This window comes from Natronococcus pandeyae (assembly GCF_008122205.1).
GTDB classification, from domain to species: domain Archaea; phylum Halobacteriota; class Halobacteria; order Halobacteriales; family Natrialbaceae; genus Natronococcus; species Natronococcus pandeyae.
In genome coordinates this window covers 282,431-338,914 of sequence record NZ_PHNJ01000004.1, presented here as the reverse complement: position 1 = coordinate 338,914, position 56,484 = coordinate 282,431, and the positions used below count along the sequence as shown (strand labels likewise).

At 62.3% G+C, this 56,484-nt stretch carries 53 protein-coding genes and 2 tRNA genes; 27 read left to right on the top strand and 28 right to left on the bottom strand.

Annotation, left to right across the window (positions count from 1 at the left end; genetic code table 11):
• Positions 1 to 378: 378 nt before the first annotated feature.
• The 9 genes from CV102_RS10465 to CV102_RS10425 all read left to right on the top strand — a co-directional run bounded on the left by CV102_RS10465 (position 379) and on the right by CV102_RS10425 (position 11,666).
• Positions 379 to 1,446 (top strand): DegT/DnrJ/EryC1/StrS family aminotransferase, encoded by a 1,068-nt coding sequence (locus CV102_RS10465; protein WP_148857942.1) that lies wholly within the window; start codon positions 379 to 381, stop codon positions 1,444 to 1,446.
• A 124-nt stretch (positions 1,447 to 1,570) separates the two neighbouring features.
• Complete coding sequence (locus tag CV102_RS10460) at positions 1,571 to 2,626, top strand: DUF2334 domain-containing protein (protein WP_148857941.1); 1,056 nt, start codon at positions 1,571 to 1,573, stop codon at positions 2,624 to 2,626.
• 43 nt (positions 2,627 to 2,669) lie between these two features.
• A complete protein-coding gene (locus CV102_RS10455; protein ID WP_148857940.1) occupies positions 2,670 to 3,353 on the top strand; it encodes a PIG-L deacetylase family protein in 684 nt (227 codons plus the stop codon).
• A gap of 104 nt (positions 3,354 to 3,457) precedes the next feature.
• The gene (locus tag CV102_RS10450; RefSeq protein WP_148857939.1) at positions 3,458 to 4,492 is read left to right on the top strand and encodes a WbqC family protein; all 1,035 of its coding nucleotides are present in this window, start codon (positions 3,458 to 3,460) and stop codon (positions 4,490 to 4,492) included.
• Positions 4,493 to 4,515: 23 nt separating this feature from the next.
• Positions 4,516 to 5,916 (top strand): endo-1,4-beta-xylanase, encoded by a 1,401-nt coding sequence (locus CV102_RS10445; RefSeq protein ID WP_187432931.1) that lies wholly within the window; start codon positions 4,516 to 4,518, stop codon positions 5,914 to 5,916.
• 191 nt (positions 5,917 to 6,107) lie between these two features.
• On the top strand, positions 6,108 to 7,412 hold the full coding sequence (locus CV102_RS10440) for a glycosyltransferase family 2 protein (RefSeq protein ID WP_187432930.1): 1,305 nt from the start codon (positions 6,108 to 6,110) through the stop codon (positions 7,410 to 7,412).
• A 496-nt stretch (positions 7,413 to 7,908) separates the two neighbouring features.
• Complete coding sequence (locus CV102_RS10435) at positions 7,909 to 9,096, top strand: sugar phosphate nucleotidyltransferase (protein WP_148857936.1); 1,188 nt, start codon at positions 7,909 to 7,911, stop codon at positions 9,094 to 9,096.
• Positions 9,096 to 10,892, top strand: coding sequence for a glutamine--fructose-6-phosphate transaminase (isomerizing) (glmS, locus tag CV102_RS10430; protein WP_148857935.1), 1,797 nt, complete (start codon positions 9,096 to 9,098; stop codon positions 10,890 to 10,892). Before CV102_RS10435 ends, glmS begins: the two co-directional genes overlap by 1 nt.
• A 51-nt stretch (positions 10,893 to 10,943) precedes the next feature.
• Positions 10,944 to 11,666: a DUF2270 domain-containing protein gene (locus CV102_RS10425; protein WP_148857934.1), complete on the top strand. Its 723-nt coding sequence runs from the start codon at positions 10,944 to 10,946 to the stop codon at positions 11,664 to 11,666.
• On the opposite strand, the gene CV102_RS10420 is transcribed toward CV102_RS10425, so the two are convergent.
• Positions 11,663 to 12,427, bottom strand: a complete 765-nt coding sequence (locus tag CV102_RS10420; RefSeq protein ID WP_148857933.1) for a hypothetical protein — start codon at positions 12,425 to 12,427, stop codon at positions 11,663 to 11,665. The two genes, CV102_RS10425 and CV102_RS10420, sit on opposite strands and share 4 nt — an antisense overlap.
• Before the next feature lie 105 nt (positions 12,428 to 12,532).
• Between CV102_RS10420 and radB the strand changes: the two genes are divergently transcribed.
• On the top strand, positions 12,533 to 13,273 hold the full coding sequence (radB, locus tag CV102_RS10415) for a DNA repair and recombination protein RadB (RefSeq protein ID WP_233710662.1): 741 nt from the start codon (positions 12,533 to 12,535) through the stop codon (positions 13,271 to 13,273).
• 86 nt (positions 13,274 to 13,359) lie between these two features.
• Here radB and CV102_RS10410 read toward each other — a convergent pair whose 3' ends face one another.
• Positions 13,360 to 14,517 (bottom strand): CBS domain-containing protein, encoded by a 1,158-nt coding sequence (locus tag CV102_RS10410; protein ID WP_148857931.1) that lies wholly within the window; start codon positions 14,515 to 14,517, stop codon positions 13,360 to 13,362.
• A 104-nt stretch (positions 14,518 to 14,621) separates the two neighbouring features.
• Here CV102_RS10410 and CV102_RS10405 point away from each other — a divergent pair, with 104 nt between their 5' ends.
• The 4 genes from CV102_RS10405 (at position 14,622) to CV102_RS10390 (ending at position 17,649) form a co-directional block, all read left to right on the top strand.
• Positions 14,622 to 14,924, top strand: a complete 303-nt coding sequence (locus tag CV102_RS10405) for a lycopene cyclase domain-containing protein (protein WP_233710661.1) — start codon at positions 14,622 to 14,624, stop codon at positions 14,922 to 14,924.
• Positions 14,925 to 15,107: 183 nt separating this feature from the next.
• Entirely contained in the window at positions 15,108 to 15,866 is a 759-nt protein-coding gene (locus tag CV102_RS10400) for a CAP domain-containing protein (protein ID WP_148857929.1), read from the top strand.
• Between the two features lie 94 nt (positions 15,867 to 15,960).
• Positions 15,961 to 16,761, top strand: a complete 801-nt coding sequence (locus tag CV102_RS10395) for a YihY/virulence factor BrkB family protein (protein ID WP_148857928.1) — start codon at positions 15,961 to 15,963, stop codon at positions 16,759 to 16,761.
• Positions 16,762 to 16,857: 96 nt separating this feature from the next.
• Positions 16,858 to 17,649 (top strand): hypothetical protein, encoded by a 792-nt coding sequence (locus CV102_RS10390; RefSeq protein ID WP_148857927.1) that lies wholly within the window; start codon positions 16,858 to 16,860, stop codon positions 17,647 to 17,649.
• Positions 17,650 to 17,682: 33 nt separating this feature from the next.
• On the opposite strand, the gene CV102_RS10385 is transcribed toward CV102_RS10390, so the two are convergent.
• From CV102_RS10385 to CV102_RS10360, 7 genes are all read right to left on the bottom strand, one after another.
• Entirely contained in the window at positions 17,683 to 18,591 is a 909-nt protein-coding gene (locus CV102_RS10385) for an AEC family transporter (protein WP_148857926.1), read from the bottom strand.
• A 112-nt stretch (positions 18,592 to 18,703) separates the two neighbouring features.
• Complete coding sequence (locus CV102_RS10380) at positions 18,704 to 18,925, bottom strand: hypothetical protein (RefSeq protein ID WP_148857925.1); 222 nt, start codon at positions 18,923 to 18,925, stop codon at positions 18,704 to 18,706.
• 9 nt (positions 18,926 to 18,934) lie between these two features.
• The gene (locus tag CV102_RS27385; protein WP_449289629.1) at positions 18,935 to 19,102 is read right to left on the bottom strand and encodes a DUF7576 family protein; all 168 of its coding nucleotides are present in this window, start codon (positions 19,100 to 19,102) and stop codon (positions 18,935 to 18,937) included.
• Between the two features lie 6 nt (positions 19,103 to 19,108).
• A complete protein-coding gene (locus tag CV102_RS10375) occupies positions 19,109 to 19,426 on the bottom strand; it encodes a HalOD1 output domain-containing protein (RefSeq protein ID WP_187432929.1) in 318 nt (105 codons plus the stop codon).
• Between the two features lie 88 nt (positions 19,427 to 19,514).
• On the bottom strand, positions 19,515 to 21,632 hold the full coding sequence (locus CV102_RS10370) for a bacterio-opsin activator domain-containing protein (RefSeq protein ID WP_148857924.1): 2,118 nt from the start codon (positions 21,630 to 21,632) through the stop codon (positions 19,515 to 19,517).
• 168 nt (positions 21,633 to 21,800) lie between these two features.
• Positions 21,801 to 22,172 (bottom strand): hypothetical protein, encoded by a 372-nt coding sequence (locus CV102_RS10365; RefSeq protein ID WP_148857923.1) that lies wholly within the window; start codon positions 22,170 to 22,172, stop codon positions 21,801 to 21,803.
• A 252-nt stretch (positions 22,173 to 22,424) separates the two neighbouring features.
• The gene (locus tag CV102_RS10360) at positions 22,425 to 23,462 is read right to left on the bottom strand and encodes a universal stress protein (protein WP_148857922.1); all 1,038 of its coding nucleotides are present in this window, start codon (positions 23,460 to 23,462) and stop codon (positions 22,425 to 22,427) included.
• A gap of 388 nt (positions 23,463 to 23,850) precedes the next feature.
• On the opposite strand from CV102_RS10360, the gene CV102_RS10355 reads away from it, so the two are divergent.
• Positions 23,851 to 24,045 carry a DUF5786 family protein gene (locus CV102_RS10355; RefSeq protein ID WP_148857921.1) on the top strand — a complete coding sequence of 65 codons (195 nt, stop codon included), beginning with the start codon at positions 23,851 to 23,853 and terminating at the stop codon, positions 24,043 to 24,045.
• 354 nt (positions 24,046 to 24,399) lie between these two features.
• Here the strand turns inward: CV102_RS10355 and CV102_RS10350 are convergent, their stop codons facing one another.
• From CV102_RS10350 to CV102_RS10330, 5 genes are all read right to left on the bottom strand, one after another.
• Complete coding sequence (locus CV102_RS10350) at positions 24,400 to 24,834, bottom strand: hypothetical protein (RefSeq protein ID WP_148857920.1); 435 nt, start codon at positions 24,832 to 24,834, stop codon at positions 24,400 to 24,402.
• Positions 24,835 to 25,235: 401 nt separating this feature from the next.
• Entirely contained in the window at positions 25,236 to 26,576 is a 1,341-nt protein-coding gene (locus CV102_RS10345) for a ribonuclease J (protein ID WP_148857919.1), read from the bottom strand.
• A gap of 330 nt (positions 26,577 to 26,906) precedes the next feature.
• Complete coding sequence (locus tag CV102_RS10340) at positions 26,907 to 27,908, bottom strand: hypothetical protein (RefSeq protein ID WP_148857918.1); 1,002 nt, start codon at positions 27,906 to 27,908, stop codon at positions 26,907 to 26,909.
• A gap of 15 nt (positions 27,909 to 27,923) precedes the next feature.
• On the bottom strand, positions 27,924 to 28,118 hold the full coding sequence (locus tag CV102_RS10335; RefSeq protein WP_148857917.1) for a DUF4177 domain-containing protein: 195 nt from the start codon (positions 28,116 to 28,118) through the stop codon (positions 27,924 to 27,926).
• A 585-nt stretch (positions 28,119 to 28,703) separates the two neighbouring features.
• Positions 28,704 to 28,778 (bottom strand) — tRNA-Val (locus tag CV102_RS10330).
• A gap of 183 nt (positions 28,779 to 28,961) precedes the next feature.
• Here CV102_RS10330 and trpD point away from each other — a divergent pair.
• The 4 genes from trpD to trpG are packed head-to-tail and all read left to right on the top strand — an operon-like array spanning position 28,962 to position 32,966.
• The gene (gene trpD / locus CV102_RS10325; protein WP_148857916.1) at positions 28,962 to 29,990 is read left to right on the top strand and encodes an anthranilate phosphoribosyltransferase; all 1,029 of its coding nucleotides are present in this window, start codon (positions 28,962 to 28,964) and stop codon (positions 29,988 to 29,990) included.
• Complete coding sequence (locus tag CV102_RS10320; RefSeq protein WP_148857915.1) at positions 29,987 to 30,646, top strand: phosphoribosylanthranilate isomerase; 660 nt, start codon at positions 29,987 to 29,989, stop codon at positions 30,644 to 30,646. Before trpD ends, CV102_RS10320 begins: the two co-directional genes overlap by 4 nt.
• Positions 30,643 to 32,346, top strand: coding sequence for an anthranilate synthase component I (gene trpE / locus CV102_RS10315; RefSeq protein ID WP_148857914.1), 1,704 nt, complete (start codon positions 30,643 to 30,645; stop codon positions 32,344 to 32,346). Before CV102_RS10320 ends, trpE begins: the two co-directional genes overlap by 4 nt.
• Positions 32,343 to 32,966 carry an anthranilate synthase component II gene (trpG, locus tag CV102_RS10310; RefSeq protein WP_148857913.1) on the top strand — a complete coding sequence of 208 codons (624 nt, stop codon included), beginning with the start codon at positions 32,343 to 32,345 and terminating at the stop codon, positions 32,964 to 32,966. The genes trpE and trpG overlap by 4 nt, the downstream gene beginning before the upstream one ends.
• Positions 32,967 to 33,124: 158 nt before the next feature.
• Here trpG and CV102_RS25910 read toward each other — a convergent pair whose 3' ends face one another.
• On the bottom strand, positions 33,125 to 33,295 hold the full coding sequence (locus CV102_RS25910; protein WP_187432928.1) for a hypothetical protein: 171 nt from the start codon (positions 33,293 to 33,295) through the stop codon (positions 33,125 to 33,127).
• 437 nt (positions 33,296 to 33,732) lie between these two features.
• On the opposite strand from CV102_RS25910, the gene CV102_RS10305 reads away from it, so the two are divergent.
• From CV102_RS10305 to CV102_RS25905, 3 genes are all read left to right on the top strand, one after another.
• Positions 33,733 to 36,846, top strand: coding sequence for an adenosylcobalamin-dependent ribonucleoside-diphosphate reductase (locus CV102_RS10305; RefSeq protein WP_148857912.1), 3,114 nt, complete (start codon positions 33,733 to 33,735; stop codon positions 36,844 to 36,846).
• Between the two features lie 155 nt (positions 36,847 to 37,001).
• The gene (locus tag CV102_RS10300; RefSeq protein ID WP_148857911.1) at positions 37,002 to 37,319 is read left to right on the top strand and encodes a carboxypeptidase regulatory-like domain-containing protein; all 318 of its coding nucleotides are present in this window, start codon (positions 37,002 to 37,004) and stop codon (positions 37,317 to 37,319) included.
• Positions 37,320 to 37,381: 62 nt separating this feature from the next.
• Complete coding sequence (locus CV102_RS25905) at positions 37,382 to 37,555, top strand: HVO_2523 family zinc finger protein (protein ID WP_187432927.1); 174 nt, start codon at positions 37,382 to 37,384, stop codon at positions 37,553 to 37,555.
• On the opposite strand, the gene CV102_RS10295 is transcribed toward CV102_RS25905, so the two are convergent.
• Complete coding sequence (locus CV102_RS10295; protein WP_148857910.1) at positions 37,528 to 38,304, bottom strand: TVP38/TMEM64 family protein; 777 nt, start codon at positions 38,302 to 38,304, stop codon at positions 37,528 to 37,530. The genes CV102_RS25905 and CV102_RS10295 overlap by 28 nt on opposite strands.
• Positions 38,305 to 38,397: 93 nt before the next feature.
• Between CV102_RS10295 and CV102_RS10290 the strand changes: the two genes are divergently transcribed.
• Positions 38,398 to 38,781: a DUF5830 family protein gene (locus CV102_RS10290; protein ID WP_148857909.1), complete on the top strand. Its 384-nt coding sequence runs from the start codon at positions 38,398 to 38,400 to the stop codon at positions 38,779 to 38,781.
• 26 nt (positions 38,782 to 38,807) lie between these two features.
• On the opposite strand, the gene CV102_RS10285 is transcribed toward CV102_RS10290, so the two are convergent.
• Positions 38,808 to 39,854, bottom strand: coding sequence for a DUF7115 domain-containing protein (locus tag CV102_RS10285; RefSeq protein ID WP_148857908.1), 1,047 nt, complete (start codon positions 39,852 to 39,854; stop codon positions 38,808 to 38,810).
• Between the two features lie 102 nt (positions 39,855 to 39,956).
• On the opposite strand from CV102_RS10285, the gene CV102_RS10280 reads away from it, so the two are divergent.
• Positions 39,957 to 40,108, top strand: a tRNA-Met gene (locus CV102_RS10280).
• Between the two features lie 451 nt (positions 40,109 to 40,559).
• Here the strand turns inward: CV102_RS10280 and CV102_RS10275 are convergent.
• From CV102_RS10275 to CV102_RS10255, 5 genes are all read right to left on the bottom strand, one after another.
• Positions 40,560 to 41,165, bottom strand: coding sequence for a hypothetical protein (locus CV102_RS10275; protein WP_148857907.1), 606 nt, complete (start codon positions 41,163 to 41,165; stop codon positions 40,560 to 40,562).
• A gap of 341 nt (positions 41,166 to 41,506) precedes the next feature.
• On the bottom strand, positions 41,507 to 42,235 hold the full coding sequence (locus CV102_RS10270) for a hypothetical protein (protein ID WP_148857906.1): 729 nt from the start codon (positions 42,233 to 42,235) through the stop codon (positions 41,507 to 41,509).
• Entirely contained in the window at positions 42,232 to 42,435 is a 204-nt protein-coding gene (locus CV102_RS10265) for a hypothetical protein (RefSeq protein ID WP_148857905.1), read from the bottom strand. The genes CV102_RS10270 and CV102_RS10265 overlap by 4 nt, the downstream gene beginning before the upstream one ends.
• A complete protein-coding gene (locus CV102_RS10260; RefSeq protein ID WP_148857904.1) occupies positions 42,422 to 42,631 on the bottom strand; it encodes a hypothetical protein in 210 nt (69 codons plus the stop codon). Before CV102_RS10260 ends, CV102_RS10265 begins: the two co-directional genes overlap by 14 nt.
• 302 nt (positions 42,632 to 42,933) lie before the next feature.
• A complete protein-coding gene (locus CV102_RS10255) occupies positions 42,934 to 43,776 on the bottom strand; it encodes a hypothetical protein (RefSeq protein WP_148857903.1) in 843 nt (280 codons plus the stop codon).
• 149 nt (positions 43,777 to 43,925) lie between these two features.
• Between CV102_RS10255 and CV102_RS10250 the strand changes: the two genes are divergently transcribed.
• A complete protein-coding gene (locus CV102_RS10250) occupies positions 43,926 to 45,905 on the top strand; it encodes a WD40 repeat domain-containing protein (protein WP_148857902.1) in 1,980 nt (659 codons plus the stop codon).
• A 53-nt stretch (positions 45,906 to 45,958) separates the two neighbouring features.
• On the opposite strand, the gene CV102_RS10245 is transcribed toward CV102_RS10250, so the two are convergent.
• Positions 45,959 to 47,431 carry a hypothetical protein gene (locus tag CV102_RS10245; protein ID WP_148857901.1) on the bottom strand — a complete coding sequence of 491 codons (1,473 nt, stop codon included), beginning with the start codon at positions 47,429 to 47,431 and terminating at the stop codon, positions 45,959 to 45,961.
• Between the two features lie 98 nt (positions 47,432 to 47,529).
• Positions 47,530 to 47,907 (bottom strand): hypothetical protein, encoded by a 378-nt coding sequence (locus CV102_RS10240; protein WP_148857900.1) that lies wholly within the window; start codon positions 47,905 to 47,907, stop codon positions 47,530 to 47,532.
• Positions 47,908 to 48,073: 166 nt separating this feature from the next.
• On the opposite strand from CV102_RS10240, the gene CV102_RS10235 reads away from it, so the two are divergent.
• Entirely contained in the window at positions 48,074 to 49,318 is a 1,245-nt protein-coding gene (locus CV102_RS10235) for a nucleotidyltransferase domain-containing protein (RefSeq protein WP_187432926.1), read from the top strand.
• A 78-nt stretch (positions 49,319 to 49,396) separates the two neighbouring features.
• On the opposite strand, the gene CV102_RS10230 is transcribed toward CV102_RS10235, so the two are convergent.
• The 3 genes from CV102_RS10230 to CV102_RS10220 form a co-directional block, all read right to left on the bottom strand.
• On the bottom strand, positions 49,397 to 49,846 hold the full coding sequence (locus CV102_RS10230; RefSeq protein WP_148857898.1) for a hypothetical protein: 450 nt from the start codon (positions 49,844 to 49,846) through the stop codon (positions 49,397 to 49,399).
• A 164-nt stretch (positions 49,847 to 50,010) separates the two neighbouring features.
• Positions 50,011 to 51,804: an ABC transporter ATP-binding protein gene (locus CV102_RS10225; RefSeq protein WP_148857897.1), complete on the bottom strand. Its 1,794-nt coding sequence runs from the start codon at positions 51,802 to 51,804 to the stop codon at positions 50,011 to 50,013.
• A 123-nt stretch (positions 51,805 to 51,927) separates the two neighbouring features.
• Positions 51,928 to 52,893, bottom strand: coding sequence for an NAD-dependent epimerase/dehydratase family protein (locus CV102_RS10220; protein ID WP_148857896.1), 966 nt, complete (start codon positions 52,891 to 52,893; stop codon positions 51,928 to 51,930).
• Between the two features lie 246 nt (positions 52,894 to 53,139).
• Between CV102_RS10220 and CV102_RS10215 the strand changes: the two genes are divergently transcribed.
• On the top strand, positions 53,140 to 54,597 hold the full coding sequence (locus tag CV102_RS10215) for a sulfatase family protein (protein WP_148857895.1): 1,458 nt from the start codon (positions 53,140 to 53,142) through the stop codon (positions 54,595 to 54,597).
• 59 nt (positions 54,598 to 54,656) lie between these two features.
• On the opposite strand, the gene CV102_RS10210 is transcribed toward CV102_RS10215, so the two are convergent.
• Positions 54,657 to 56,444, bottom strand: coding sequence for an ABC transporter ATP-binding protein (locus tag CV102_RS10210; RefSeq protein ID WP_148857894.1), 1,788 nt, complete (start codon positions 56,442 to 56,444; stop codon positions 54,657 to 54,659).
• Positions 56,445 to 56,484 lie beyond the last annotated feature (40 nt).

Here is a 56,484-nt window from a genome sequence, read left to right as displayed (position 1 = left end):
TGGGTCAGTATCTACCGAAAAAAGATCCGATGAATAGCGTGTACCCGGTGAATTCGGCCCACAATCGCCATCTGCGGACGGACGAGGAGGGCGCGTCGGTCCCCGCGTTCGACGATACCGATATCCGAGTTAGGAACGGACGCGTTCCGTACTGATTACCGATGATTACCAGCAGTACCAGTCAATTGGGACACGTGTACGACCTGGATAACAAATTCGTCGAGCGATGCTCGCGATGCGCGACGCTCCTTCTCCGACGGTACTCGAAGGAGGACGGTTCCGTATTCGCAACTATCCGTCGATCCATACCGTTCGGAACGACGACTTCGAGTCGGCGGGGGTGACAGCATTATAGGGTTCAACGTGGTCGGTTCACCGATGGTGACGTTCTACAGACCGGCCACCGGTACAGCGGAGGCGACCGCCGTCGCGGACGCACTCGAGACGGGAACGCTCTCGACCGGTGAGATCGTCGAACAGTTCGAGTCCGAGTTCGCCAGCTTCTGCGGGCGAGACGAGGGCGTAGCCGTCGCGTCCGGGAGCATCGCCCTGGAGTTCGCGCTGTCGGGTGCGCCGCTCGAACGCGACGACGGGATCGTCGTGTCGCCGTTCAACTGCTCGGCCGTCCTCTATTCGGTCCTCAGATCCGAACTGACCCCTGTTTTCGCGGACATCGACCCGGAGACGCTGGCGCTGGATCCGGCGGCCGTCGAGCGCGTCCTCGACGAGCGCGACGACGTCACTGCGCTGTTGCTCACGCCGTCGTACGGTTTGCCCGCGTCGTTCGATCCGCTGCAGTCACTGGCCGACGACCACGATCTGGTCGTCGTGAACGATTTCTGCCAGGCACCTGGTGCGACGTATGACGGCGACCCCGTCGGAAGCTACGGCGACGTCGCGATCTGCAGTTTCGGCGCGACGAAGAACATCACGACCGGCGAGGGCGGGATGCTCGTCGGCGACGACCACTATGCCGAGTACGCCAGCGAACGCCGTTCGAACGACGCCGTCGATTCGACTCGACAGCCGCTCAGCGCCCGGATGAGCGACGTCGCCGCCTCCATCGGTCGGGTGCAACTCGAGCGCTACCCCGATCTGCTCGAGCAGCGCCGGGCCGTCGCGGCGGCCTATCGCGAGACGCTTCCCGAGATCGTGACGCCACAGCCCGTTCCGGACCGTGTCACACACGCCTACCACCGGTTCCCGGTCAGGACGCCGGACCGCGAGGCGCTGACCGCGTTTCTCGAGCGCCGCGGCATCCCCTACTCGATCGAGGTCGAAACGCCGCTGTACGACTACGACGCCGCTCCGGGAACTACCGATGCTCTCCCGGGAACGGAGGCGGCGATCGACGAAACGGTGTTGCTCCCGATGCACCCCGGACTGACCCCGGCGACGGCCGCCGCGATCAGCGAGTCGATCGCGTCGTTCGCTGGGGACGGATGAGCCGAGGCCGTCGGACCGATGTCGGAACCGCCGTCGAACGATACTCACGAACGCTTCGAGGTATCTTCGGTTTGAGCGGCTGTACGAACCGAATAACAAATCCGGTGAGCGGTCCGGGCGGCGTATGAGCGTACGAACAGCTGCGATGCGGGCTCTGATACCCGCGTTCGCGCTCGCCGGCGTCTCGCTGTCGACCGTGCTACCGACGGACGACGAACGGGAGTCGGCTGACTACCAGACGGTTCTCATCTTTCGGAACGACGACCTCGAGCCGGGCCACGCCGACGAACTCCGCCGCGAGATCGACCAGATCTTCATCGACGAAGGGGTTCCACTGACGAACGCGCCGATCCCGATCCAAAACGAGGAGGAGCCGATCACAGACGACGAAGAGTTCTGTGAGGAACTCCGGGAACAGTACGAGGAGCACCCGGACATCTTCGAGTACTCGTTACACGGCTACTATCACACGCCGAGTACCGACCAGTTCTACGTGGGCGACGGAGGGTTCTCCTCCGGGGAACAAAGCGAGTTCGGCGGACTCCCCTACGACCAACAGCGATCCCGGATCGAAGAGGGACGCCGAATTCTGGAGGAATGTACCGGTGCGACGACGCACTCGTTCGTTCCCCCGTTCGCGCCCTACGACGACGCGACCGTCCAGGCGCTCGCGGAGGAGGGCATCACGATCGTCTCGAGCGACAACTGGTTCACGAGAGTGTACTTCGGCGAGACGGACCTGTTCGAGACCTATGGCGTCCTCCACGTGCCAGCGAACAACGACTTCGTCAGCGACTGGGAGACCCACGAGTTTCACGACCAGAGCTACCTGCGGGAGGCGTTCGACGAGGCGTACGAGAACGGGGAACTGTACATGCAGACGCTGCACTACTGGACGTTCACCAGCGACGAGCGGCTCGACGAACTGCGGTCGTTTATCGATTACGTCAAAGATCAGGACGGGGTGTTGATGATGACGATCGAAGCGTTCGCCGACGCGTATCGCGAGGAGCGACTGGTTCAGACGAACGACGGCTGGACGTACACCCCGCCCGACGATGACGACGAACTCGCCGTCTACAGTACGGGTGCGCTGGACGAGTCAAGCGAGGGTTCCGACGACGAAACGAACTGGCTCGATTCGGTAATCTCCGCTGGTCGCCGCATCGTCGACCAGTAGCTAGTTTATACTCATTTAGAGGGGAGTCCAGATCCGGGGTGGCATGAAAGTACTCTGTATCGCCGCTCACCCGGACGACGAGGTGCTCGGCGTCGGCGGCACGCTCGCAAAACACGCCGCAGCGGGCGACGAGGTCGAGGTCATGTTGCTGGGCGACGGGGAGATGGCTCGCCACGAAACCGAGACCCAGGAAGCGATAGAGCGGGGCGAAGAGCGACGGCAGGAAGCCCGAGAGGCGTGTAAGGTTCTCGGGGTTTCGACGGTGACGATACACGATTACTGGGGAAACCAGCTCGACGACGTCGCGCTCATCGACGTCGTCCGCGACGTCGAGTCCAAACTCGAGTCGTTCCACCCCGACGTGGTCTACACGCACTACTACGGCGATCTCAACATCGACCACGAACTCGTTGCACGGGCCGTCCGCACGGCCGCTCGGCCTGACCCGGACTCGAGTGTCGACCGCATCCTGTCGTTCGAGACGCCGTCGGCCACCGAGTGGGCGATGCCGACGGCGGACACCGCCTTCCAGCCGACCGTGTTCGTCGATATCAGCGAGCACCTCGAGCGAAAGATGGAGGCGATCGAGATCTACGGCAGCGAGATGCGGGAGCGCCCCCATCCGCGAAACGAGGCGAGTCTCCGCGATAACGCACGATTATGGGGGGATAAGAGCGGGTTGGAGGCGGCCGAACCGTTCGAACTGATGCTCGAGCGACGGCGGTAGCGATACCGGCCGAGAGGACTGCAAGCAGTGGCGACGAAACGGTCGAAAGCGCCATTTTGTACGTCGATCATACTGAAGTATCTTCTCGGTCCAGATACTGGCTCATGGCGGGGATCGTTGCGGCGTACCAGCCGCATTATTATCCGAAGTTACACTATCTCGCGAGAGCACAGCAAGCGGATGTCTTCGTGATCTACGACGATGTCCAGTTCTCACGAAGCTCACCCCATCACCGGGCGCCCATCGAGTACCAGGGTCAGTCCTGGCTGACGATACCGGTACGGGACACGGGCGTCGACACCGCAATCAACGACGCCCGAATCGAGATGGTAAATCCGTGGCCTACGCGCCACCTGAAAACGCTCGTCGGAAAGTACGGCGAAGAGGCACGGGAGCTGCAACCGTTCTACGAGCGGCTCTGCCCGACCATCGTCGATCCGGCCTTCCTTCGTGAGAATCCCAACGAGTTCGACGCGGAAGGAGTCGACGACTGGCTCGAGTTAGACGCCGAGTGGCGTGCCCGAAACCGGGAGCTAGAGTCGCTCCAGTCGGAAAAAAACCAGATCGGGCGGGAGATCGGTGAACGAAAACAGGCGGATCCGACCGCCTCGATCGACGAACTGGTAGCGGCTGCCGAGGACGTCGAGGACAGACTCGAGCGTGTCGAAGACACCTGTCGAGAACTGAAAGCGCGCCGTGACGAGGCGCTCGTCGAACTCTCGGCGACCGTCGACGAAGACGAGACCGTCGACGAACTGTCGACGAACCAGTACTGGGAACTCGAGGTCGATCCCGAGGAGTGGATGGGTGGTGTCAAACTGGTCGAACTCACGATTCCGCTGCTCCGGGAACTGTTCGACCGGTTCGAAATCTCGTCGAAAGTCGTTCGATCGAGCGAGATTCCGGTCGAACGGACGGACGAGGCACCCGAGTACCTGGCCAGACTGACAGAGTACTTCGACGGGGACAGCTACCTCTCCGGCGGTGTCGGATACGAGAACTACATGGACGACGAGCCGTTCGAGGTGCGCGGACTGGACGTCCTCGTTCAGGACTGGACCCCGACCTGGGAGAACGGCAACGTCTGCGCACTCAACGTGCTGTACGGCACGGACGAACCAGCAAAGTATGTCAGATGAGACATCAACGAGAGGTGCGTTCGATGCCGAACGATGAACGCGAGCGACACAGAAGAGCGAGCGCCGGCGAATTCGCGACGTCGCGACGAACGGTTCTGACCGGAGCGACGGTTGGTGCCGTCAGCCTGGCCGGGTGTACCGGCCTCAGTAGCGAAGACGAGGGCGAAGACGACGAAGCGATGTCGTGGGAGCGCGCTGCGGACGAACGGATCGAGGAGCACAGGACGACGGACGTTACCGTCCGTGTCGAGGACGGAGACGGCGAGCCGATCGACGATGCTCGCGTCGAGGTCGCCATGCGGGAACACGAGTTCGGGTTCGGCACGGCGGTGAACGCCGAACACCTCATTGAGGAGACCGAGCCAGGAGACGAGTACCGAACGCACCTCACCGAACTGTTCAACAAGGTGGTTCTGGAGAACCGCCACAAGTGGCGGTTCTGGGAGACGCCGGACGAGCGTGACCTCGCCGAAACCGCCACGAAGTGGCTGCTCGCGCGAGGACTGGAGATGCGCGGCCACACCTGCATCTGGCAGCGACGCGGTCAGGGAGCGATTCCCGACGACATCGTCGAGGCGATGGACGAGGAAAACCGCTCGCCGATCGAACGACGAACGCGCGGACACATCACCGACATCGTCGGCTACTACAGCGACATGCCGGCGCTCACCGAGTGGGACGTTCTGAACGAACAGGTCGATTTCCACGAGCTAACGGATCTGCTCGACCCCGGTGCTCCACCCACGGAGCCGCCCAGGATAGCCAACTGGTTTCGAGTCGCCGAGCGGGCGGATCCGAACGCACAGCTGTTCATCAACGAGTACAACATCATCGTCGGCGACGACGAGGAACACCGAGACCAGTTCGAGACGATCGTGAGACACCTCCTCGCCCACGACGCGCCGCTCGAGGGAGTCGGCATACAGGGCCACCACTCGAGCGTCGACGACCGGCGGTCGCCGGAGGAGTTACTCGAGACCCTCGACCGGTTCGTGGAACTGGTTCCCGCGATCCAGATCCACGAGTACGACACGTGGGGCGAGGAGTGGACCGACGAGATGGAGGCGGAGTACCTGTACGAGTTCCTGAAAACGGTCTACAGCCACCCTGCGGTGCAGGGGTTTCTCATGTGGGGGTTCTGGGACGAGATTCACTGGCAGGGGAACGCGCCGCTGTTCGAGGAGGACTGGTCTCGAAAACCCGCGTACGACGTCTACACCGACCTGGTGTTCGACGAGTGGTGGACTGAAGAGGAAGAGACGACCGACAGTGACGGGGAGTACGATCTCACCGCGTTTCTCGGTGAATACGAGATAACAGCCGCCACGGATAATGAGACAGAAACAACGATCGAGACGTTCGACGATCCGTGGACGAACCCGACCGTCGTCATTCGTATCGATGGGGAGCGCTCGTCCGACTAGATCGTATTAGTACTGTGTTATGACGAGTAATGGAGAAAAATTTGTTGAAACGGTGAATACTGTCATATGACTGTCCAAGCAAGGTGGGTGGAGAGGAAATGGTTGTAGGTCTCTCGACATTGTTTACCACGTACGGAAAACTGTTCAAACCACGACGAACGTTCGAAACCTCGTCAGAAGACCGCCCGACGATGACAGCGATGATTCCGGCGCTCAACGAGGAACGGACGATCGCATACGCACTGGCATCGCTCGCGATGCAGACGGTCCCGCCGGACAAGGTCATCGTCGTCGACGACGGTTCGACTGACCGAACTCCTGAAATCGTCGACGAACTCTCGAGCGAACTGGATATCGATATCGAACGACGACGACACGACGTGCCGATGGGAAAGACCGTCGGCATGAAAGAGGTCGCGAGAGACGTCGAGACGGATACCCTCTTCAATCTCGATGCCGACACCTTCCTCGAGAGCGAAGATTACCTCGAGCGGTTGCTCGAACCTCATCACGAGACGGACGTCGCCAGTTCGTTTGGGACGGTGTACCCGACAGAACGCAGTTCGAAACAGGATTTTTACGAGGATCAGATCGTCGAGATACTTCCCGAGGACAGCCTCGCGCTCGAGCACGTCCGCGAAGATCTCGAGATCGAAAACTCACATACGGGGGTGGTCGGCTACTTCAAACGGAACAGACCGATCATTCAGTACCGGAACGTAGACTTTCACGTCCAGCAGCGATTCTTCGCGGACGGAATCATGCGCGGGTTCGGATCGATGCTCTATCCGGTTGGGTCCGCCGTCCTGTACGACCGACAGAAACTCGTCTCGGTGTTCGACGACTACGAGGAGTCACTCGGTGACGATCTGACCAACAGCGAGGATCTCTTCATCGGATTCGCCTTCTGCGACAGAGGGTGGTCGAATATACAGATTCCGGACACGTACACGCGATCGGCCCTCCCCGGGCTTCCCAAGACGTTCAAGCAGAACTACCTCTGGGGGTCCGGGTACTTACAGAGCGCGTACTATTTCAAGCATCTCACGTTCCGCTATCGGAAGAAGCGGATCAGTACGGACGGGGGAACCGACTCGGATCAGGCGTCGCTCGAGTACACCGATCCCGATTCAACGACACAGGTGCAAACGGAGCGGTCGGCGTCGGATCGAGCCACGACTCAACGGACGAAGCAGCCGATGGGTCGAATCATCACCTCGCAGCTGATCGACGGGTTCTATCCGACGGCTGCGCTGTTGATGACCGGTCTCTCGTTTATCGGCCTCATGGCGATCGAACTCATCCTCCTCTTCATCTTCCTCGAGTTCGTCATGACGATCGTAGCAACGGGCGTTACGAAGACGAAACGCCTCGACCTCGGTCGGAATCTTATCCCGTTCGTGGTACTCAGAGCGATCATGTTGCCCGTCCTGACGTACACGTATCTCCGCGTCGGGACGGACATCATGCTCGGGAACCGTGACTGGCGAAAGTAGATCGGATCGGTTCGACGACCGATTCGAGCTATCTCACGTCGAGACGAGTTTCCGCTCGAGCACGCGTCCACCGGATCAGTAACTGAAACAAACAGCTAATGGAGCACTATCGATCCCTGTCAGGAGTAACTGGCCTTGGTCGACCGTCGAGTCACAGACCTCGACGCGTGATACTGACCGTGGCTCGCCGACGTCACTGGTTTTTCGACGAGCGCACGGATTAGGACCGGACGGTTCTCATTTTTCAGGGTGCTGCCCGAGTTCGATAACACCCGTAAACCGTCGATATACCGACTGAAACGGCGGTCAATTCCATCGTCACGACGCACCGTTCGGGACTGCAACGTCGACATCGACGCCGATACAGAATCCGTTGCCTCTCAAGACACTATTTCTACGATTGTATTGATGACAGCAGAAATGTTCACCGTATATTGATCATTGACCCGATAATACTGTCGACGACTCAAAAGAGCGGGTTATCGTGGGGGCGTCTATGTCAGTAGACTCTGCAATCGTCCTCGCTGCGGGGGAGGGAATGCGTCTCCGACCACTGACGAAGAACCGTCCGAAACCGATGCTTCCGGCGGCGACGAAACCAATTCTCGAGCACGTCTTCGATCAGCTCGTCGACGCCGGCATCTCGGAACTCGTCGTCGTCGTCGGCTACCGCCGCGACCGCGTCCAGTCGCACTTCGGCTCTACCTACCGGAACGTGCCGATCACCTACGTCACACAGGAACACCAGCTCGGAACCGGCCACGCGGTGTTGACCGCCGAGTCCGAGGTGAGCGGCACCTGTCTGGTGATCAACGGGGACCAGATCGCCGATAGCCGCATCATCAACGACGCCCTCGAGGCGCACGACAAAAGTGCCGCCGCGACGATCGCGCTGTTGCAGCGCTCGAACGTCGAATCCTACGGCGGCGCCCTCGTCGACGACGATGGCACGGTGACGCGAATCGCCGAGAACCCGCGCGACGGGCGCGACTACTACCTCAATGCCGGCGTCTACGTGTTCGACCCTGCTGCGTTCGATGCTGTTCGAGCGGCAGAGCCGACGTTTGGCGAACACCACCTCCTCGGCGGGTTATCGAAGCTCATCGATATGGGGGAAACCGTACGTGGGGCCGTTTCCGAGGGGCTGTGGGTCGACGCGACGTACCCCTGGGACCTCCTCGACGTCTCGTTCGAACTGTTCGATACCGGGGTCGTCGACGGTGACTCGGAGGCCGTCGGCCACGAAACGACGACGGTCCACGACTCCGCGGAACTCCGCGGCCCCGTCGTGATCGGTCGAGACTGCGCGATCGGACCGGGGGCCGTGGTCGGGCCGTACGTCTGTCTCGGGGAGAACACGACCGTCAACTCGAACGCCGTCGTCGAGCGGAGCGTCGTCGACGCCGATACCACGGTCGGCGCCAACGCGACCGTCATCGAGTGCGTCACCGGGACTGGCGTCGAGATCGGGGCTGGATCGACGATCCCGGGCGGTCCGGGCGACGTTCGCGTCGGCGACACCGTCTACGAAGACGAGGCGCTCGGCGCACTGCTGGCCGATCGCGTCACCGACCGGGGCGGCGTCGCGTACGTTCCGGGGGCGCTCGTCGGGCCGGAGACGAATATCCAGACCGGGACGACGATCCGCGGCACGCTCGCCGGCGGAACGGAGGTGCGTTCCTGATGTGCGGCATCATCGGATACACCGGCGCACGCGCGGATCGAAACGTCATCGAGGTGCTCTCGAACGGGCTCTCGCGTCTCGAGTACAGGGGGTACGACTCCGCGGGGATCGCGGTCGCGGATCCATCGGTGTCCGTCTACAAGCGCGAGGGAGAACTGGCCGCACTCGAGGAGACGCTCCCCGAGGAGACGGACGACGCGCTGGCGGGGATCGGTCACACTCGCTGGAGCACCCACGGGCCGCCATCCGACGAGAACGCCCATCCACACACCGACTGCGAGAAGAAGGTCGCCGTCGTCCACAACGGCATCATCGAGAACTACCAGGAGCTGCGTGACGAACTCGAAGCGAAGGGTCACGAGTTCGACAGCGAGACCGACACCGAGGTCATCCCCCACCTGATCGAAGCGGCGCTCGAGCAGGGCGCCGACCCGGGCTCCGCGTTCCGCCAGGCGATCGAACGACTCGAGGGGAGCTACGCCGTCGCGGCGGTGTTCCGCGGCCGGGAGGAGGTGTATGCGACGCGCTACCAGTCGCCGCTCGTGCTCGGCGTCGACGACGGCGGCACTATGCTGGCGAGCGACGTCCCTGCATTTCTCGAGTACACGGACGAAGTCATCTACCTCGAGGACGAGCAGTTCGCAACGATCAGGCCCACCGGCATCGAGGTGCGAGACGAGCGCGGCGCGCTCGTCGACGTTTCGGTCGAGACCGTCGACTGGGACCCCGAAGACGCCGGCAAGAGCGGCTACGACCACTACATGCTCAAGGAGATATACGAGCAGCCGCGCGCGATGCGCGAGTGTCTCCGCGGCCGCCCGCGGCCGTTCGAGGAGTCAGTCTCGATCGAGGAACTCGATGACGTACCACGACCGACCGAGGTCCACTTCGTGGCCTGCGGAACCTCGTATCACGCGTCTCTGTACGCCGCACGGTTGTTTCGCGAGCGCGGCGTTCGGGCGACGGCATTTCTCGCGAGCGAGTACAACGTCGATACGCTGCCGATCGACATGGGGACGCTGGTCGTCGGCGTCACCCAAAGCGGCGAAACGGCGGACACGCTTCGCGCGCTTCGGACCGCGAACAGCGTCGGGGCGACGACCCTCGCCGTGACGAACGTCGTGGGAAGTTCAGCGTCGCGGGAGACCGATCACACCATGTACATCCGCGCCGGCCCGGAGATCGGCGTCGCCGCGACCAAAACGTTCGCCTCCCAGCAGGTCGCCCTGGCGATGCTTTCGAGCGCGCTTACCGGCGACTGTTCCCGGGAATTCGTGGAGTCCCTTCGGGCGTTACCGGATCAGATCCAGTCGATCCTCGACGACTCTCGGGCAGAGGAGATCGCCGAGGAGTACGTCCACTCCGACGCGTACTTTTTCATTGGCCGGGATTACGGTGCCCCGGTCGCCCTCGAGGGGGCGCTCAAGATGAAGGAGATTAGCTACAAACACGCTGAGGGATTCGCCGCCGGTGAGTTGAAACACGGCCCGCTCGCGCTCGTCACCGAGAAGACGCCGATGTTCGCCCTGGTCAGCGGTCGGTCGAACACGGAGAGGATGCTCGGCAACATCAAAGAGGTCGAGGCCCGTGGCGCGCCGGTCGTCGCCGTCACGGACGATCCGGACCTCGTCGGACACCACGCTGATCACGTCCTGTCGGTTCCCGAGACACACTGGCGGTTCTTCCCGATACTGGCGAACGTGCAGCTCCAGTTGGTCTCCTACTGGGTCGCGAACCGTCTCGGCCGATCGATCGACAAACCGCGCAACCTCGCGAAGAGCGTGACGGTGGAGTGAGTCGGCGACCTTGCTGACGCGGTTATCTCCGCTCGCGTCGATAGTACACGTATGAACAGTGACGTCGAACACACCGACAGCCCCCTGGATCCGGAGGATCAGGAGATCGCCGCCGAGATCGCGGACGACGCGGAGGCCCTTCTCTCCGCGCTCCCCCACTACTATCGTGGGGAGGTCAGTCAGGCCACCAGCTCCCAGGATCGGATCGACCAGACGACGAACTGGGCGATCACGGTCATCGCGGCGCTGCTTTCCGTCGTGTTCTCGAGTCCCGATATGCCCGCGTACCTGCTGCTGGTCGGCATCCTGATCCTGTGCATTTTTCTCTCCTACGAGGTTCGGCGGTATCGGTTCTACGACCTGTATCGCGCTCGCGTCCGCTTCTTCCAGGAGAACGTCTTCGCGAACGCGCTCGAGCCGTCGGGCGTCGAGCACTCGCGGTGGCGCGAGGAGCTGAGCGACGACCTCCGATACCCCACGTTCAAGGTGACCGCACGCGAGGCGCTCTCCCGGCGAGTCCGTCGCATCTACGGGCTCCTGTTCGCGGTCCTCGGCGTCGCCTGGGTCGCGAAGGTCACGCTGTTCACCCCCGAAGCGCAGTGGACCGAGGCCGCGGAGCTTCCGGGAGTCCACGGCGCCGTCGTTGCCGGACTCCTCGTCGGCTTCTACGTCGGTCTTCTCGCGATCGCAAAACGGCCGAGCAACCGGCAGGCAAAGGGCGAGATCTACGGCGCGGAGCCCGGAGAGTGGAAGAACGGGAACGAGGAGGATTAGCTGCCGTCCTCGTCCGGATCGCCGCCCTCGCTCGAGTCGCCCCGGTGCTCTGCGAGCGCCTCGTCGATCGTCAACTCGCCCGCGGCCACGCGGCGGGCGAGCATCTCGTCGATCGCACGGTTCGTCTCGCTCTGCTTGCGTGCGCGATCCTTGATTATCTGGAGCTCTCCCGCCGTCGGTTCGATCTCGCGCGTGTCGATCTCCTCTCCCTCGAGCCGAGCGATGTTCACGGCGGCGAGGACGTCGCCCATCCCCCGCGCCCCCGACCCCAGGTAGGGCGTCGTCCCCGTCTCGTCGACGAGTTCGACGCGGACGTCCTCGAGGTCGTTGACGAGCGTCGCGCCCTGGAGGCGGGAGCCGTCGCCGATTCGAACCAGCGGGGAGGGCGCGTCGGCGACCTCGCGCTGGATGACGTCGACGGCGTCGGACAGTGGCACCTGGAAGGCGGCGACGACCATCTCGCCCGCCAGGACCGCGATCCCGGGCTTCCGACCCGGATCGACGCCGATAATCGTCCGTCCGCCGTCGCCGCGAACGGCGGTCAGTGCCTGGTCGACGGCGCGTCGCGGCTGTTCGGGGTCGGCGACGATGGTCGTCACACCCGGGAAATCGTCGGCATGGTCTCCACCAGTGACGACGACGGTGGTCTCTTCCGGGAGCGTCTCATCGGGCTCGACGGTCGTGAACGCGGATCCGCGGTCGCGGAGTTCGTTGACGACGCCGTGGTACACCTCGAAATCTGACGTGGCGACGACGATCACGCCCCACCCTTCGTCGCCGGTTCGAATAAACGTACACGAACCGATCGACGCTCGAATCGCGACCGATTTCGGGGGGTTTTTGCTCGGAAGCTGCCAATACCATCTGTGAACGCCGAGCCGATTCCGACCGGCTGTACGCCGGTCGACGAGTTACTCGACGGGGGGTTCGAACGCGGGACTGTCACACAGCTGTACGGTCCGCCGGCCGCCGGCAAGACGAATCTCGCGCTCTCGGCCGCGGTCGAGACTGCCGCCGCGGGTGAGACTGCCGTCTACATCGACACCGAGGGCGTCTCGGTCGATCGATTCCAGCAACTGCTCGACGCACGAGTCGATGGGCGCGGCGCACGGTCGGAGTCGAGCCGCGAAACCGGCGACCTCGAGAGCGTCGCCTCCCGCATCGTCATCGAGGATGCGCTCGACTTCGCCGAGCAGGAGGAGGCCGTCCGCGACGCCGAGGAGTTCGCCGAACGGGCGTCGTTGATCGTCCTCGACAGCGCGACCGGCTTCTATCGCCTCGAACGAACCGGCGAAGGTGACGACGGCGAGGCGCTTCGCGGCGTCGCGCGCCAGATCACGCACCTGCTCTCGCTCGCGCGCAAACACGACCTCGCGGTCGTCCTCACGAATCAGGTGTTCGCCGACCCGGACTCCGATCGGACGCGCCCGCTCGGTGGCAACACCCTGGAGCACTGGACCGGAACCGTCCTCCGAATCGAGCGCTTCCGGGGCGGAAATCGCCGCGCGACCCTCGAGAAACACCGCTCGAAGTCCGTCGGTGAATCGGTCCAGTTCCGAATTACGGACGCGGGACTCGAGGGTGGCGACGAGACGACGCAGTTCTAAGTTCGAGTCGGTGGAACGAACGGTACCGAACGGCTCGGTCGAAAACGAGAGACGTCAGTTGTTCTGACAGCAGTTCGGTTGCGCGCCTAGAGTTCGTTCAGCTTCCGCAACAGCTGACCGCGGTACTCCTCGTCGCTGGTGACGCCCTTGAGTTCGAGCACGTTGCGCTCGAGTTTGTCCAGCGCGACGCGGAAGGCGTTCTCGGCGCCGTACCCCTCGCCGGTGCCGGCGACCTGGCCCTTGTTGGTCCGCAGACGGATCTGACACTGGACCAGTGGCGTGCCCCGAAGCTTCTCCTTGTGCTCGTTGAAACGGACGTGGGCGTGCATCACCTGCATGTCGGCGTACTTGTCGGAGACGTCCTGGATGCTCTCGACGATCCCCTCTCGGGTGATCGTATCCAGCATCGAGATGTTCGTAATCTGGACGTCCATGCGCTCCTCCTCGGTGAACGTCAACGCGCGCAGCACGTCGGTTTTAGTGATGACGCCGATGACGACCCGGTCGTCGTCCTCCGGGGTGACCATCAGACCCGCGTAGTCATCGTCGAGCATCGTTTCGACGGCCTCCTTGGCGGTGGCGTCGAGCGTCGTCGTCTTGACGGGACTGGCCATGATGTCGTAGATCGGGACGTCGAGCAGCCGCTGGGTGTCCCCGACCCGGTCGCCGGTCGTCGTCGAGTGGTTCTCCCGGATGACGAAGTCGGCGATGTCGTGGGTCGTCACGACTCCCGAGAGGTAGCCGTTCTCGTTCAGAATCGGCAGCCGCGAGATACCGTGTTCCCGCAGGTGATTGATCGCCTTGCCGACCCCGTCGCCCTCCTGCAGCGTGACGGGATCGTCCGTGTAGATGTCCTCGACGGTGAGCGCGTCGAGGTTCTCGAGGACTGCCTCGAGAATGGCGTCGTCGGTGATGACGCCCCAGAGTTCGTCGTTCTCGAAGACCGGTGCGACCTTCGCGTTGCTCTCGATCAGCATCCGAGCGGTCTCTCGGACGTCTTCGTGTCGGTCGATCTTCGGGGCCGGCGAGTTGCGGCTGGGCTTGATCAGTGCGGCCACCTTCGCGTCGTCTTCGACGTGAGACTGGAGGACCTCCCGCTCGCTGATGACGCCCTCGTATGCTCCGTCGTCCGTGACGATGATTCCTTTGGGATTGCCGTTCTCGAACGTCGAACGGACCTTCCCCATGCGTGTGCCAACGTCAACTTCGATGTAATCCTTCGTGGCGATATCAGCGATATTCATCGTACAGATCGCACCTACTCACGCCGGCGTATTTAACATACCGCACGGTGTTGCCGGGTTGGAACGAGACCTAGCTTTTTGCGATGGTCGTCGTAGGGCACAACGTGAGACTCGATATCAGCGTCTTCGGACGGTACACCTACCTCGTTACGGAACTGTTCTGGGGAGCCGTCGCCGCCCTCCTGCTTCGGCGCGCGAACGCCCTTCGCAAGGCGGGCGTGACGATCCTCGCGCTCTACCCGATCGCGTACGTCTGGGACCGGTACACCCTCGCGGTCGGCGTCTTCGACATCAAGCTCCGGACCGGGATCGACGTCGCCGGCATTCCGCTCGAGGAACACCTTTTCATGGCCGTCGTTCCCGGACTGGTGATCGGTATGCACGAGACGATCTTCGGCCGGGAATAACGCATCCGAGAGCGGCCGGCTTCCGCGATCGTTTCATACGGTCTGCTGTAACTGTTTACCGGAGCAACCGCGAGCCGTCCTGCGGTTGCTCCGGAAAGAACTTACAACAGTCCGTATCAGCGGTGTGTCAGTGTCTGCGAGCAACCGCGATGCTCTTGTCTCGCAGGCCCGACGTTCGGGACAATGGGAGATCGCCGTCCCGAGCGTTCGACCGCGGACGATGGACATACCGACCGCGCCGTGGTTCGCGGAGTGATCAGATTCCTCGTCATCGCCGCTCTTCTCGGTGGGATCGTCCTCGGTGCCGCCCTGATCGGCCCGTCGCTCGTCGACGACATCTCGGAGGTCGACGACATCGGGATCGACAGCCAGCCGTCGCCGAGTTCCGAGCCGCCGCCGGCCGGCGAGCGCGATCCGGACGTAACCGATCCGGACGACCCCGGTGAGACGAGCTACGAGACCGGCGTCGAGACGGTCTCCTCTCCGGACGTCGAGGACTTCGTCCACGCCGAGGTCAACGATCGGCGGGCGGAGCACGGTCTCGAGCCGCTCGAGTGGGACGGGACGGTCGCCTCCGTCTCGCGCGCACACAGCGGCGATATGGCCGAGCGCGAGTACTTCGCCCACACGAACCCCGACGGGGAGCAGCCCTACGACCGATTTACCGACGTCGACGACTACTGCCGGGGCTACGGCGAGAACATCGCCATGACCTGGGTCGACAGACCGATCGAACAGCCTGGGGGCGACGGAACCGCTGAGTACCAGACCGCGGAGGGGCTGGCGGAGGGACTCGTCAATCAGTGGATGAACTCCACCGATCACCGAGAGGCGATTCTCGAGGAGAACGTCCCCCACGCCTGGGACCGCGGCGGCGTCGGTATCGTCGTCGAGGACGACGGCCGCGTCTTCGCGACACACAACTTCTGTCACGAGTGGTAGCGCGTCGCTCGGAACCGCCGGCGAGTTGATCTATCGGCAGGTCCGTGATTCAGGCAAGTCGTAGGCTCTTGGGTTTCCCCCACGTACTCCCCGTATGGACACGTCGGACCTCTCTGACACACTCGTTGCAGTCTATCGGACGGCGAGCGACCGCGACATTACTTTTCTTGCGGCCGGATTCGCCTACTACGCGTTCGTCTCGCTGATCCCGCTCGTCTTGCTCGCGCTCGTCGTCGGCTCGCTGTTCAACGGTGAGGGGGCCGCAGAGCGGCTGATACTGGTTGCTGGTGACTTTCTGCCGCCCGCGGGCGAGGACCTGGTCGTGGAGGCACTCACGACGGAAGCGGGCCGTTCGCAGGCGACGGTCGTCGCGCTCGTGGTGGCATCCTGGGGTGCGCTCAAGGTCTTTCGCGGACTCAGTCTCGCGTTCGACATGATCTACGACGAGGTCGCAGAGGGGACGCTACTCGACGAGATCCGGGACGGCTTCACCGTGATTCTCGCGGGAACCGGCGCGATCGTGCTGATGATCGTCATCGGCACGATGCTCGGCATCGCCGCCGACGTGATCCCGTTCGCCGGCCTGCTCAGTTGGGTGACGCTGTTCATCGGGCTAATCCTGGTCTTTCTGCCGATCTACTACGTGTTGCCGCCGATCTCGGTCACCGTCAGGGAGATCTTCCCGGGTGCGATCTTCGCCGCCGTCGGCTGGACGGTTCTCCAGGTCGGCTTCCAGATCTACGCGGCCAACGCCGGTCGGTACGCCGCCTACGGCGCCGTCGGCGCCGTCATCCTGTTCGTCACCTGGCTGTACTTCGCCGGCATCCTGATCCTCGCGGGGGCCGTCGTCAACGTCGTCCTCTCGCATCCGTCCCTGGCGGAGAAAGGCGAATAAGAGGAGGAACGACGTTCAGCGGTTGACCAGACAGTTCGTTTTTCGAACCAGTTTCATGGGGAAAGATTATGCCGTCGGCAGCGACACACCTGCACCATGAGCGACCGATCCACGGACTCGTCGGTCCCCGACTCGAGCGCGTCGGCCGACGGCGCCGACTCCGGTGACGACCTCGAACCCGGCGGCGGCCCGCAGCGGGTCGTCTCCGACCAGAGCGTCGACGACATCCTCGACTCGCTGGACGACTCGGGACCGAACTCCTCGAGTAGTATCACGACGATCGAGTCCGAGGCGAACGACGCGGACGAGCGAGAACGGGAGCCGGCTCGAGCGGACGCGACGACCGAGACGGAAAACGAAGCCGAAACGAACGACTCGGCCTCCGAGACGACCACGGACGATCTCGAAGACGAAAACTCAGCGGCGGAGACGGCCGCGGCCGACGAGGCGAGCGGGTCGACGGCCGACACCGACGGGCAGGGTGGAGAGTCCGACACCGACAAGCGAGGCGGAGAGTCCGACACCGAGACGGGTTCGTCTTCCGCCGTCGACGACGCAGCCGCGTCGCTCTCGAGCGAGGCCTCGGCGGAGTCACTCGAGGACCTCGAGGCCCGCGTCGAGCGAGGGACCGTCACGGGCGCGGACGTCCGGGCGGCCGAGGCCGGCGACGACCGCGACGCGACGCCGGAGATCGACGAGATCGAACTGAGCGTCGACGACCTCGAGACGCCGGAGTCGACCATCGGCGACGGTCCCTCCGACGCCGGACCGCTCGCCGGATCGATCGGCAGCGGAGGCGACGGAGACGACGAGACCGACAATACAGTCGAGACCAACGACGACAAGAGCGGTCTGATCGACCGGCTCGTGGGACTCTTTTCGAGGTAGAAGACCGTCTCCGAGCGTGGTTTCGTGGCCGCGCTACCCGATCACCGTGATGAGCACGAACAGCGTCGCGACGGATGCGACCGTCGTGACGAAGACGTTCAGCGAGGCGAACTCCGCGTCACCGCCGAGTTCGCTCGCGTAGACGTACGTCGACACCGCAGTCGGCATCCCGAGCATCACGACGCTCGCGGTGAACGTCGCGGCGTCGACGGCGAGCAGCGAGAAGACTCCCCAGGCGAGCAACGGCATGCAGCCGAGTTTCAGCGCCACGACCGACCCCGTCGCCTCGAGGCTGAGCGAGGGCGAATCGACCTGCAGTGCGGCGCCGACGCAGAGCAACGCGAGCGGGAGCGCGAGCGCACCGAGGGCGTCGAGCCCCGTCGCTGCGGGTGCCGGAACAGGGAGTCCGGCCGCACCGATTGCCAGTCCGGCGACCAGCGCCCCCAGCACGGGATTCGTCGCGAGGTTGCGCAGCTCTCGGCCGATCGCGGCGTCCGCACCGCTGAACGTGCTGAGGACGACGATCGTCAGCGGCAACTGGATCAGGGTGACGAACCCGAGGACCACGCTCGCGATGGCGGTCACTCGCGCGTCGAACGTCGCGGCGACGAGGGGCAATCCGAGATAGCCGAGATTGGAGTGATACGACTGGATGATCGCGACGCTCCGACGCCCCCTCGAGAATCGGTTTCGGTGGGCCAGCCAGGCGATGGCGCCGGTCGCGAACACGACGATCAGCGAACCGGCGAGCAGTTCCGCCGAGAGGAGTTCGCCGATCGACTGATCGTAGGTCGCGACGAACACGAGTGCCGGAAGGGCGACGTAGTACGCGGTGGCGTTCAATCGCGCAGTTCTGGCCGCGTTCAACAGGCCGGACGAGCGCAAACCGGTACCGAGTAGCAACACCGCGAGCATCGCCAGCAACCGGCCGAGAACCTCCATATCCCGGTGGAGTCGACCCGGACTTTTCTACCGTTCGGTCCTGGCAGATCGTGACCGGACCCCCTCGCTCGCGACGACGGCTGCCGAGACCGACGTCGGTTTCGCTCCGTCGTTACTCTCCTTCCCGAACACCGGTCACCGGGATCCGCGTCGCTCCCTCGGCATCGAACTCCGGCGTGTGATTCGGTTCGGCGTTCGACGGTTCGGGCATCGAATCGATCGCGTGGCCCGTATCGAGGAAGTGGTCGATAGCTTCTCGAGACTGTTCGTGTGCATCGTAGCCGTCCGTTCGACTGGCGTACCAGTCGCAGTGAAGGCAGTATTTCATGTTCATCGTGGGCTGTTATCGGTGGCGTCGTTGCCAGCGTTCTTGACACGCCGATCCACAGAACGTGAACAGCCGCCGCTCGCCGTTTCGATCGAGGACGGCGGGATGCCACGTCGTGGTCTCGACGGCGTCACCGCACTGATCGCACCGCGTGAGTCCGGTCGTCGTCCCGTACGGAGTCATTTTGAATCAGTTCACCGCGTTCGAATCGGTCTGCGACGCCGGACGACTCGCGCGTTCCGCGGTGACCTCGACGCCGCCGTCGGCGTGGACGGTCACCGCACAGCCTGCGTATCGGAACGCCACCGTCCCCGTCGATCGTGTAGCGTCGCGCTTCGTCGGTTCGAAGAGCGCGTTCAGGGCCTCCGAATCGATCACGTCGTAGAGCGGCTCCATCTCCAGCGGGTCGGCGTCGATTTCGATCGCGACCGCGCGAACGACGCGCTGACTGACTGGCATCGGCCCGGCACCATCGGCACCGAACTCCGTTGGAGCGTAGTGAGTCATCGTATCTACTCTTTGTCCCCTTCGCCGGGTAGGCGTTGCCAGTATGAGGATATCACCGCCAGACGGGCGGGGCTATCATTCTAGCCGGTCACCGATTTTTATCTTCATCCTCGTTCTCGTCCTCGTACAGCATCGAGAAGAACTTCTCCTCGCTGGAACGGATGTGTCGGCTCACCGTCGGCTGAGCGATCCCGAGAACGTCGGCGAGTTCGCCGGACTGGGTCTCCCGCGGCCACTCGAAGAACCCCGCGTAGTACGCCGTCTGCAGCACCTCGTCCTGGCGATCGGTCAGCCGGTCCCTGAACTCTGCCTCGAACTCCTCCGGGGTCATCACCGGCTCCTCGTGCTCTCGGCGGGCGACGAGTTCGACGGAACCGAACGCCTCCTCCAGAAGCGCGTCGAACGACCGCGGGTCCGCACTTCGCGGGATGCGAACGACGATCCGCGCCGAGTCCGACGTCACGACCGCCTCACGAACCACGCTTCCGCGCTGTTGTAGTTGCGACCAGACGGTCGACTCCTCGAGCATACACTCGAACAGGTACTCCTCGTCTCGATCGGCCAACAGCTGGATCTCGTGGAGTTGGGCCCGTTTTTTCGCCCACTCGACGACGGCATCGGAATCCGGCCCCCGGACGGCGAAGAACATGGTTGTCGATCCGTCGCCCCGCTCGACGAGGTTCTCGAGTTCGAACCGTCCACCCAGTTCGTCGGCGATTCCGAGGACCGAATCCTCGCGATCGTCGACCTCGAACGCGAGGTCGACGGACCGTTCGCTGGTGAACGCCTGCTTGCGCTCGGCCGCGTTCAACGCGTAGCCGATCGTCTCTCCCAGTTCCTGCAGGACCGAGACCTCGAGCTGATCGAACACGTCCGACTCGACCGCGTACAGGTTGAGGACGCCGTAGAGACGGCCGTGGTAGGCGATCGGAACGGCGATACACGCCCGGTAATCGCGCTGGATCGCCTCCTGTCGCCACGGCTCGAACGGCGGATTCTGGTAGATATCGTTTTCGATCTGGGGCGCCCGGGTCTGCACCGCGCGGCTGGTCGGATCCGACCCAGGCTCGTCCTCGTCGACGGTGACCGTAATCGCCTCGAGATAGCCGTTCTCGTCGCCGGCGGCCGCCTCCGGGACGACCTCGTCGCTGGCCGGATCGTGCGAGCCGAACCAGGCGAACTGGTACGGATCGGACGCCGCGAGCCGCGTACAGACTTCCGTCGCGATCTCGTCGCGACCCGCCGCTTCCGTCAGAACCGTCGTCAGCTCCCGGATCACGTCGTTGATCCGGCGAAGACGGTCGAGCGACTCCGTCTTCTCGGCGAGTTCGTTTCGCTGTTCTCGCAGCGTCCGCTCCCGGTCGACGCGCTCCAGCGAGGAGTACGCGTTCCCGACGAGCACGCTCGTGATATCGACATCTTCGTCGTGAAACGCGTCCCGCTCCGTCGCTCCCGCGACGAACACGCCGTAGGTGCCGATCGGGTGGAACACCGCGCTCCGGAGTTGCGTGTCGGACGCCTCGAGGTCGGTCTCGGCGAGGATATCGTTCACGACGCGTCGCTCCTGCGTGACGAACACGTCCCACGGAACCGACCGGTCGGTCGCGAACAGTCGTCCCGCCTCCGCGATCTCGTCCACCTCCGGCGTCCAGGCACACGGCTCGAGGCGTCCGTCATCGTCGTCGTACAGTCCGATCGCCGCGATCGGGTGCTCGAGTATCGTGCGGGCGGCGTCGACGGTCCGCTCACAGATCTCGTCCGTCGATTCCGCGTCGGTCAGCTCCTGGGCAAGCTGGTTCAACCCCGTCAGCCGGGCTTCCCGTCGCTCCTGTTCCGTTACGTCTCGAACGATTCCGCTGAAGTATCGTCGACCGTCCTGCTCGAAGTCGGCCAGCGAAACGCTGAGCGGAACCGTTCGACCGTTTCGGTGACGCCCCTGAAGCCGAATATCTCCCCAGTCGACCGTTTTCTCGCCGGTGTCGAGGAACCGATCGAGCCACTCCTCGAGGTCGCTCGCGTGGTCGTCCGACAGCACCGCAGCCAGCGATCGGTCCTCGAGTTCGTCCGGCGAGTAGCCGAAAATATCCTCGACTGCGGGGTTCGCGTACCGCACCGTCAGATCGGCAGAAATCGTAATAATTCCGTCCCGGGCACACTGGGCGATCGTTTCGAAGTGCCGCTCGGGAGCGGGTGGCGAAGACGGCATAACCACTCTTCCGCCGGCTACCGCCTTGGCTCTTTATCCGGCAAGAAAGATACTGTCGGCTGCAACTGTTCGGAGGATCCGCTGCGAGCGCCTTTACCCACCGTGATGGAAGGTCCTGCAGGAACGCGTGAGAAGGAGTCGACACGTTCGAACGAGTTCCGCTCGTCGTTACTCGAACGCGTTCACGTATCGGTCGCTCGAGTACCGAGCGGGGACGAACAGCCGTCGCGTCCACCGGTAGCAGTCGTCGGCGAGCAGCGACCATCGACCGCCGGTTCGCGCTGCGATCGCGTCCGCCAGATCGGCCCCCGGCGCGCGGAAACAGACGATGAGCGACCACATCGAGCAGGCTGCGAACGCGCCGAACGCGGAGAACGACATGCCGAGCGTGAGGAACGTAAACGAGTAGACCGCGCCGATCAGCATCGACGGCACGCTCGTCGCTCGCGGAACGCAGGCGGCCGAATCGCGCAGCGTCGGAAACAGAAACGCGACCGACAGCAGACTCCCCGCGAGGAAGACGAAATCCTGCCACGCCATTATCGGTACACCCCCCTCGAAGCCGTGAGAAGTCCTCTTTCGAACATTGCACTCGACTAGAACGGCCGTCGACGAAAGTGTAAATCGGGCATGACGCTAGGCGTTCCTCGGGTCGGGTGCTAGACTGATACGGCCGGTTGTAACTGGGTCTCGGTGCAACCACACGACGGTTCGCGGTTGCCCCAGAACTGGCTTCCAACCGGCCCGTACGAGACCCGAACGCGAAAAACGCCGTGTCGGCCGTCCTCGCCCTCACCCCGTCCGCAGGAACCGGTCGTCGTACTCCGGCGTATCCTCTCGAAGAAAGAACAGCGCGAACGCCCGGACAGGGAGGTCAGAGAACCGCTCCGTAACCGTCTGCAGTTCGGGACTCCAGCCGATTTCGCCCTCCCGTACGGCGAGTGTTACCAGCACATCGTCGGGTTCGCTCCGGGTCGCCAGCGTCGACTGCAACTCGTTCCAGGAGGTGACCGACCGAAACTCCGCCAGAATGTCGATCTCGACGAGATCGAAGAGCGTGCGGTAGTGTTCGACGTTCTGCTCGAAGACGTAGACCGTAATCGGGACGGAGAGATCGTCCGCGAGCTGTTTTACGTTGTATATCGCCTCGTAGAACCCCTCGTGGTGGTCGGCTCGCCGCGGAATCACCAGCCGCAGTCGGGACGCCCTCGCGAGCGGCTGTGAAAGCTGGAAGAGATAGACCGGCAACGAGGTCTGCGAGACGACCTCGTCGACGACGGTGCCGTGTACCGCGTCGTCGGACGGGCCGTTCCGCGACATCACGATCAGATCGTCGCCCGACGCTCGAGCCGTCCGGACGATCGAACCGGCGACGTCGTCGTCCTCGCTCACTTCCGTCTGGACCGCGGTATTCGTCGCGTCTCCGTACTCGGTGATCCGATCGTGAACCGCAGCCAGATCGCCGTCGTGGGTCGTCCCGCGGTCGCTCGCGTCGACGACCGTGAAGAGACGAATCGGGTTCTCCCCGTACCGATGTTTGAGCGCGCACGCGACGGCGGACAGGCGAAGTGTGTGCTCCTGGCGGTCCGAGAGCGGAACGAGGACCTGCGGATCGATCGCCCTGGCGTCGTCCTGCTCCGTCCGATCGAAAAACGGGAGTGCAGCGACGCCGTCGCCACGCTCGCTCGGATCCGGTGACTGCTCGGTCGATTCGGGCGGCGCTTCCTGGCCTCCGCGAAGGATCCGGTAGCCGACGACCGCGAGAAGAACGGTGACGACGACGGTGATGGCGACAGTCAGGAGTCCGCCGGTGGACACGCCCTCCAGCATCGCTACTCGCGGTTCGACCGCGTAACTGCCGCACGTTCTCGCGCCACGACACAGCACCGAATCGAGCCAGTCGTGACTGTCTGTCGGTTCGTTCTCGAGGAACACTCACTCGAGGGTGTCCGCTTGAGGGAAATAAATGTACTCAACTCCGTTTTAAACCGAATCCTCGCCGGAGTATTCCGGAACTGGCGCTACGATCTCCCGTTAATTCCCGCGATCGGTTCCAACTGACGCCTTCTGACCTCGACACGAGAACGACCTGCTCGCAACCGACCGTCTCGCGCTCGGTACCCGTCCCTCGTTAGCGAACGGCTACTCCTGCACGTCGAGCGACACGACGAGCGAGTGAACCACGGGAGCTATATATCTGGGCGTTCACCCTCTTACTATGGGTTTTGGTAGCTACGACGAGTCTGAGCAGCAGCAACAGAACGTGGCCGACGAAGACGACGAGGACGCTGCCGTAAACGTCCACGAAAACGACTACGAAGGGGAGATGACGCTCGAGACCGGTGGCTCGTCCGACGACCTGATCGGACAGCTACAGGATATCAAAGAGAAGAAGGAAGCCAACGAGGAGTAACACGCCTCCCCCGTCGGCTACCGACCCCGTGAGGCCTCACGGCCGAGGGCAACGGTGATCGCATCCGTTATACTATCAGTAGTTGGAAATACGGTTTCGTTATTTAGTCCTGGTTCTGAGTCTGAGTCGGCGAATCGTTATACAGAGGAGCAAACGTAACGCTACGTCTATCAAATAGCGCTGTCATCGAGGACAGGTGTTCGCTCGGTACGAGCCAGGTGGATAATTGGATTGGAGATATCAATCAGCACTCCAGCATACCAGCAGGTCGATTTCGATCTTTCAAGACAGAGGCCACCATTCCAGCGCTCTACCTGTCTCCCATTCTATATACTGTCCCTTTCAAATAGGGATTCAGTTTGGAATCAGAGACCGAATACGGTCGAGTACTCCGGGTTTTTCATCGATATCGACGACCCAGGAGCCGTCAACTTTGTATGCCGTCCCTGTGAGCGTCTCGGCAGGTCTCCCTCCAAGGAAACGTTTTACTCGGAACTGGTATGTTTCCCCATCCGCTGCCACTGCCCCACCATCTGTTCGAGGCGCATCACTAAGCGCATCTTCATCGTACTTCAGACCGAGCCTCATTTTCGTTGAGATTACCTTGAAGACCTCGTTCGTATCCAGAGGGGTCGTCGTTCTCTCTTTCGAGTATGCGTTTGCGACCACCTCTGCGATTTCGGACTCCAGTTCCCGCTTACCGTTCTTCGACTCATCGTCGGCTGAACTAGCTTCTTGCTCATCGTCCTCAGGAGGAGACGGATCAGTTTGCCAATTCCCGTTAGCCATAAGCATAGGTCATACTCCTGATGTAAAAATATTGAATATATTTTCAGAACTGATAATTAGTTTGACTTCCCGTCGCGATCTCCGTTTGCTGCAGCAGTTCATACAATTCAGCACATAATTTCTAATGACTGTTGGGAAATCGAGAGACCCTCCGGTAACGGACATAACACGAGTTCACGGCCAGTTCTGAATAAAGAAAACCGTGCTACTATCTGCTGCTATTCAGTTGCTGGCAGACGTACACGGTTACTCGTTCTTTTCGCTGACCGATTGCGAGCCGACTGCTCACTGACCAGAGGAACGCCCTACTGGGTTTTCCGGCGCGCGCCATCTCTATCCGAACAGAGTGGGATGGCGATCCTCTTATCGGATCCCACGTACCGAACCGTTCGAGAGGGAACTCACACTAACTCGATGATGTTTCCGTTCCTGGTGGTGTGAAGGTCGCGTCCGAGCGTGTAGCCCTGACTGGATGCGAGATCGACGTATCCCGAGAAGCCGCTCATATTCTGGTGTGCGGGGATGATGTTCTCGGGCTGGAGCGCGTCGAGCATCTCGTAGTGACCCTCCTGGCAGAGGTGGCCCGAAACGTGAATGTCGTCGTAGATGCGGGCGCCCTGCATGCCGAGCAGCTTTTCGGCCTGATAGCGCTGGCCCTCGTTGGTCGGCTCCGGGATGACTCGCGCGGAGAAGACGACCTTGTCGCCCTCGTCCAGTTCGTACGGCGTCTCGCCGCGAGCCATCCGGGTGAGCATCGCGCGCGGTTCGCCCTGGTGGCCCGTCACGACGGGCAGGAAGTTCTCCTTGCCCTCGTTCATGATCCGTCCGAGCGTCTGCTCGATGGACTGGCGGTAGCCGACCATCTCGACGTCCGACGGGAAATCTACGTCGAGTCGCTTCGCGGTTCCCGAGTACCCTTCCATCGAGCGGCCGAGCAGGATCGGCTGTCGATCGATATCTCGTGCGAACTCGATGAGGGATTTCACGCGAGCGATGTGCGAAGAGAAGGTGGTGGCGACGATGCCGCCGTCGTAGTCCTCCATACTGTAGAGGACGTCGCGCAGGTGTTCGCGGGCGACGCTCTCGCTGGGCGTCCGCCCCTTCTTGTTCGCGTTGGTACAGTCCTCGATGTAACAGAGGACGCCCTCGCGACCGATCTCGCGGAAGCGCTCCATGTCGATCGGGTCGCCGATAACCGGCGTGTGGTCCATGCGCTTGTCCAGCCCGTAGACGACCGCGCCCTCGGGCGTATGCAGCACCGGATTGATCGCCTGAATGATCGAGTGGGTGACGTTGACGAACTCGAGGTCGATCTCGTCGGAGTCGCCGATCGACATCGTCTCGCCGGCCTCCATCTCGATCAGGTCGTTGTCGGAGCCGAACTTCTGCTCGTCGTCGAGTTCGTCTCTGACTAACTCGAGCGTGAACGGCGTCGCGACGATGGGTGCGTCGTATCGGTGGGCCAGCTTCGAGATGGCGCCGATGTGGTCCAGGTGGCCGTGGGTCGGAACGATCGCCTGGACGTCCCCTTCCAGGTCGGACATGACCCGGTCGTCGGGGATCGCATCCATGTCGATCAGGTCGAGACTGTGCATCCCTTCCGTTCGGATGTTGTCGTGAATGAGGACCTTCGACAGGTTCAGTCCCATGTCGAAGATCACAATATCGTCACCGGCGCGGACAGCGGTCATCTGCCGGCCGACTTCCTCGTAGCCGCCAATCGTCGCAATTTCTATTTCCATTGGTAGAGCCGATCATAGCAGTCCGGAGAACACAGCTTCGCGGCCAGAATGGCCGGTTTCGGGAGAACACAACGTTCAACAACGTGAGCAAGCGTCTTGGTCACGCCCTTGGCGGTTCCAAAATCGAACGTTCCGTCCCAGCTGTGCCAAGGACAGCGCCTCTTTCGGTTAGCTGAACAACGACACTCCGCACGTAAGTACCCCCGGATTATCGATGAGGAGAGCGGACGTGAGTAATACGTGCCACGAGACTGGGCGGAGCCTGATCGGGAGCTTTTCAGCGACCAATAGGGGGAAACAGGTCGGGAATTCACAGCGATCGTCCTGATCTCAGTCTCCGCGGAGAACGAGTGGACCCATGGCGGACGTTCGTTTCGCGATCGTTGCCAGACGGAGAATGTACGAGACGAACAGCAAGAACGGGAGCACACAGATCGTGTACGCGGCACTGATCACCCACAACCAGAGATCGATTCCGAGGATGGTGCCGACGAACGTACTTCCATCGACGAGCATCACCATTCCACCAGCGACGACGAGTGCCGGCACCGCGAGATACAGAATTCCCTGTGAGAGTTTGACGAGCGACCACTGGAAGTAGAGCGTCTTGATGTATTCGCGCGCGGGTCCGTACATCGTGAGCGCCGTCAGCGCCTCAGTACCCGCATCGCGCTGCTCGCTCGTAAGACTCCCCTCGTACTCGTTCAACAGCCAGCGAAGATCGTACATCTTCCGATCGTAGTTGTAGTTCAGCGCCGCCTTCATCACGTCGAACGAGCCGAAATCGGCGTTCTCCAGATCGTCCGTCGCTACCTCCGCGTTCTCGCAGAGGTCCTCGACGTACTTTTCGGTGTGCGTACGGAGACCCTCGTCGTCGCTACGCTGTACCGAATCCTCGAACGCGCGGGCCCGATCGCTGCTCGCGTCGATTAGCTCCTTGAGGAACAGGGCGGGATTGGCAGGGCTCGGAAAATCGAGCAGGTCGTCCGTGTTCTTGTAGAAGTCCATCGCCAAGTCCATCCGACGGCGCTGGCTACCCAGCGGTCCGATCTCCTGGGAGAGAACCAGCTGATTGATCGAGACGACGAGTGTGGTTCCCGTGATGAGCGCACCGATCAACGCCTGAAACGACATCTTGACCCAGTCGGTCGTCACCATCACCTGGTGAGCCGATGGCGGGCGCGACATCCCCCAGAGCATCAGCGCCAAGAACACGCCAGCCGCCATCACCCCGGTGAGCAGCCATCGATTCATATTGAGTAGCACCCAGAGCTTGTAGCGGTTCTCGTCCGCCCGCTCCCGCATCGTGTTGTTGGTCGTGAGATCTTTCATCGTGTGACTCGAGAGTCAGTCCTCGAGCGAGCGCTCGAAGATCAGAAATTTCGTACCGCCGCCGTCGTACGAGACGGTCTCGACGAGTCGCCATCCGTCGGCAGCTAGTTCGTTGAGCCGCCTTTCGGGGTTCGAGGATTCGCGTTTCGTCAACTCGCTCGGCGGCTCGATAACTTTGTACTCCCAGTGTGGGGACGACTCACGGTCCATTTCCTAGTGAATTCGCTCAGACGTAAGTTACACTTTCCCCTGCATTTGGTAGTGCTACTGCGGTGATCGATCAGATCGCCGGTTTTGCAGATGATACTCGACTCGCCGAATCCCTCGAAATGAGGCGTCGATGCGATAGATCCACCGAAGACACTGTCTTCCGATCCTTCGAGAACAGTGCGAGTACACGTCCAGATATGAATCGAGTTGGGCCGGTTGTCTGCCGGTTGTCTCACTGTGTTCGGCGCTATCGCTCGTGATCCCGTGACGTATCGGGTCACACGTCGCTCGTCGGTATCGTCCCGTTAGAGAGAGGGTGGGACAGATTTGAACTAGATCGAGGTTCTGCGCCGACGGCGCAGGTTCTCGACCGTGGTTCAAATCTGCCCAACGTCACGATCCTGTCGCTTGCGAATTTGCTCGCGACAAAAGTAGTGGGTTGGGGCAGATTTGAACCGAAGGAAGACGTTCTTGCTCGCTCTCTCCGTTCGCTGCGCGAGCTGCGACTTCCAGGGTTCAAACTGCCGTGACAACTTTTCAGCGACGAACTCCTCGCTTCGCTCGTCGCATTGTGTCGCTGAAAAGTGGGTTGGGGCAGATTTGAACTGCCGGCCTCCTCCATGTCAAGGAGGTGTCATAACCAGACTAGACCACCAACCCGTCCTGGTTTTGCGTTCCGTGGCGTCCGTCGCCACCTCGACTACACTCAATCGTTGCTGCCCACCATAATTGAAGGTTTCGAATCGGCCGCCGTACGCGAGTCCGCCCCACGATTCTCCGACACGCTTAAGTCGATGTACTCATTTGGGCATTGTAAGACAACTACGTACATTGGTGTTTACTATGCAGGAGTTCGTCGAACGGGTTACGGACGGGCGGGATCTCACACAGAAAGACGCTCGAGCGGCCTCGAGAGCGGTGTTCGAGGACGCGACGGAGGCACAGATCGGCGCGCTGCTCGCGGCGTTGCGCGCGAAAGGCGAGACCGAAGCCGAGATCGCCGGCTTCGCGCAGGGAATGCGCGAAGCGGCCCGGACGATCGAACCCGACAGGGAACCGCTGGTCGACACCTGCGGCACGGGCGGGGACGATTACGATACGATCAACGTCTCGACGACGAGCGCGATCGTCGCCGCCGGAGCGGACGTCCCGGTCGCCAAACACGGCAACTACTCGGTTTCGTCCTCGTCCGGGAGTGCCGACGTTCTCGAGGAGGTCGGCGTCCAGGTCGAAGCCGAACCCCCGGCCGTCGAGTCGGCGATCGAACGCGACGGAATCGGATTCATGCTCGCGCCGGTCTTCCACCCGGCGATGAAGGCCGTCATCGGCCCGCGCAAGGAACTCGGGATGCGGACGGTGTTCAACGTGCTCGGCCCGCTGACGAACCCCGCCGGCGCCGACGCGCAGGTCGTCGGCGTCTACGATCCCGATCTCGTGCCCGTGCTCGCCGACGCGCTCGCGCGAATGGACGTCGATCGCGCGCTGGTCGTCCACGGCGCAGGCACCGACGAGATCGCGATCCACGGCGAGACGGTCGCTGCGGAAGTGAACGGATCCGACGTGGAAGAGTACACCCTCGAGCCCGCGGATCTCGGCCTCGAGGAACAGGAGATCGCAGCTATCGCAGGCGGTTCGCCCGCGGAGAACGCCACCGATATGCGCGGAATCGTCGAGGGCGACGTGACGGGTGCGAAACGCGACGTCATCCTCGCGAACGCCGGCGCGGCGATCTACGTCGCGGGTGCAGCCGACTCGCTCGAGGACGGTGCCGACGCCGCACGCGAAGCGATCGAATCCGGCGACGCGGCGGCGAAACTCGAACAGCTTTGCAGCCAGAATCGAGCGGATCCCCCGGAGCAGGAGATACGATGACGCGCGTGAAGATCTGTGGAATAACGACCGAAGACGACCTGGAAACTGCTGTCGACGCCGGGACCGACGCGATCGGTGTCATCTGCGACGTTCCGGTCGACACTCACCGCGAGCTGTCGCCCGACCGGGCGGCCGAACTCGTCGCGGCCGCGCCGCCGTTCGTGACGACCGTACTCGTGACGATGCCGGACGATCCGGTAGCGGCGACCGAACTGATGGATGTAGTCGGAGCCGACGCGTTGCAGGTCCACGGGACCCTCGAGCCGGCCGAACTCGCGTCGGTCCGAGAGCGGATCGACGCGACGCTCCTGGTGGCGCTCGACGCGGACGACGCGACCGCGGCGATCGCCGAGCGCTACGACGCCGTCGCCGACGGCCTGCTCGTCGACACGCCCGGTGAGGGTGGTGGCGGCGGGACCGGCGAAACTCACGACTGGACCCGAACCCGAACGGCTACGGCCGCTCTCGACTCTCCGCTGATTCTCGCCGGCGGGTTGAGCCCCGAAAACGTCGCCGACGCGGTGCGGACGGTCGATCCGTTCGCCGTCGACGTCGCGAGCGGCGTCGAGACGCGCGACGGCGGCAAGGATGCCGACGCCGTGCGAACGTTCGTCGAGCGAGCGAAGACTGCATCGACGCCGGCCCTGCAATCATGACCGGATCGCAGCGGCCGTCGGCGGAGCAGTCGACGCTCGACGTCGATCGCGAGACCTTCTGCGAACACGCCGACGATTCCGGCGATCGCCCCGTCGTCGTCCGGGCCGTCGCCACGCTCGACGTCGAGACGTCGCCGCTCGCCGCCTACGCGGCGCTGACCGGTCGCTCGAACTCGAGCGATCAGGAACGGTCGCCGTACGCGTTCCTGCTCGAGAGCGCGGAGAAGACGGCCTCGAGCGATCCGGACGGCGCGTTCCGGCCGAACTCCTCGCAGACGGACCGCCACGCCCGGTACTCCTACGTCGGGTACGACCCCGAAGCCGTCGTGACGGTCGGACCGGAGGGGACCTCGGTCGAGGCGCTCTCAGACGATCCGCCCCTCGAGTCGCTCGAGACGGAGCCCGAGGGGGACACGGTCGACGCGCTCCGGGCCGCGCTGCCGGACGTGCGCCTCGCGAACTTCCCGGATCACGACCGTCAGCACCTGGAGGGCGGACTCGTCGGCTTTCTCGCCTACGATGCCGTCTACGACCTCTGGCTCGAGGAGGTCGGTCTCGAGCGCCCCGACTCGCGATTCCCGGACGCACAGTTCGTCCTGACGACGAAGACGATCGCGTTCGACGAGCGCGACGGGACGGTGTCGCTGGTCTTCACGCCGGTTCTCGAAGCCGGGGACGATCCGGACGAAGTCTACGAGACGCTGCTGGCGGAAGCGACCGCCGTCGAGGAGACGCTCCGGGCGGCCGAGGAGCCGGAAACCGGCGGCTTCGTCCGGGAGGACGAGGTCGCGGGATCGAAGGCGACGTACGAGGAGAGCGTTCGGCGGGCCAAAGAGCACGTCCTCGACGGCGACATCTACCAGGGAGTCATCTCGCGCACGCGGGAGCTCTACGGCGAGATCGACCCGATCGGCTTCTACGAGGCGATGCGCGAGGTGAACCCGTCGCCGTACATGTACCTGCTCGAGCACGACGACCTGACCGTCGTCGGAGCCAGCCCCGAGACGCTGGTCTCCGTGCGCGGCCGCGAGGTCATGTCGAACCCCATCGCGGGGACCTGCGACCGGGGCTCGAGCCCGGTCGAGGACCGCCGGCTGGCCGGCGAGATGCTGGCCGACGAGAAGGAGCGCGCGGAGCACACGATGCTGGTCGACCTCGCACGCAACGACGTGCGCCGGGTCGCAGAGCCCGGATCCGTGCGGGTCGACGAGTTCATGAACGTGCTCAAGTACAGCCACGTCCAGCATATCGAGTCGACGGTGACGGGCGACCTCGACTCCGACTGCGACGCGTTCGACGCGACGCGGGCGGCGTTCCCCGCCGGCACCCTTTCGGGCGCGCCGAAGATCCGCGCGATGGAGATCATCGACGACCTCGAAACCGAACCACGCGGCCTCTACGGCGGCGGCGTGGGCTACTACTCCTGGACCGGCGACGCCGACTTCGCGATCGTGATCCGGACGGCGACGGTGGAGGACTGCGCGGCGCCGCGCGCCGCGAACGACCCGCGAGCCGAGGGTCAGAACCAGCGGATCACGGTCCGCGCCGGCGCCGGACTGGTCGCCGACAGCGATCCCACAGCCGAGTACGAGGAGACCGAGAAGAAGATGGGCGGGGTTCTCGCTGCGCTCGAGGCGATCGAAGACGAGGGCGAATCGGCAGATGATCCGACCGAAACGCCGCCGGAGGTGAGCCGATGAGCGCCGCCGGAACCGATCGACGGCAACGGAGCGAGCCGCGACGGATCCTCTTCGTCGACAACTACGACTCGTTTACGTACAATCTGGTCGAGTACGTCAGCCAGCAGGAGGGGACCGAGACCGAGGTGCTGAAGAACACGGCCTCGCTCGAGGACGTTCGAGCCGTCGATCCGGATGCCATCGTCGTCAGTCCCGGTCCCGGACATCCGAAGAACGACCGCGACGTCGGCGTCTCGATGGACGTCCTGTGCGAGGTCAGCCCCGAGGTGCCGACGCTCGGGGTCTGTCTCGGGCTCGAGGCGGCCGTCTACGCCTACGGCGGTACCGTCGGTCGCGCACCGGAGCCGATCCACGGCAAGGCGTCGTCGGTCGAGCACGACGGGAGCGGCGTGTTCGAAGGACTCGAACAGGGCTTTCGCGCGGGACGGTATCACTCGCTCGTCGCGACCGCAGTGCCGGACTGCTTCGAGGTGACGGCGACCGCCGAACACGACGACGCGGAGCTCGTCATGGGCGTTCGCCACCGGGAGTTCCCGATCGAGTGCGTTCAGTTCCACCCCGAGAGCGTACTCACGGCTGTCGGGCACGACGTAATCGAGAACTTTCTCGAGTCGGTGTAGAACGGGGAGAGTCGCGTTCGGTTAGAGTCGCGTTTCCGTTCGACGACCCCTGTCTACGCTGGCCGAGACAGTGAGTGAGCGCTGTGTGCCGAACGGGGACAGCAGCTCCCTCGAGACCACTGCGGTCGAGTGTTGGTTCTATTGAGCCGACAGTCGCGTCAGCCGATAACGCCGACGGTGTACAGTCCGGCGAGCACGATCGCAGCGACGATGCCGACGCGGATGGCGAGTTTGATCGCGATGCGGACTGCGACGATCACAACCGCCAGCAGTGCAATTGCCGCCAGCGCGAGGAGGACCGCCGATCCGGATGTCAGTGGGTCTATCATACGCGAGTTCGCGCACCGAACGCACGTAATCTTTCTGGATACCGTGACAAAATCGATAGGGATACAGTCACGACACAGAACATGTTCGGACAGGTACATTCACCCCTCCGTGAAAGAGCGTACCAGGCGATTTCTCGACAGATACGACGCTCGAGTTTACTATCAGTTTGGTCTGAAAATCGTTAAGATGGTTGGTCCCGTAGCAATACGTAGGCTCCGAGACAGCCGTTTCGACGGCCCTCATTGAAGAACCGCGAAGAGTACAGTGACATCTATACAACCTAAATTGCATTACTTCAATAAGAGTGGGAGAACAACACCACGTTTTATGAGGGATGCATGAATACCGAACCTTCGTCACGAATGAACCGAACTAGGATCCGGACCCACGCCAGAATCGATGTACGGCGACGGGATAGCCACGAGGTGCCCCGCGCATGAGCGAATCAGAGCTCTCCGCCGAAGAGTTGACGCTCCCGATCAAGCGCACCGAAGGCGACACGCTGGAGGATCGCCTGACCGACAACGCGTATCACAACATTCTGCCCGCACGCTATCTCCGCAAGGACTCCGAGGGCGAACTCGCCGAAGAGCAAGAGGATCTCTTCGAACGCGTCGGAGAGAATATCGCGCTGGCAGAAGCCGTCTACGAGGCCGAAAAGCAGGGCCTCGAGATCACCGTCACGCCCGACCAGCTCAAGCCCGACCACCCGCGCCGGGACGAACTCGCCGCGGAGGTCTTCGGTGCTGGGACCACGACTGACGACGATACCGAGACCGTCCTGAGCGAGCACAACGTCAACAAGTTCGCCTACGAGACGGTCGTCCCCGAACTCCCCGACGAGGTGCGCGAGCACGTCGAGGAGGTCGCCGAGACCTTTACCGAAGGAATGGAGACGCTCTCCTTTATGCCGAACTCGCCGACGCTGATGAACGCGGGAGACGAGCTCCAGCAGCTCTCCGCCTGTTTCGTCATGTCGCCCGACGACGACCTCTCGGATATCCACGAGACGGCCAAGAAGGCCGCGGAAGTCTTCCAGTCCGGCGGCGGCGTCGGCTACGGCTTCTGGCAGCTCCGTCCCTTCGGCGACAGCGTCGGTTCCACGGGCGGCATCGCGTCCGGGCCGATCACGTTCATGCGGACCTACGACCAGCTCTGCGAGACCATCGCCCAGGGCGGGACCCGACGCGGTGCCCAGATGGGAATCATGCGCGTCTCGCACCCGGACGTCATCGAGTTCATCCACGCGAAGAACAAGGACGTCTCGCTGGCTCACACGCTTCGTCTGAACGACCCCGACGACTACACGTACACCACGTTCTCCGAGGCGCTCGAGGAGGCCCGCAGCCTCATCGACGAGGAGGGCCGCGTTCCGAAACACCTGCGCAACGCCGTCGAGGGCCATCTCTCTAACTTCAATATCTCTGTCGGCGTCACCGACGACTTCATGGAAGCGGTACAGAACGGTGAGGAGTACACCTTCACCAACCCTCGGACGGAAGAGCCCCACATCGCGACCGAGGAGACCAAGGAGATGTACAGCCGCTACGACCTCGGTGAACACGTCGAGGTCGGCGAACCGCTCTCGATTCCGGCGGAACTCATCTTCGAACGCATCGTCTCCGGCGCTCACGAGAACGGCGAACCCGGCGTGATCTATCTCGAGCGCGTCAACAAACAGCACTCCTTCGACGTTGAGGAGCAAGACGACCACCGGATTCTCGCGACGAACCCCTGTGGTGAGCAGCCACTCGAGGAGTACGAGGCCTGCAACCTCGGCCACATCAACCTCTCGACGCTGGCCGACCAGGAGGCACCCGACTGGCGCGTCTGGGCCGACGAGCACGCCGACGAGTACGACTCGCAGGCGGCGGCCGTCGACGCCTTCCTCGAGGAGGCGATCGACTTCGAGGAGTTCGACGAGCGCATCGCCTACGGCACGCGCTTCCTCGAGAACGTCGTCACCATGTCGGACTTCCCGGTCGAGGAGATCGAGGAGAAGGTCCGAGACATGCGCAAGATCGGTCTCGGCGTGATGGGACTGGCCCAGCTGTACATCCAGCTCGGCATCAAGTACGGCAGCGACGAGGGTAACGAGGTCGCCCGCCAGCTGATGACCCACATCAACCACGAGGCCAAGTGGACCAGCCACGAACTCGCGAAGGAACGCGACTCCTTCAACGACTGGGACGACTCGAAGTACGCGAACCCGACCGAGTACCGCGACTGGTTCGAGCACCAGACCGGCCTCGACGCCGATCGGTTCCCCGACGGCTTCCCGATCCGGAACCACAACGTGACGACCATCGCGCCGACCGGCACGACCTCGATGGTCGGCAACACGACGGGCGGCTGTGAGCCGATCTACAACGTCGCCTACTACAAGAACGTCACCGACGACGTCCAGGGCGACGAGATGCTCGTCGAGTTCGACGACTACTTCCTGCGCGTCCTCGAGGACAACGACATCGACGTCGACGCCGTCAAGGAGGAGGCCCAGGAGCAGATGGCCACGAACCAGTTCGAGGGCGTCGAGGGACTCTCGACCGTTCCGGACGCCATCGGTGAACTATTCGTCATCACGAGCGACCTCTCGGCGAAACAGCACGCTGCCGTCCAGTGTGCCTGCCAGAAGGGCGTCGACTCCGCCATCTCGAAGACGGTCAACGCGCCGAACGACTCCACGCTCGAGGACGCAAAGGAGGTCTTCGAGTGGGTCTACGAGAACGGTGGCAAGGGCGTCACCTACTACCGCGACGGCACCCGCTCGAAGCAGGTGCTGACGACGCGCGCCGAGAACGCCGACTTCGCCGACGAGACCGAAGCGGCCGAGGCACTCGTCGAGCAGATCGACGATATCTTCGGCGGTCTCGAGGCGTTCCTCGAGAGCGAGGACGTCCAGGACGTCCTCGGCGAGGAGATCGCGACGATCGACGACGAGGGCCGAGAACCCGTCCAGGTCGACTTCACCGAGAAACGCGAGCGTCCCGACGCGCTACAGGGCGTCAGCCAGCGCATCGACACCGGCTACGGCAAGGTCTACGTGACGATCAACGAGGATCCCGAGACGGGCCAGCCGTTCGAACTGTTCGCGAACATCGGCCACTCGGGCGGCTTCACGAACTCCTTCACCGAGGCGCTGGCGAAGGTCATCTCGACCTCGCTGCGCTCGGGCGTCGATCCGGAAGAGATCGTCGACGAACTCTGTGGCACCCGCTCGCCGAAGGTGGCCTGGGACAAGGGCGAACAGATCCAGTCGATCCCGGACGCCATCGGCACCGCGATGCGTCGCTATCTCGAGAACGAGATCGACAAGCCGTATCCGACCCAGCAGACGCTCGAGGAGTCGGCCGATGCGGACGCGGCCGTCGACGGACCGAAAACCGACGGCGGGGCTGCCGCCGCCCGTGCGAGCGACGACGATACCGACGACATCCAGGACCTCATCGACGCCGGCGAGTCGCCGGAGTGTCCGGACTGTGGTGCGCTCTCGCTGTACTACTCCGAAGGCTGCAAGACCTGCGAGTCCTGTGGCTGGAGCGAGTGCTGACGAGCGCGCACTGAGCGCACCGCTTCGCTCTTTTCGACCGAGCGTTGTTTTCGCGATGTCCCCGAGGTAGCGACGCGTCGATGGACCGTTCCGGGCCACTCGGGGCCATCATGCTCAGGTAATAGCTTTTTGCTCGTCTTGTGTGAAGAGATCACATGGGAACGACACGATCGCTCGTCCTCGAGGCCGAGACGGACGAAGTGAAGGTTGGAGACGCCGTCACCGTCCGTGTACGAGATCGGATGCATAACCCGGTCGAGGGAGCAACGGTCATCAGTCGGCGAAAGAAGGTTCAGACGGACGAAACGGGACGGTGCCAGCTAACCTTTCGTTCGCCTGGCTTCTGGACTATTACCGCGATAAAATCCTCGACGGAAGAGGTTACGTACAGACCGGGGACGACGCTCGTGCGAGCGATCACCAGACCGGCGGCGTTCCAGCGAGTTCATCGGATCGCCACCTACTCAGAGTGACCGGTTCGGATCGGACGACGGAAACCATCAGCACTTAGCACGCACCGACGGAACGGTCTCGTATGTCCGGTGACGACGGGGGAGCTGGCGCCAACGACGGGTCGGGGAGTCGAAACGAGGGAGCGACCGGTGCCCCGACCTGTCCGCAGTGCCAGGCACCGCTGTACAAGCGACACTGCAAGTACGTCTGTCCGCAACACGGGACCGTCTACGACTGCAGCGATCCTTTCCGGTAGCGTCTCACCCACCCGTCCGCAGAACCGTCCGCGGATCGGTTCGCGTCACCGGCCCGCGGTCGCGTCCACAGGCGACGGGCGACGGGACCCGCGACCAGGAGGAGCGCGGCGACGCTACACGCGAGCGTCAGCGCGACTCCCAGTTCGCCGAACCCGCCGACCGTGACCGTCGCCGCCGACGCGCCGACGACGACCGCCGCGACCGTCCACGGGAGTTCGCCGAGCACCGTCCCGATCACGAGGTGACGGAGTCGGACGCCGCTGACCGCCGCCGCACACGTCGAGACGTCCGAGGGGATCGGTGCGAGCCGCGAGGCGGTGACGCCGCGGATCGGTCCCGCCGTGTCGTAGTAGCGCCGGACGGCGCCCTCTGTGCGCTCGAGGAGCCGTCCGATCCGTTCGGAAACCGGTAGCCCCATCGCTCGAGGATCGTCACAGCCAGCAAACCAGCGAGCGAGGACAAAGACGGGAATCACGGTCGCGGCGACGCCAGCGAGCGCGATCGGAACCCCCATCCAGATGCCGTAGCCGTAGCCGACGACGACCGCGAGCGGCGTCGTCGGCAGGGCGAACAGCGGTCGAACGAGGTAGAGACTCGCGACGAGGAGTCCGAAATAAATGGGATCGGTCGCCACCGACTGGGCGACGTTCACCACCGTCGACGCCGAGACGAGAACGCCCGCGGTCGTGATCGTCCCGAGGAGGAGCACCCCTGCGAGAACGCGCGTCGACGCTTGCGGCATCGTCATCGACCGCTGTTCTTTCTCGACCGTTGAAACCTTTGTGCCTCGCAGGACCGGGCAGCACAACGTTTATTCGACCCGGCATGCCAGCTTTGACCGATGGGCGCTGACGAGGACGCGGTCGACGCAACCGACGACCGCGTCGAGCTTGGACTGGCGTTGCTCGAGCGACTCGAGCACGAGTCGCTGTCGCTCGCGGACGTCGTCGATCGCATCGAGACCGTCACCAGCGATCCCGCGGTGACCCGGACGATCCTCGATCGGGCGGAGCTTCGCGGCATCATCGAACGCGAGGACGGCATCGTCCGGCCGAAGAGCCGGCAGTACGTTCGATTCGATCAGGACGTCATCACGAAGGAGGGCGACTTTTCCTGCCGGCGCTGTGGCTCCGGACTCTCGACCGGCTACTTCATCGACCTCGAGAGCGGCGAACTCGGTCCGTTCGGCTCCTCGTGTATTCGGAAGGTGACGGGCCGGGAGTAGCCGAGGCGGAACCGGGCGAGAAGGCGTTACCGACCCTGTCGAAGTTCGGTGATCAACTGCTCGATCGTCTGCTGTTGTTTCTCGAGGCGCTCGTTTTGCCGTTCGACTGCCGCCTCGAGTGTCTCGAGTCGCTCGAGAACTTCGGGGCTCGGGGCCGGGCTGGTATCGGCCGTCGGGTCGGGATCCGACTCGTCCGCGAGGTCGTCCATCAGCGGCTGTGACTCGAGCGTCGTCGCCTCAGCTTCGGATCGGTTCGATCGAGGGTCGGCGCCGCCGGACTCGTCGGTGACCTGCTCGCCTGCTCCGGACTGACTCGTTGCGCTGGCGGTTGCCGCCTCCCCTCCCTCGTCGTCGGGTTCGGGTGGGTTTGCGTCGAGCGGGTCGACGCCGTCACCGAAGTCGACCGTTCCGTCGTCACCGTCGTCTTCTTGCTCCTCGCCGAGAACGGTGTTGAGTTCGGCGAGCGACTCGACGTCGTGGTACTCGAACAGCGCTCGCTGGAGTCGTTCGCGGATGTCGTCCGCCGCGTCGTTTGGCGCCTTGATCCGCTGTGGGCGGCCGTCGACTTCGAGGACGATCTGCGTCGCGACGCTTCCGTCCTCAAACGAGAGGTTCGTCACGTCGTCGAACTGGTACTCCTCGTAGTCTTCGTCCCAGACCGCCTCACCGATGTGCTTGACGAGGCGATTGCTCGTGAGGATCAGCGTGAGTTCGCTGAACCGGTAGATCTTGGCGACTGTCTCGTCGGCGCTGGTGATTCCGTTACCGTTCAACACGCCGGCGAGTATCGGTTGCAGGACCTCCTCGGTCTTGCTCGCGGGAACCGCGAACTCCACGGGGTCGTCGAGGGAGTACTCGATCGTGAACGAGGTCTTGCGGCGCCCTTCCGAGATCGTAATCCGATCCGCGTCGTGAGGGAACTGCTTGATTCGTCTCGTGCTCAGAAGTCCTTCGGCTCGATAGACGATGCTGCTCGACGGGGTTACAAAAAGTTCGTCGTCGCCGCCGATAGAGACTCGCGTGACGATCTCCTCGCCATCGAGAGCAGACTGAACGAGGCCGGGAACGGTCATACGGCGGGTTTGGTAAGCGCAGGTGATAAATCCGTGGGTCCACGTTGCACGGCCGCCGTGAATGGGAAGGTTAAAGAAACAGACCGCACTACGAGAAGATGAGCCCGGGTGGCTTAGCTGGACATAGCGCCGCACTCATAGGGTTCAGAGATTCGGTGCGGTTTCGCCTTGGAAGCCTCCGTGTCCCATAGAGGACTGCCGAGCCTCGAACCTGGGACATGCGGAGATCGAGGGTTCGGAGCCCTCCCCGGGCATGCTTCTCAAAGACATCACGAGTCGTAGACGAGTGATACCGCTGAGAAGCATGTCCGGCTCGCTCCGGACCCGATGGTCTTCACCGAGCGTATCGAGGCGCTCACGGCGTGAGCACCTCGGAAATGCGAGCGGCGAAGCCGTGAGCGAAGCGAGGTGAAGGCAGGAAAGACGAACGGAGTGAGTCTTTCCGTGGTTCTTCGCGAGTGAAACGAGCGAGCGAAGGCTCGAGAGAGCTTTGCTCTCTCGTCGGTTCGGAGCCCTCCCCGTAATATTACTGGTTATTTCAATTGGTTCACCGGTACGGATCGGTACGTCTTCGTCGCGAGGACGGTGTTGTTGACGTTGCTGGCGAGCGCGTCGAGAGAACCGGCGGGCCGGGTTGAGGGCGGTAACGACGTCGCCGTTCTCGAAGACGCCGCCGATCCTCTCGAGACCGTTCACGTAATTTCATCAACTTTCGATATCTTTAGCGAACATCGAACCGGGATCTCGGATCCGAACCGTCTCTGGACTGGGACAAAACCGTTGGCTTTCGACTCGTCCTTCGTCGAGTACCGGTGTCGAGTCCAATTGGTCGACGGGTTCGGTATATAGAGTTACGTCAGGATCGATAATTGTGATTGACGAGGGGTTTTCGAACAGGAGCACTGGATCCATTTCGACGACGACCAGTGATGGATCATAGATCGTGAGTTCTCGCTCTGATTTTTCCGTCCTGTGTGGATCTTGTACGATGAGTGCAACTGGTCGTTCGATCAGAACGTTGTCATCTCGCACAGTAACCTGTTCGGGAACGTTTTCGGTCGACAAATCGGACCAGGAGACCATTTCCAGCAAATCTCGCGACTCAGAGACAGTTCGCCTATCCGAGTCTTCCTTGATCGCGTAAAAAAACAGGAGATAAAAGACGGCTAGCCCGATCCATACCACAACGAGAAGTATCAGTATTGGCGTCATATGTGATCGGATATCTGGAAGTAGCGGCTCTGTAGACTCCAGTCTCGTCGGTATCGACAGAGCCAGTAGAGCGACCGCTTTTTTCTTCGCGTTTCCCATACGTCAATATTTGTCCGTTTATAGTTAAAGCTTAATTCAAATGAGAAGATCTTCAGAGCCGATTTAGAATAGTGCAATTGTACTACTATCCGCTGATAGCGTTCTTCTCTGGTTTGGCGGAATCGGGGGCAGTGTCTGAAATCCGTCCTTCAGCGTGCCACAAAATTCGGTCCGGAGTGTCGCCAATCGAGATGTCCAAGCGCATTTTTGGTATCGAAGTGAAGGGTATCCGACCGAAACGTACCGGAGAACGCAGACTCCTCGGACGTTCCTTCGACGTGACGATGCGTATCCCTGCCGTGAACGGCGAGGCTTTGGGCCTGCTCAGCCGATTTTCGTGATCAGTATTCGTGGTATTTTAGCAGTTCCGCGGCAATATCGCCGTATCGTTCCTCTCGGATCAACTCGAGGACGACATCGTCGGCCTCGAAGAAAATCTTCTCGAGGTGGTCTCTGAACACCGTGTATTGCTCGTCGTCGCTCTGAACGGTCTCGAATAGTAACCGACAGCGATCCCGGTAGTACGGCGGAAAGTTCCCCTTCTTGTCGAACACGCAGTGGGGGACGATATGTGCCAGTTCGTCGCACGGTTCGGGAGCGTAGAAACAGTCCTTCTCTTCTCGCTCCGACAACATTCGTTCAGTTACGGACGGATGAACGGGGATTCGTTTGTCGTTCATCGGCGACTTGTATGCCAAATTGTCCCGGAGATCGAGTCGCTGGGTACCGCGATCCAGTTTTAGGTTCCTGTGCCTCCGGTTCGACGTATCCGTGCGCTTCACTATGGCCACTAACGCCTGCTGATCCGTGGCTGCGAGGCGAGCCGCCGTCACGGGTTTTCGGATCGCTTGACGGCCGAGCTTTGATAACTGCCGTGATCTGGTTTTGGTGTTTCCGAACCCGGCGGCTTTACACACGTCAACGCCCCGCTCGTACTGACTCTCCTCGAAGATAACGTCGACGTCCCCGTTTTCGTCGACGGTCCGTTGTGGGAGGTGATCGTATTTCCTCGGGATGACGTATTCGATTTCTGCCGCGTTTAATCGTCTGAATACGTCTGCGTACGTCATCGATCCAGTTCCTTCACCTCGATCAGGTTCTCTTTCCCTTGCGAGACGACTTCGGCGAAGTGGCGCAGTTCCTCCGGCGTCATGTCGATCCTCACGTTGTCTACGTGGAGATGTATCGTCTCCGTCTTGTTGAGTTCGATCGTACAGTCAGTCCCGTCGGAAAGGTCGAAGTCTGCGAGGACCCGTTCAACGATTCCCATCGTCCAACACCTCCGTGGCAGTTTCACACTCTTCGGCGAACCGGATGAAATCAGCTACCGAGAACTCGAGTCGAACGTTCCTGTAATGAATATGTATAGATTCACCGACGTTATCGTCGACGACGAATTTCCCGGCATATTTTTGTGGTGCGTCAGGGATGTCGCCCTCGGCAAGGACGTAGCTAAAGACGTTCATACTTCTCTGCTCACCTCCGCCTCACCTAAGTGTTATCTCTCTTTCATTTTTTCGGGAAATTCTCGACAGATCACTGTACAGAGCTGGGTTTTCTGCGTCCATTGAAGATTTAGAGCGGGACCGAACCGTGGACCGAAAGTAGATGGGGTGTCGGTGACCTCGCACCAGAGTCCCAGCCTGTCAATCGTACCGGTCCTAAACGGGAAGTCGGCGGGAAGCCACACGTCAAAACGGGAGGGTATCTCGCTCGCACTCACGACGGCGTATAATAACAGAACGAGGTCGGTCTCGTCGTTCGGTTCCTATCCACATCTCGATCCCGTTCGCGCGGACTTGCGTTCGCCACTCAAAGGGGTGATATCACGCAAATCGGGGTGATCGAGGTGTCGTCTGGCTTCCTCGCTCAACGCGGCGTCGGAATCAGTCGACCTGATTTCGTCTCGAATCGCCTGCCATTCGGCGTGGCGAGTACGAACGACGACCGGTATCCGATCGATCTCGAGGAGCCTCGCGATCGCCAACCGGTGGCGTCCGGAGGACTTCTTCGCCAGGGAACCGTCGCTGTAGATGTTGACGGCCACTTCGTTGAGTACCGGATGAATCGCGTCGTTGTTCGCTACGGCGGTCGTCCTCGGGTTTTCGGCCAGCAGCTCTCGCTGCGATTTGTACCCTTCCCGTTCGATGCGGCGGTAGAGGTCGTCGATCGTCTCGAAGTACTCGCGTAGCTCTTCCGGTGATCGTCCCGTCCGTCGCCGCACATCGTCCAGTTCTGCCCGATACAGCTCTGTTTCCTCCCACGGCACTCCGTCGCGGTACCGCCGCTCGAGCGAACGATACACGATATCGTCGGTAAACCGTTTGCGGTCGCGATCCCAGTTTCCACCTCGGACGCGCCCGATCCCTCTCGGTTCCCCGTGATGATAGTACTCGATTCGCTCCGGAGAGACGTAGATCGGCTTGAGGGGATCGGCGTCGGTCGTGTTCGGCACGAGTCGTAGCCACAGCCGGAACCACCACCGGATCCCCGTTGTGGAACCCGGGAGAGACGCGATCATCAGCGCGAGGTATCGAAACAGTTTGTGGCGGACGTACGTCTGCCCGATGGAGAGAAACCGCCGAACTCCGCGCCTTCGGAGAAGGGCCATCGAACGACGATAAAGCGACTTCATAGGCGCGTCTCCCATGTCAGCACTAATAATACGGTGACCCTCTCCGGATCTCCCGAGGCGCAGAACTGGCGAACACGTGATAGTACGCCTGTAGTATTATATAGTTCTCTGGCGGAGGGAGGGCCATGCGTCGTAGGAGCTTTCTCGCTACGCTCGGCGCCGGAATGCTGATCAACATCCCTCAAAACGTCCGTGGTAACGTTCATTCCGAGGGTGGAATCTCGTTGCGAAACGATCCGTACGCCGACGTCGAGTGGGACGACGTCGGCAGACACCGGGGGGAGTTTCACGTTCACACGACAGCAGGCCAGTATCGATGGAAGCCTCACGAAGCGATCGATCTCTACAATGAAGAGTACGACACAGACATCCTTGCGCTCGCTCCGAAGACGCCGAGTCCCGATCACTGGCCGTGGACTCACCTCTCTCATTTCGGCGAGGAGGTCGACCAAGAGTGGGAAAACCGCGATCCCTGGGAACTGGGAATGATAGACGTCGAGGGTGGAGAGAGCACCGATCACGAGCACATTATACACATCGGATCGCGATCGATCTCCGCCGAGGACAACGACGAAGTCTTCGAGTACATCGCCGACTTCGACTCATACGGACTTTTTTCCCACCCCGGGCGGGCCTGGGAGGGACACGAGACCGACGACCTCGCACACTTCTTCGAGACCTACTATCCCGAAGCGCTGGGTATCGACGTCTGGAATCAGGGGTATCGATCGGACGATCGCGAACTCTGGACCAACCTCAACCGGGAGTTCCTCTCCGGTATGTACGAGATCGAACGGCCGATATGGGGCTTCTCAAACGACGATACGACGCGCGACGAGGAAGGCGATACTGGGTCCGACGTAGACACCAACTGGAACGTCTTCCTGCTCGATGAACTGACGCGCGAGGCGTTTCACGACGCCCTCGAGAACGGCCGCTGGTACATTCAGGTCCAGCCCGAAGTGGGTGCGGAGGCACCGACGATCGACGCTATCGAACACGACGCCGACGAAAAGACGCTAACGGTCGAGGCCGACAATTACGACGAGTTGCGCTGGCTCGACGAGAACGGCAGTACTATCGAGACCTCCGAGACGTTCGCGTACGGACAGACGAATCCAGGAGTCTTCGCGCGAGTCGAACTCGAAAGCGACGAGGGTGAAGCGTCCTCGCAACCGTTCCAGTTCAATCCAGCCATCGGCCGCTGGCCCCGTGAAACGGGGCACACCGAGGCGACGGATCGGGTAGAGACCGTCGCCTGGTCGGACGACCTCTTCGCCTACGGCGGTCGAGACGGAGGTCTCCACGTCCACGAAACCGGAGACGAGTGGGAGCACGTGGAGTCGATCCTCCTGAACGCCTTCGTCCTCGTCGCCCGCTTCGACTCGGACGGTGACCGTCTCGGCCTCGGATCCGACGACGGCGAACTGATGATCGTCGATACATCCTCGTGGGAGGTCCTCGAGACGTTCGACGAGGTCGAGTCCGATCTCGAGGGATTCGCGTGGTCACCGAACGATTCCGCCGTCGCCTACGGCGGCGAAGGGGGGGAGGTGTACGTACGCGCGGTCGAAGACTGGTCGCCCGTAACGACGCTCGAGGAGGGTGACGTGCGAGTCGAAGGCGTCACCTGGTCGGACGACTACTTGGCTTACGGCGGTCGAGACGCCGAGGTCCACATCCACGAGATCGGAAGCGCTGACGGCGACGGCTGGGATCACGTCGACACCTTCGACGACGCCGACGAGATAATCGAGGCGGTCGAGTTCAGTCCGAGCGGCGACGCGATCGGATACTGCAGCCGGGACGGTCGCGTGTACGTCCGCGAAACCGACGAATGGGAACTTATCGAGACGATCAACGTCGGATCGATGGTTCGCGATATCGACTGGGGCGGCGAAGACGACTGGCTCGCCTGCGGAAGCGACGACGGCGCGCTCCACGTCTACGAAACGGACGCGTGGCAACTCGTCACGACGCTCGACGACATCGCAGAACGCTGCTACGCAGTGTCGTTCTCGGCGGATGATGCGTACCTCGGTGCGGTCGATTACGGACGTCCGTACGAAGCCCACGTCTACGCGACGCCCGCGAACGATCGGTGACGCGACTCGACGAAACCGACGCTCCCGGAGGACCCTCGACGGCCGAACGCGGATCACGAGACGAGATCGCTCGTCTCGTTGTCGGACCCTTCATCGAGCACGGATCGGTGCGCGTAGGCGTCGTATGCAGTTCCGGAGACGCGATTGGCTCGACTGTAGGCGTCTAACCAGAGTGCGTAATCCGCGCCACGGTCGCCGTCCGTGTCGGACCGACCGAGGAACCGAACGTCGTTCCCGGCCGTCGGTTCGGGTCCAGCGCTTCCCACGTGGACGTGCGTCTTCTCAAGGTCGTCGAACGGTTCGTCGGTAGCCGCCCACGGATCGTTCGACGTCACGTCGACGATCGCGCTCCGCGTCCGATCGATTCTGACCGGCAAGCCGCTGACGTTCGAGGTGTTGAGTTGAAACCGCCCCCCGGCACAGTTGTCGAGGGTAATCGCCGGTTCGGTCGGGTGGGATCCTCCTTCGTCCTCGAGGATGATTGTGGCCGAACCGTCCGTCACGTCCTGGATTCGGACCGCCTCCTGATGATCGACGACTGCACCGTCCTCGTCGACGTCGCCGACGAATCCGACGTGTTCCGAGCCGTCGTCGCGTGTGATCGTGAGCGTGAAGTCCTCGACGGTCGCGCGCAACGGCGTGAACTGACAGTTCTGCGGATTGATGCCGACGAGTGAACCACGTACCGTCGGGCCGGTTTCGGTCCACTCGAGAATTCTGCGGTGGGGGCCGCTCTCGGCGCGGACGGCACCCCGTATCACCGTCTCGAGGAAGACGTCCGTCTCGTCGCTCAACCCCTCCAAGTAGACGCCGGAGGTGTGGGGCCGCCGTCCGACGCCCGAACAGCGAACCGTGTCGATCTCGTCGAGGAAACAGAAACTGTGCCGACCGGTGTCCTCACAGACGCAGTTCGAAACGGTGACGTCGGGAGCGGTCGCGCCCGTAACGCAGATACCGTCCTGTGCAGTGTGCTGGACGGTCAGATCGCGGATCACCGCGCGTTCGTTCACGTTCCAGGCGAGGACGCCGTATCCGTTGACGTGGTGGACGTGCCCGCCGAGGACGCGAAAGGTGCGCGGCCCCGGATCCTCCCGGTGAAGTTCGATCGCGCTTCGACGATCCGTGTTGTGGTCGTAGTCCGGGTGCAACTGGTGAAAAACGTCCTCGTCGTCGTTATATGGGTTGCGCACGCGGAAGTTGACGAGCGTGAGGTCGTACGTCGAGTCACCGTGGACTTCGAAGACGTGTGTGTCCTCGTCCGGATCTGCGGGCTGTTCGACCCACGAGTCACCCAGCCACTCGATGACGAGGCCGTCGTTCTCGTCGGTATCGATCCGGATGTCGTCCTCCTCTTTCGTGTCGTCGACGTAGAGGTGTCCGTCGCCAGCGGCGTCGACCGCCGCCTGAATCGAATCGTACTGGTTCGAGTACGTTGCGGTCTCGTCGGCCCGCGACGACCGGCCCCGTTCGGCGGGCAGCGCAAGTAACCCAACGGTAGTCGCCGAGACGAATCGGCGGCGCCTCATAAGGGCGGTTCTCCGAACGGACCAATAATACTACGGGGTGGCGCGACCGGGTTCGTCACTCATCGTCTTTTATGATGTGGATCGCTCGTATCGCTTCTCTAGAGTTCGTCACCGTCGCCTTTCACTTTCTGCCGGTACACGTACCACTCGCTGAGCGCCGTGACACCGATCAGAATCACGACGGAAACTGCCGCAATAAGCTCCGAATCGGTAGCGTCGAGACGGTCCAGAGTATGATGAAACCAGAAGAGGTCCGCCCAAGGTGAGTCGTGAAATTCCTCTAGGCGGTTCTGAGCGATCGGGCTGAGCCGGTACACGTCGGGGATCATCGCCCACCCGCCGCCGATCAAAACGACGGTCCGCGGGTACGGGATCAACGAGAAGACGAAGGTGACCAGTACCGTCGTCAGCGTTGCGCCGACCGCGAAGTGAGTGAGGGCCATCGACATAGGTAGTCTCTCACCGATCGACGGCATGAACGGGCTACCTACGTTTCCCGCTGGACGAACGTCTCGACGGAGTGGAACTCACGAGCGACGGGATCCACCAAAAGCTACAACTGTTTTGCAGGTGTCGAGTAACTGCGAATCTGCCGTTGCGGACACAAATTTCCGCTCGATGTGGCGGTTCCGTGAGCAAGCGATGATCGAGAACTACTGGCAGAGCCGACGATGGTGGGTCGACCGGTCCGCCATCGATTATCCGTCGAACCCGTCTCTGGAGTTCGTCGTTCGGAGCGTTCTGGCCGACAGAGCAGCGGAATGTGACAGGCGACTTCACGATCTGTCAGAACGATCGGACCTCAATTGGGAGACCGTCGAGCGCATCGCTCGCTTCAACCAGATCGTTCCACCGGTGTACAAGGGAATCGCTGCGACCTGTCCGGACCGGGTTCCGAAAGAGGTTCTGTCGGCGCTTCGCGGTCGGTACCGGACGAACGCCGTTCGGAACCGGTATCTGGTTGGTGAACTGCTTGAGATCCTCGAACAGTTCGAGAGCCGGGGGATCCGCGCGATCCCGTACAAAGGTGCGGTGCTGGCCCGAGCCGTCTACGACGACCTCGATCGACGGACGTTCGTCGATGCCGATCTGCTCGTCGCCAAAGAGGATCTCGCCGAAGCCGCGTCGACCCTCACTGAACTCGGCTACCGGTGGTTCGATGCCGCAGACGAAAGACAACCGCCGCTCGGACCGGTCATCGGCGGGCCGCTCGTCCCGCCGCTCACCGACGAGTGGAAGTTCGACGGCGGCGACGCGGTCGTCGAAGTCGGCTGGCAGTTACACAGGCCGTCGGCGCCGATCGATCTACCGTTCGACGACCTCTGGGAGCGTTCCGTTTCGACGTCGTTGTCTGGCGACGACGTCCCGTCGCTCTCGCCGATCGATCGGCTACTCGTGCTCGCTCATCACGGCTCGAGACACCAGTGGGCTCGACTCAAGTGGATCTGTGACTTCGCGGAAGCGGTTCGCGCTGAAGATCGTCTCCCCTGGCACGCCGTCGTGAAACGAGCGAAAGCGGCCGGAATCGAACGCCGGCTTCGAATCGCGCTGGGGCTCTCGATGGTGCTGTTCGACTGTCCGAAACGACCCGTCGCGAGGCGGATCGCGGTCGACGACGACCGAGCGGTCGCACTGGTCGGGAAAATCCTCGATCGGTACTGGACCGATCCCCTCGGTGACCCCGGCGCCGCGGCGACCTATCTGTTCGACGTGTGTTCGACCGATTCGATCGACGACGCCCTCGTCGCGGCGACGGGTCTGTTGCGTCCGACACTCGCGGAATATCGGCGCGTTCCGCTCCCGCGAACCCTGTATCCGCTGTACTATCTCGTTCGGCCGCTTCGACTGCTCGGACGAGAGATCACGTCGACGTCTGAACATCGATAATGGCCTGCTTTCGATCGACCGACCGCGCCGCGCGTCTCGGCTACGGGCGACTTCGTTCCGGTCCCCGATCTCGTCGGGTCAGTCCGCGTATTCGATTTCGATCGCCTCCCGGTCGGCACGTGGGTGCCAGACGACGACGTACGCGGGGATCGTCTCCATTCCGAGCGTCTGTGCGGCGGCTATCCGATGGATACCGCCGACCCAGCGAATCAGTTCGTTGTTTCTTCCGACCGCCAGTCGCGGCTCGTCAGGTAACTCGACGGTACGGATCGTTCGGGTTTCACCGTCCAGTTCGTGTTGTTCTTTGTACCCGTCTTCCATCGAGGCCAGCAATTCTCGAGCGGCTTTGTCCCGGGGCGGTTCGGTGAGCGATTGGTACGCGTCCGAGTACTCTATCGGAACTTTCCACAGATCCCAGGTCCCGCGGAGTTCGCCGACTACCGCGTTCTCCCCGTAGACAGGAACCAGGTTCCTGTCGACGTTCGATTTCCACTGAACCTGGTCCGGATCGACCTCTACCCGCAACATTTTCGACGTATCGAAGTCACACCGGAATCGGTACACGAGTCGAACGTACGCCCAGTACAGCTGTCGGATCCTGAAGTACAACTGCCTGCGTATTCTCGACAGGAGAGCGGTCGTTCCCTCGGTTCGATAAATATGCAGCGCCTTCCTCAATCGGTTATAAATGTTCATTGCTTCGTATACAACTTAGCGTATTTGCCGCCGTTGTCGACCAGCTCTGGGTGTGTGCCAGACTCGATGATCTCTCCGTCTTCGATCGTGTAGATCCGATCCGCGTTGACGACCGTCGAGAGCCGGTGAGCGATCGCGATGATGGCGTACTCACGCTCCATCGATTCGATCTCCGCCTGGACCTCGCGTTCGATGTGTGTGTCGAGGTCGCTCGTCGCCTCGTCGAGGACGAGGATGTCCGCGTCCTTCAATAGCGCCCGCGCCAGAGACACGCGCTGTCGCTGTCCACCCGAGAGCCGCACACCATCATCGCCGAGTTCGGTCTCGTACCCGTCAGGCAGTTCGTCGAGGAACTCGGTCACTCGCGCGGTTTCACAGGCGCGTTCCAGTTGCGCCCGTGTCGCGTCCTCGTTCCCGACCAACACGTTGTTCTGCAGCGTGTCGTTGAATATGAACGGGCTCTGTCGTACCACTGCGACGCGCTCTCGCCAGGCTGTGAGATCGATCTCGTCGATCGGAACTCCACTTGCGCGGATCTCTCCGCTATCGGGCTCGTACAGTCGGGCGAGCAACGAAATGATGGTCGATTTCCCGGCGCCCGATTGCCCGACGAACCCGACGAACTCGTTCTTGGTGACCGAAAACGAGACGTCGCGAAGCACCTGTTCGTCGTCGCCACTCCCGTAGGAGAACGAGACGTCGTCGAACGTGATCGGCGTCGCGGGGACCGGGGCTGGCTCGTCTCCCTGATCGTGTTCTTGTTGCGACTCGAGTTCCCGAATGAACTGTTGCGTTCGGACGAGGTGGGGAAGCCGCCCTTCAACTTTATAAAATTTGTAGTTGACTCTGCTCCCGACCGGTGCGAGCTGGAACATCGCAAACAGGAACATGCCGAGTTCGGCGACCGTGAGTCCGGTGAATCCGAGCGAGAGGTAAATGAGCCCGAAGACGACGAGCGCGGCCGAGAGATTGTAGAAGTTGTTGACCGCCGCCTCGTTACGTCCGAGTCTGATGTTCGCATCCGTGAACTGCTGGACCGCCTGTGAAAAACTGTCGAACAGATCGTCGGATTTCGTGTACAGTTTGACGTCTCGAATGCCCTGAGTGGCGGCCTGAGCCGTCTGCTGGATCTGCTCGTTCGCGGCTGCGACCCGATCACCGACCGCATATCCGGGTTCGATAACGTACCGGATAAAAAGCGTAAGACCACCGAGAACGAGGACGGCGAGGATCGTCAGGTAGGGAGCGATATAGAGCGCGATAGCGAGGTACATGAGTCCGAGCAACAGCTGTTCGAACAGCTGGATGAAATCGCGGATCACCTTCCCCGCGTACTCGGCCTGCGTGACGATCGCGTTGAGGATGTCGTCCGATCCGTGTTCGTCGAAGTAGCCGACTTCCGCATCTAGGGACCGATCGAGCGCTTTCGTCTGCAGGTGGCGGACGTAGTACGTCTCGATCGCGACCCGCAACCACGCGACCACGAAACTCGAGACGTAACGGACGGTCATGACGAGGCTGACGCCGAGGACGATGAATCCGAGCGAGAACGGGATCCCAAGGAACTCGTAGACGGACGCGAACGTGCCCACGATTCCACCCTCGGCAGTCGGATCCTCTGGCGATTGGACGACCTCAATGAGAGGAATAATAAAGCTCAGTCCGATCCCTTCAAGGAGTGCGGCGATAACGCTGAACCCGACGATGAACACCGTCAGAATCGGCTTAAAGGTCGCGACGCGCCAGAACGCACGGGCTTTGTCGCGCAGCGATAAGTCTTCCTCGTTCATTCCACCCCGGCTACTACCGATCTGCACTTTAACTTAATACGAGGTATTCGGGTAGTTCTATTCGAATGTATTTTCCGTCGAATCATCCAATGTCGTCGAGCAGTTCGGCTGAGTACCGCACGATCAGTCGTCGGCGCCGGGGGATAGCTCCTCGCCGGCGGTGATCCGTCCGCTCGAGAGTATCCGCCGAATCCCTTCCTGGAACGTGACGTCGGGTGTCCAACCGAGTTCGTCCCGTATCCGGCTGACGTCGGCCTCGAGGTGCGGTCTATCGCTTTCCCTCGTTCGGCCTTCGTCCTGTGTGATCGCGATGTCGTCGTCGAGTGCACGACTCGTCACCTCCACTACTTCGCGGACGGAGTGGGTGGTTCCGGTCCCGACGTTGAACGGGCGACAGTCGCCGTCGAAATCGGTGAGCATCGCGATAATTGCCCTGACGACGTCGTCGACGTAAACGAAGTCTCGCCGCGGCGTGAGATTTCCGAGTTCGACCTCGCGCCGACCGTCGCGGATCTGCATCAGAATCGCCGGGATCAGGTGCGAGTTCGTCTCGTTCGGGCCGTACACGTTGAACAATCGCGCTAACGCGGTCGGGACGTCGGTATCGGCGGCGAACAGCCGAACGAGGTCCTCCCCGACGAGTTTCGTTTCGCCGTAGACGTCCACCGGATCCAGCCGAGCGGACTCCTCGTTTGCCTCGGCTCGCGGCGGATACACGGCCGCCGACGAGGCGAAGACGAACTTCTGCAAATCCGGCACGCGACGGGCCGCCTCGAGGAGTTGTCTCGTCCCGAGAACGTTCACTTCGAACGTTTCTCGAGGGTGTTCGTCACAGTACGGAACGTAGTGGATCGCCGCGAGGTGGACGATTGCGTCTGGGCTCACGTCGATGATGGTGCTCGAGAGCGTATCCGATCGGACGTCGATCGGTTCGACGGGTCCCTCGGACGACACCAGGGGCGCTCGCCCCGTCGAAAGATCGTCGACGACGACCACGTCTGCGTCGGCCTCGACCAGGGCACGACAGAGATGTGAGCCGATGAACCCGGCGCCTCCGGTGACGAGAACGGTACTATTTCGGAGTTCCATATTTCCGTGTGCTCGCTACACACCTGCCCATTTAATCATGTATTCTGTAGGAGGTGAAAGACAATACTTCAGCACGATCGGCGGGAATTTTGCACGGTTTATGAACTATCCGGGCCTATTTGGCCTCGCTTCATCCGTTCACTCTCGCCAGTGAGTTCGTATCGCTCGAAACGATCGTCTCGCCGTCCCGACGGTCAAAACACCCTCGAAAAACGTTTTTACAGGCTCTCGCGTGAGGTGGTTGCAATGGATCCGCCCAACATCGTTCTGGTCGTCATGGATACGGCCCGAGCGCAGGACGTGCTCGGTCGCGAGGACGTGATGCCCGCCCTTCATCGGATCGCCGACGACGGCGTCACGTTCACGAACGCGTTCACCACCGCCCCCTGGACGGTCCCGTCGCACTCGTCGCTGTTCACGGGCCAATACACGTCCGATCACGGGAGCCACGCGGCCTCGAAGTCTTTCGAACCGGCGATCCCGACCCTCGCGGAGCGATTGCGCGAGGACGGCTACCAGACCGTCGCGTACTCGAACAATACGTGGGTGAGCCCGGCGTTCGGCTACGACAGGGGGTTCGAGGACTTTCTCGTCGGCTGGGAGCTGTTCGGTAGTGCGGATCTCGCGAGAATCGCGAAGGAAGCGAACGGGTTTCGCGAGCGGGCAGCGGCCGTCGGGAAACAGTTGGCCGGTCGGGACGGGTACAAGACACTCTGTGATGCGCTCTTCGCAAACTGGCGGCGAGTGTACGACAGCGGTGCGCTCGTGACGAACTATCGACTCGAGCGGTGGTTTCGGTCGCAACGAGACCCCGAACGGCCGTTCTTCGCGTTCGTCAACTACATCGAACCACACCTCGAGTACCGTCCGCCGCGGAAATTCCGTTCGACGTTCTTGCCGTCGGACGTGAGTTGGCCGGAGGCGAAATCCGTCAATCAAGACGCCTGGGCGTACCTGACCGGACACACCGAGATGGACGAACGAGACTTCGAGATCCTCGAAGGGCTCTACCGCGCAGAACTCCGCTACCTCGATTATCGGCTGGAAAAGCTCTACGACGAGTTACGGGACCTAGGAGAACTGGAGAACACGCTCCTCGTCGTGGTCGGCGATCACGGCGAGAACATCGGCGATCACGGGTTGATGGATCACCAGTACTGCCTGTACGATACCCTGACGCACGTTCCGCTCGTCGTTCGACACCCGTCGTCCTTCGAGCCCGGTCGAACGCGCGAGGGGCTGGTCGAACTTCGCGACCTCTACCCGACGCTCCTCGAGGCGGCCGGAAGTACGCTGGACGCGGACAAGGCCGCCTCGGTTTCTCGGCGGAACCTCTACGACGACGGACGGGAATTCGTGATCTCCGAGTATCTGTCGCCCCAGCCGTCGATGAAGGCGCTCGAGCGCTGGATGGGGGAAGTGCCTGACAAAGTTCGTCGTCGGTTTGATCGCGGTCTCCGATCGATTCGGACGACCGAGTGGAAGTACATCGAAGGAACGGACGGAAGCGAGGAGCTGTACGATCTCGCCGCCGATCCGGCCGAATCGGAAAACGTCGCGGACGACGAACCGGACGTCCGCGCCAAACTGGCCGCGAAGATTGAAGCGGAGCGGGGCGACTTGCGGCGACCCACCGACGACGGTTCGCTCTCGGTCGACGGATCGACGAAGCAGCGCCTGGAGGACATGGGCTACCTCCAGTGATCGATCCCGAACCGGAACGGTCGAGCGCGACAAAGTCGACTTCCGTGTCGCGTGCCCGATCAGGATTGCTGCTGGGCCTCGACTAACTCCGTGTACTTCCCCTCGTCAGCGAGGAGCGACTGGTGGGTCCCGCGGTTCGCGATCCGGCCGTCGTCCACGAGATAGATTCGATCCGCGCCGCTGACCGCCGAGAGCCTGTGTGCGATCACGATCGTCAGTCGATCGGCGTACGCGTCGGCGATCGCGGCGTGGATATCCGCCTCGATCGCCGCGTCGACGTCGCTCGTCGCCTCGTCGAGGACGAGGACATCGGCGTCCGTGACGAGCGCGCGTGCGAGCGCGACACGCTGTTTCTGCCCACCGGACAGTCGAATCCCCTCGTCGCCGAGCTCGGTGTCGTAGCGAGCCGGTAGCTGGTCGACGAACTCGGTGACGCCGGCGATCTCGCAGGCGCGCTCGATCTCTCGATCCGTCGCGTCGGGGCTGCCAACGACGAGATTGAACCGGAGCGTCTCGTCGAAGATGTACGGCTCTTGGTGAACCATCGCGATCTTCGAGCGCCATGCGGAGACGTCGTAGGATTCGATCGACGTCCCGTTTGCCAGGATCGCCCCGTCGTCGGGTTCGTACAGGCGGGTGATTAGCGAGGCGACGGTCGACTTTCCGGCCCCAGATTCGCCGACGAACGCGACGAATTCGGGACGGCGGAGCGTCACCGACAGGTTTCGAACGACCGGCCGGTCCCCGTAAGAGAACGACACATCGTCGAATCGAATCGTTTCGATGTCGTCCGGCGGGGTGTCGCCGCCGGCGGTCCGCTCGTCGTTGGCCTCGAGTCGAGCGCGAAGGGTCTGCAGGCGGATCAGATGCGGGAGAGTCCCGTCGACGTGGTACGCGAGGTCGTTCAGCGTACTGATCCGGGGCGCCAGACGGTACATCGCGAACAAAAAGACGGCGAGAGCGCCGATCGACAGCGAGGCGACGACGATCGAGACGTAGATGAGGACGAGGATGAAGGCCATACTCAGCAACCGATACGCGTTGCGAAGGAGCGCCTCGTTTCGCTGGAGGGTGACCGCCGCGTCCGTGTACTCGTCGGTAGCGGCTTCGAACGCCGCCGCCAGTCTGTCCTGTAAACGGTACAATCGAACGTCGCGCCGGCCCTGAATTCCGCTCTGTGCGAGTTGCTGAATCGTTTCATTCGCTTCCGCCGTTCGGCTTCCGGTCGCGTAAGCCGGCCGAACGACGCGGTGGACCGCGATTACGAGGCTGCCGAGTACGACCGCAGCGGCGAGCGTCAGCGTTGGGGCGAGGTACAGCGCGATAGCGACGTACACGAGACACAGCAGCGACTGCTGAACGATGGACGTGATCGAGAGGAGGATGCGTTCGGGGTATCCGACCTCCGTAATCACCGCGTTGAGCAACTCGTCGGATCCGTGTTCGTCGAGTTCGGCTAGCCGCGCGTCGAGGCATCCGTCGTACAGGTCGCGCATTACGTCACGGACGTATCTGGTGCCGAGGAGAGCCTGAAGCCACGCGACGGCAAAATTCGACGCGTATCGAACACTCATCGCGAGGCCAACGCCGCCGATGAGCGTGCCGAGCGTCAGCGGGACGCCAACGGCCCTGTAAACGCGTTCGAACGCTTGGACGATGAACTCGCCGTCGTTCGGGTCGCCGCCGCCGCTCATCTGTTCGATGATCGGCAGGAGAAACCCGATGCTGACACCTTCGAGAACGGCAGTGAGAAGGCTCAGCACTACGATGAGCACGACGAGTAACGGGTCGTAGCGAGCGACGCGCCACAGCGCGCGTAGCTTCCGCCGGAGCGTAACGTCTTCCACCGTTTCACCCGGGCCGCGTGTGGCCTATCGACGCGAGAGG

What these genes read in the sequence shown, in the direction of transcription:
- CV102_RS10435 (WP_148857936.1), top strand. Translation starts at nt 7,909, where the DNA reads ATGTCAGTAGACTCTGCAATCGTCCTCGCTGCGGGGGAGGGAATGCGT.
- CV102_RS10445 (WP_187432931.1), top strand. Translation starts at nt 4,516, where the DNA reads ATGCCGAACGATGAACGCGAGCGACACAGAAGAGCGAGCGCCGGCGAA.
- CV102_RS10465 (WP_148857942.1), top strand. Translation starts at nt 379, where the DNA reads ATGGTGACGTTCTACAGACCGGCCACCGGTACAGCGGAGGCGACCGCC.
- trpD (WP_148857916.1), top strand. Translation starts at nt 28,962, where the DNA reads ATGCAGGAGTTCGTCGAACGGGTTACGGACGGGCGGGATCTCACACAG.
- CV102_RS10400 (WP_148857929.1), top strand. Translation starts at nt 15,108, where the DNA reads ATGGGAGATCGCCGTCCCGAGCGTTCGACCGCGGACGATGGACATACC.
- CV102_RS10390 (WP_148857927.1), top strand. Translation starts at nt 16,858, where the DNA reads ATGAGCGACCGATCCACGGACTCGTCGGTCCCCGACTCGAGCGCGTCG.
- CV102_RS10455 (WP_148857940.1), top strand. Translation starts at nt 2,670, where the DNA reads ATGAAAGTACTCTGTATCGCCGCTCACCCGGACGACGAGGTGCTCGGC.
- CV102_RS10425 (WP_148857934.1), top strand. Translation starts at nt 10,944, where the DNA reads ATGAACAGTGACGTCGAACACACCGACAGCCCCCTGGATCCGGAGGAT.
- CV102_RS10395 (WP_148857928.1), top strand. Translation starts at nt 15,961, where the DNA reads ATGGACACGTCGGACCTCTCTGACACACTCGTTGCAGTCTATCGGACG.
- CV102_RS10370 (WP_148857924.1), bottom strand. Translation starts at nt 21,632, where the DNA reads ATGCCGTCTTCGCCACCCGCTCCCGAGCGGCACTTCGAAACGATCGCC.
- trpE (WP_148857914.1), top strand. Translation starts at nt 30,643, where the DNA reads ATGACCGGATCGCAGCGGCCGTCGGCGGAGCAGTCGACGCTCGACGTC.
- CV102_RS10300 (WP_148857911.1), top strand. Translation starts at nt 37,002, where the DNA reads ATGGGAACGACACGATCGCTCGTCCTCGAGGCCGAGACGGACGAAGTG.
- CV102_RS10355 (WP_148857921.1), top strand. Translation starts at nt 23,851, where the DNA reads ATGGGTTTTGGTAGCTACGACGAGTCTGAGCAGCAGCAACAGAACGTG.
- CV102_RS10410 (WP_148857931.1), bottom strand. Translation starts at nt 14,517, where the DNA reads ATGAATATCGCTGATATCGCCACGAAGGATTACATCGAAGTTGACGTT.
- CV102_RS10440 (WP_187432930.1), top strand. Translation starts at nt 6,108, where the DNA reads ATGACAGCGATGATTCCGGCGCTCAACGAGGAACGGACGATCGCATAC.
- CV102_RS10365 (WP_148857923.1), bottom strand. Translation starts at nt 22,172, where the DNA reads ATGGCGTGGCAGGATTTCGTCTTCCTCGCGGGGAGTCTGCTGTCGGTC.
- CV102_RS10350 (WP_148857920.1), bottom strand. Translation starts at nt 24,834, where the DNA reads ATGGCTAACGGGAATTGGCAAACTGATCCGTCTCCTCCTGAGGACGAT.
- CV102_RS10225 (WP_148857897.1), bottom strand. Translation starts at nt 51,804, where the DNA reads ATGAACGAGGAAGACTTATCGCTGCGCGACAAAGCCCGTGCGTTCTGG.
- CV102_RS10460 (WP_148857941.1), top strand. Translation starts at nt 1,571, where the DNA reads ATGAGCGTACGAACAGCTGCGATGCGGGCTCTGATACCCGCGTTCGCG.
- CV102_RS25910 (WP_187432928.1), bottom strand. Translation starts at nt 33,295, where the DNA reads ATGATAGACCCACTGACATCCGGATCGGCGGTCCTCCTCGCGCTGGCG.
- CV102_RS10450 (WP_148857939.1), top strand. Translation starts at nt 3,458, where the DNA reads ATGGCGGGGATCGTTGCGGCGTACCAGCCGCATTATTATCCGAAGTTA.
- CV102_RS10230 (WP_148857898.1), bottom strand. Translation starts at nt 49,846, where the DNA reads ATGTTGCGGGTAGAGGTCGATCCGGACCAGGTTCAGTGGAAATCGAAC.
- CV102_RS25905 (WP_187432927.1), top strand. Translation starts at nt 37,382, where the DNA reads ATGTCCGGTGACGACGGGGGAGCTGGCGCCAACGACGGGTCGGGGAGT.
- CV102_RS10335 (WP_148857917.1), bottom strand. Translation starts at nt 28,118, where the DNA reads ATGGACCGTGAGTCGTCCCCACACTGGGAGTACAAAGTTATCGAGCCG.
- glmS (WP_148857935.1), top strand. Translation starts at nt 9,096, where the DNA reads ATGTGCGGCATCATCGGATACACCGGCGCACGCGCGGATCGAAACGTC.
- CV102_RS10290 (WP_148857909.1), top strand. Translation starts at nt 38,398, where the DNA reads ATGGGCGCTGACGAGGACGCGGTCGACGCAACCGACGACCGCGTCGAG.
- CV102_RS10375 (WP_187432929.1), bottom strand. Translation starts at nt 19,426, where the DNA reads ATGACTCACTACGCTCCAACGGAGTTCGGTGCCGATGGTGCCGGGCCG.
- CV102_RS10345 (WP_148857919.1), bottom strand. Translation starts at nt 26,576, where the DNA reads ATGGAAATAGAAATTGCGACGATTGGCGGCTACGAGGAAGTCGGCCGG.
- CV102_RS10255 (WP_148857903.1), bottom strand. Translation starts at nt 43,776, where the DNA reads ATGGCCCTTCTCCGAAGGCGCGGAGTTCGGCGGTTTCTCTCCATCGGG.
- CV102_RS10275 (WP_148857907.1), bottom strand. Translation starts at nt 41,165, where the DNA reads ATGGGAAACGCGAAGAAAAAAGCGGTCGCTCTACTGGCTCTGTCGATA.
- CV102_RS10320 (WP_148857915.1), top strand. Translation starts at nt 29,987, where the DNA reads ATGACGCGCGTGAAGATCTGTGGAATAACGACCGAAGACGACCTGGAA.
- CV102_RS27385 (WP_449289629.1), bottom strand. Translation starts at nt 19,102, where the DNA reads ATGACTCCGTACGGGACGACGACCGGACTCACGCGGTGCGATCAGTGC.
- CV102_RS10235 (WP_187432926.1), top strand. Translation starts at nt 48,074, where the DNA reads ATGATCGAGAACTACTGGCAGAGCCGACGATGGTGGGTCGACCGGTCC.
- CV102_RS10250 (WP_148857902.1), top strand. Translation starts at nt 43,926, where the DNA reads ATGCGTCGTAGGAGCTTTCTCGCTACGCTCGGCGCCGGAATGCTGATC.
- CV102_RS10265 (WP_148857905.1), bottom strand. Translation starts at nt 42,435, where the DNA reads ATGGGAATCGTTGAACGGGTCCTCGCAGACTTCGACCTTTCCGACGGG.
- CV102_RS10380 (WP_148857925.1), bottom strand. Translation starts at nt 18,925, where the DNA reads ATGAACATGAAATACTGCCTTCACTGCGACTGGTACGCCAGTCGAACG.
- CV102_RS10285 (WP_148857908.1), bottom strand. Translation starts at nt 39,854, where the DNA reads ATGACCGTTCCCGGCCTCGTTCAGTCTGCTCTCGATGGCGAGGAGATC.
- CV102_RS10340 (WP_148857918.1), bottom strand. Translation starts at nt 27,908, where the DNA reads ATGAAAGATCTCACGACCAACAACACGATGCGGGAGCGGGCGGACGAG.
- CV102_RS10220 (WP_148857896.1), bottom strand. Translation starts at nt 52,893, where the DNA reads ATGGAACTCCGAAATAGTACCGTTCTCGTCACCGGAGGCGCCGGGTTC.
- CV102_RS10270 (WP_148857906.1), bottom strand. Translation starts at nt 42,235, where the DNA reads ATGACGTACGCAGACGTATTCAGACGATTAAACGCGGCAGAAATCGAA.
- CV102_RS10260 (WP_148857904.1), bottom strand. Translation starts at nt 42,631, where the DNA reads ATGAACGTCTTTAGCTACGTCCTTGCCGAGGGCGACATCCCTGACGCA.
- CV102_RS10245 (WP_148857901.1), bottom strand. Translation starts at nt 47,431, where the DNA reads ATGAGGCGCCGCCGATTCGTCTCGGCGACTACCGTTGGGTTACTTGCG.
- CV102_RS10215 (WP_148857895.1), top strand. Translation starts at nt 53,140, where the DNA reads ATGGATCCGCCCAACATCGTTCTGGTCGTCATGGATACGGCCCGAGCG.
- CV102_RS10240 (WP_148857900.1), bottom strand. Translation starts at nt 47,907, where the DNA reads ATGCCGTCGATCGGTGAGAGACTACCTATGTCGATGGCCCTCACTCAC.
- trpG (WP_148857913.1), top strand. Translation starts at nt 32,343, where the DNA reads ATGAGCGCCGCCGGAACCGATCGACGGCAACGGAGCGAGCCGCGACGG.
- CV102_RS10305 (WP_148857912.1), top strand. Translation starts at nt 33,733, where the DNA reads ATGAGCGAATCAGAGCTCTCCGCCGAAGAGTTGACGCTCCCGATCAAG.
- CV102_RS10385 (WP_148857926.1), bottom strand. Translation starts at nt 18,591, where the DNA reads ATGGAGGTTCTCGGCCGGTTGCTGGCGATGCTCGCGGTGTTGCTACTC.
- CV102_RS10360 (WP_148857922.1), bottom strand. Translation starts at nt 23,462, where the DNA reads ATGCTGGAGGGCGTGTCCACCGGCGGACTCCTGACTGTCGCCATCACC.
- CV102_RS10295 (WP_148857910.1), bottom strand. Translation starts at nt 38,304, where the DNA reads ATGACGATGCCGCAAGCGTCGACGCGCGTTCTCGCAGGGGTGCTCCTC.